Below are 57671 nucleotides of genomic sequence, written 5' to 3'. Positions count from 1 at the left end.
TGATAATCACGGGTTTTTCACCAGTTAAATCTTCAAAAAAGACATTCCCTTTTACAAAATCATAACCCGTACGCTGAGTCAAATACGCTTGTGCTTCTTCACGGGATTGTGCTACGGGCTGGCTGGCACCCTTTGGTTTCACATTCACTTTGCTATGATAAGGCATATTCACGCTGTCTTTGCCGGACACGGCATCCAACTTACCGGAAAAAGCAGGAACATAGAGGAGCTTGTACGTTTTTCCATCTTGATCGAGGGAATACCGTAATTTCATATAGGTGGACAACTGTTTCTCGGCTTTTTCTTTGGATAGGATCTGATCCAAGTTCGCGAAGGAGATTTTTTCGATATTCATGCCAAGAGATTTTCCTGTGATTTGTCCTTCGTGATCAACTTGTACCTGAATCATGTCATCTGGAAAAGGAACCCCGTTGACCATACGTACAAACTGAATTCTATTTGTTTGGCCATCGAATACCTTCGCAACCCCGTCCCCATCCAGTTGGTATCCTGCCATGTCTTCACCGTACAACTTTTTCATAAACGACACGGCTATTTCTTTCGATTTGTCGATCGGGTAAAGCGTTTGGCTCTTTTGGTTATATAGCTCTTGTTTGCCAAACTCAAGCAGGTCACCAGTATTTTTGTCGAGCACCAAGGTAACGAATTCTGCATTGTTTTCTTTTGACTTGTAGTTGTTCACGAGCAGATAAGGAGTGTCTTTCACTACTACTTCTCTAACAGGATAATCTTTCAAATAAGGGATGAGACTAGCTGCTTTCTTTACCCCTTTTTCTACCAGCTTATTTATTTCAGGAGTCATTTGCTCTACTTTTATTTTTTCCAGCGTATTCTCCCTAGCCAGTGCACCACTAGAAGATGACATCGCAATACTTGCAGCCACCAGGAGGAACACAGCGTGCGTAACTTTTTTCATCATTTCTCTTCCCCTCGTCTGTTCATATTTGTTTTCTCACATTCATTATTCGAACCTGAATCTGTTTTGTTTCATTTTCCTAAAAAAAGTAACATATACATACATTCATTAGATGAATCGAAGAAACGATGGGCGTCTATGCCCGCTCTGCCTTCCTTGGTAAGAAGGCGGAATGCTCCCCCTTTGCTTTTCATAAGTCTCTAACAGCCTTATGGCTTGGCTTTTTTCTTGTGTATGTTAAAATTTACAAAAAAGGGAATGGGGCGTTAGTATGAGTGAGCAGCCCTTTTGGTTTAAAGCGACCGTGACCGTTGTTGTTGTCATTGGAATTCTAGCACTACTAACAGGTGTGGCTTTCATTCATCTATTAGCAATGGTAGGCTTAGTCGTTATGTGTGCCTCGAAAGGCGTATTGGAATGGAAAAAGAACAGAAATTGGGCTGTCATTATTTTTGGAGTGACTGCCTTACAAATCGTTATTTTTATCAAGTCATTGTATGACTTTTTCACATGAGTCACTTTTTTTCAGTATAGGTGGAAAATATTTCTTGATTCTTATTTTCAACATTCATATAATAATAGTAAATTTGGAATTTTAAGGAGGGGCTTCTATGAATACGGCAATTGCGATTCTTACTTTTATTGGAGATCTTATTCCATTAGTCCTCCAACTGTTAAAAGCCTTTGCTTAATTTCCAAACGAACAATTGGGGCTGTTCCTCCGTCATTTTCATGACTGGAGGGACAGCCCCTTCTTTACTTACTGCGCATCTGCATTCCCTTCTGTTTCCTCCAAAATCTCCTCATCTACATAACCATCGCCTTCTTCTACTGCCGCTTGCTGTTGAACCTGCCAGAGAGCTGCTACATTTGCAGGCTCCCACCCTACGAGAGAAGTGTGAGGTTGCAGACATTTGTATACCTTGCCTTGATAGCTGACCAAATCACCAGCTGCATAATTTACATTTGGCACCCATGCAGGAGTTCCTGGATTTGCAGCATCTGTTACGCCTACGACCTCGATGCTCTTTTGTGAAGCATTACCTGCTGCATCTTTCGCTACCACAGAGAAGGTATACGATGTGTTAGGTGTGAGTCCTGTGACAGTTGCAGTCGTAGTCGTTACATCCGCTGTTAATGCTGTCCCGTTGTAAACCTCGTAATTTGTCACCGCAATATTGTCTGTAGAAGCAGCCCAGCTCAGACTGATACTCGTGCTAGTTTTCCCTGTAATGACTAGATTGGTAGGTGTGCTAGGAGGTTGGTTGTCTGGCTGAATTGTATCCGTCGTAACCGTTACCTCATTGCTTGCTACTGAGGAATTCCCTGCTGCATCTTTTGCCTTCACAGTGAATTGGTACGTAGTGCCAGCTGTCAGCCCGCTAATCGTCGCATTTGTACCAGTTACTGTTTTCGCTAGCTGAGTGCCATTGTATACCTCATAGCCAGTAACCCCTACATTGTCGGTAGCAGCACCCCAACTCAGGCTAACACTTGTCGCTGTTTTGGCAGTCGCTTGGAGATTAGCTGGTGCTGTCGGCGGAACGTTGTCGACTGGTGCTGTCCCGCCTAGAAGATCGCCATTCACTTTGTCTAGCAGAACCTTGTTACGGTCTCCGCTAAATTCCCAGAACATTGCGCCTGCCAATCCTTTGGATGTAATATAAGAAGTTTTGTGACCGATTGAAGTCACATCGTCATAGCTAATATATGTTTTCGAAGCCGGGTTGAAGAGATAGGGCACTTTTGCAGCGTCATTCCAGTGACGTGTGAAGCCATTTTTGTTCACATAATTATTTTGGATATCCGTGAAGTCAAGCATGCCAGGTTCCCACGTTCCTGTTGAAGGCCCTGTGCAATTTTGATATTCCCCATTGTTCGCTGTTCCGCAACCCGACCAGCCCCTGCCGTAAAACGGCAGTCCGAGAACGAGCTTGCTGGCAGGAACCCCGTCACGAAGATGACCCTCTACAGCTGTTTGGACATTATAGGTCTGAGCATTTGGCAAACCTGCTGCTCCTGCTGCCGGATCATAGGCCAACGGCGCGTTATGTCCAGTCTGCTTTTGGAAGGCTCCATAGAAGTCGTAGGTCATAATATTGATCCAATCCACAACCTGGGCAATATTTCCAAGCTCTGTATTTGCTGCATAGCTAGGGCTGGCACCAGAGGCAATCGTCAAATAGTACTGTTTACCATCCGTTACCTCAGCCGCATCGAGTTTGTCTCTGACAGCCTGTAGCAACAACGTATAATTTTGCTTATCTGCTGGACGTGTGCTGTTTCCAGGCAAACCTCCACCAACCGGGTACTCCCAATCGAGATCGACCCCATCCATCTGATATTTCCGGATAAAATCGACTGAAGATTGCGCAAATACTTGGCGTGCAGCCGGATCTGCTGCTACATCCGAGAAGCGATTGGACCACGTCCAGCCCCCGATCGATATCAATGTCTTTAATTGAGGGTTTTTTTGCTTTAATTTTGCCAATTGATTCAAATTTCCGCGGATCGGCTGATCCCATGTATCCCCGGGATAGGATTTTTGCACATCAATCCATGGATCTCCGAGAACAACCGTACCATTCGGGGCATTAATATTGCCTACTTCATCCTGGCAAGCCCACGTTTGTGGATTGGGCCCCGTTGGATCTGGGTTGCCGTGTCTGCCATTCCAGCAAATGTCCGCAAATGCGTAGTTAATATGCGTTACTTTATTAGGATCGATATCCGTTACATTGTAGTTTCGTCCATAAGCCCCCCATGAGGGGTAGTAGCCAATAATTTTGTAATTGGATACCGCAGTCGCCTCGACTTGATTTTCCTCTGCTTGTGCCACCTGTGCCGCCATCGGCAAAACGGCGGTGACAAGCAGAGCCCCTACCATTAGCACATTCCTCACACATTTCTTGAATTTCATAGTATCCCTCTCGATCTTCATGGATTTTGTTACAAATCCATCTTATTACGTCTTACATTACAATATGCTAATGCGCTTACATAAATGGTAATAAAAGGTTAATTCAAAGCGAATGAACATAAAAAACCCTCCTTTCCGACCGAGGGAAGAAAGGGGGGCTCTTAGTAGGTTACCTTGGCCACTTTCACATCCAACAATTCCTTAACAGTTACATTTTTCCATTTTCCTCGTATTTATTAATGAAACCAATTTATATGAAAGTAGGAAAAAATATGAGGATCAGGAATATTGTTGCTTTGAATCTTTTAACTTTAGCCGTTACTTTAACACCAACGGCTTTCGCAGCGGAGGCAAGTAATTTGAGTCAGCCTGGTAAAATGAACGAAGCACCCTTTTTGTTAGAAGCCCCCATTCATGATCCCTATGTCATTTCCTCTGATTTCGGCTTGCAAATAAATCCCGAAACCAAGAAATCAAAAGGACATAACGGATTGGACTATGCAACCGCTAAAGGTACAGCTATCTTTGCAGCAAATGATGGTGTCGTTCTTTTCGCTGAAAGCACACAAGGATTTGGAGAAACAATAATAATCAAGCACAATTCCGAATTCACTACTCTCTATGGTCACATTCTCCTTGGTTCATTTCTTGTGAAGCCCGGAGATACTGTAAAGAAAGGTCAAAAAATAGCAGAAGTAGGGTCATCCGAAACAGGAGATATGTTGCATTTTTCTGTTATGAAACAAGGAACTCTAGTAAATCCTACCGATTTTCTACCTAAAAGTACCCAATGAGGATCGAGTCACCTTCCGTAAGGAACGGTGGCTTTTTTCATTCACATACCCAGCTGACTATTCGGTATCATTATCCATATAGTGGAGGTGTTTTTCATTGTTGCTGCTATCTAAAATTTTCTTAGCGTTGCTCCTTTTTTTGTGGGTCGGTGCGGAAGTTATCTTTTCTCCAAGTCCCAAAAAGGTTAGAGCAAGAATATTGTTTTTCATCGCATTAGTGGTAATCAGCGGAGCAATTTACTGGATAGGGTATTGGTTATAAGGTCCACCAATTTGCGGTACACATTTTCAAAGTGAGACAAAGCTAGCTTTGGATTGTTTTTGTCAAACCTGTAGACCAAAGGAATCTGTCAGGTAAACTATCAGCTACAAACTTAGGACCTGTTCCCCTCCCTCGTTTTTGGTTTTTCTTGAATGGAATTCCGAAAAAACTCAACAAAATCTCGGTATTCACATTTTTGTAACAAATCCCCCCATACATCTAAAGGAAAACTATTGATAGACAAGAAATTCATATTGAATTGGAAATAAATTACAAATAAGGAGTGTTTTTCATGAAGCGAACCTTGTCTTTCCTTTCTGCTACATTACTTTTAGCAAGTATGTTAGCTACACCATCGTATGCCGAAGCAAATAAGACGACTGCCACCTCTCAATCTTCAAAGTCAAATCGATCAATCCAAGCAACAACAGATCCATCTCTATTGAATGGTTTTCGGGTGAAAGAAACGAACAGTGCAACTGTATATGTAGTCATGGATGGTAAAAAGAGAGGCATTGTTAGTGCCGATGTTTACTTTAAATTGTTTAATAGTTGGGATGGTATTAGGGAATATCCGTCTCTCAGCAGTATTCCTGATGGGCAAGTCATTGGTGAAAATGCTCAACTGATAAGGTTTCAAAGCAGTGCAACTGTCTATCTTTTAGATGAAGAAAATGGAAGAGTAGTTAAACGTGGCATCACAAGCGCATCTGTTTTTAACAAATACAATTTTGATTGGAATAAAATTATTGTACTTGCTGACTCTCTAAAGAATGCATTTCCCGATGGTTCCCTACTAGACAAATAACAAAGTTTGCGAATAGACACACCTCTTACATTGGGTAAGAGGTGTGTTGCCGTTTGCGTTTTGATTCATGTAAAATAATCAAAATATTAATAAAAAACGCTAATCATTTGGAGGGTCCGAAATGAAGGTCAAACGAATTGTCGCCAATATAGACACCCAGGATATCGCCGCAGCTAAATGCTTTTATCAGGACGTACTCGGCCTACATTTATTGATGGATCATAGTTGGATCGCAACTTACGGGACTGACGAAGAAATGAGCGTTCAAATTAGTTTTGCTTCACAGGGAGGTTCCCACACGCTTACTCCTGATCTATCCATTGAAGTCGATGATGTCGATACAGCGCTTGAACGGATGAAGCATGCAGGGTTTCCAATTGAATATGGGCCAGCAGATGAGCCTTGGGGTGTTCGGCGTTTCTACGTCCGCGACCCATTTGGCAAGCTCATCAACATTCTTGGTCATCTACAGTCTAATTGAAGCCTATTCATAATTCAGTGCTGTTCATCCACTTCTGCCTGCCGTCCATTTCATGCGGCTAGCCACTCTAACCATGCAGTTGCGATCCATCGGTTTCACTCCCTACACATTGTGTCAACCACTATAAAAACAACATTTTTTCCACCCATTATTTTTTTCATGTACAAACGCCCTTACATAATTCGTTAGATGACATACCTTAATTTGGGGAGTACCCTCAATCACAATTAAGGAGTGACATTCATGAGCGCTGGCTTTTTTGATGACTTTTCTTTAATTTTGGTTCTCTTCGTCCTGTTGGTAATTGTTGCTTGCAGTTGCGAGTAATTTTCAATGTTTTTGGGTAGCTTTATAAGCTGCCCTTTTTACATAATTTCCCGCTAGACTTGTCGTTCATTTGGATATGCCTTTAATAAATAAATTTGCGCATTCATTAGCACATTTACGTTTACCCTAGGCTCGTATCAGTTGCCAAGCATCCCCTATTTGCATTCCCTATACCATGTGAGAGAAGCGAGTTGAGTAATCTGACGTACGGAGGCGAAGTATACGCATCTCTCTCACAAAAACATCAAATAGAGTAGGCAAGATCGTTTAAAAGGAGGTGCGAGAATTGGCGGCACAAAAAGGTGTTACAACTTCGTCGAGAAGAGTGTCCTTAGAAATACAAAGAAAGAATCGTAGAAAAGCAGTCCGATTAATCAACAGAATTGTTGTAATAAGAACCATATTCGATACATTTACTGGATGTCTTCTCAGTGTCGGACCAAATGGTTTTCGTGTTCGGGTCTACACTGGTAGCAATGAGACGTTCACCATCATCACTATTCCATTAAATTTCGTTATAAACCTCTTTCCTTTCCCTTGCAATTGCTAGGTTCAAGGCCCCGACCCAAAGGAGCTTATACATATTCCCTCTCTTTTTTTCAAACCTCTATTTGAGCATTGTGATAAGTCTTGTATCCAACGGCAATAATGTTCATGAAAAAGAATTTGAGGAGAAAACAAAGCAATGCTTATAAACATTTTGCTTGGCTTCGTATTTCCATGGATTTTTGGAATCTGGTTGTATTTGCGATCACCTAAAATCGTTCTCACGATTGGTCCATTTGCATCGGTCCTGTCGTACATCGTTAATGTCTGGGGGATTTATTTATAACCATTACTGGATATTGACACCTGTTTTAGAGGTCAAGACCGCTTCCGTGCTTCCAATGAACCTCGGACTATTCCCTGTTATTGCCTGCTGTACTTACTTTCTCATTTTCCGAACGAAAACCCAGCCAGTTCTCTGGATACTATTTTTTTCTGTTGCCCAAACGCTTTTGGAATCTATTGCCTTTTATTTTGGCAAAGTACAATATTTTAATGGTTGGAATATTGGAGGAACCTTCTTATCCTACTTGATCCCGGCCATAATTACATACATATACTTCGTTCTTTTGATATCCAAAGGGGTATTGGAAAAGAATGATCCCGATTTAACCTAACGCCTGCATCCTGACATATCCTTCACTCATAGGAACCGAAAAGAGAATCTTTCATTTTGCTTCACTTTCCAGGGCAAAACTAATTGCAACAGATTAAGAGCAGCTTTATGATGATAAAAAAACAGAGGTGTCCATTTTATGTATTTCATACCATTTACGGATGAGTTAATCTCAGAAGCTGGGCAACTATTGTCCAAACGTCATAAACTAGATCGAGAAATTCTATCGGTACTACCAATTGAATGTGAAGATGAAAATTATGCAACGACTGCTGTTAAAACGATATGGTCAAGACCAAACAGTAGCGGAGTCGCAGCAATGGAAGATGGTAAATTAATCGGATACCTCATTGGACAAAAGATGGAAAACCCTCTTCGAGGTCGTCATGTCTGGATGAACTTGGAGGGTCATGCAATTTCTCGCAATACCTCCGTTGAATTATATAGAGATCTTTATTCAGAGGCTTCTCAACTATGGGTAGATGAGGGATATTTCAGTCATTTTGCGCTAATTCCAGCCAGTCAACCAGAATTACTTCATTCTTGGTTCCGTTTAGGATTTGGCTTTGAACAAACACATGCATTGCTCTCATTATTTGATCGGGAATTTCCCCTCCCCTTGAGCATTCCAAATGTGGAAATTCGCCTGGCATCCCCAGAAGATCGTAGTTTGGTAGAGGAGATTGCAAACATTATTCGAATTCATCAAAATAAGGCACCCGTTTTTGCTTATTCTTTACGTGATGACCCTGAGGAATTACGTAAAGGTTATGCAGGTCTCCTTGATGATCCTGATGTCGATTTCTGGATCACCTTAAAAGATGGAAAAATTGTTTCTTTTCAAGGATATTTCCCCTTCGATAGAAGTAATGTAAATTTGAATGTACCGGATCGTTGTGTTGAATTAGGGGTGGCTGGTACTCTAGATCAATATCGCGGGCAAGGTATCAATTATGCACTTACCCTGCATGGACTTGCCCATGCGAAGAAAAAAGGATATGTCTCCTGCATGACGGATTGGAGAGAAACGAATTTACAATCTTCACGTTATTGGCCTCGTCAAGGCTTCCTTCCTGTTTCTTACAGAGTTTCTCGCCTTATTGATAGCAGAATAACCTTGGTGAAAGAGTAGTAATTTCCTAACAAGCTGATCTACAATGGATCAGCTTGTTTTAATTTTAGAATGACACTTAATAACGAGTGTTGGTAACTTCATTACCGAAACCGTCCCTTGTTCCCTCCCTGGGTACAAACCTAATGGTGTTTCACATTCTTCACTAGCTGTAAATCCCTTGATAATTTCCCTTAAAATTGTCTCACACTCCTATATTTATGGTAAACTTTTCTTGCCGGACGACCTACAAATGCGATTTATTTACTTATTACCATCCTGTTATTTAATTCGGATGCCAAACGAACTGCTAAAGTGAAGACTCCGAGGAATTCACTTCTGTATTCGGTGTTGATTTTTATGCCGAAGATTGAACTATATCGCTCAAAAAGGTAGCCTTGTTCATTGATAGATGAGATAAACAGATGACATATGATAATTTCAAACTTTTATTAAGGATGGCCCTGATGGAAAAAGATCCTCTTCTACTCGTTTTCGGTATCTCAACAATTTTTTTTACGTTATTGATAATTTTTACAATGCTAAAAAACAAAGTGATTTTTGCCCGAGTGAATTTACTCCTACTAATAATTTCGTTACTTGCCTTCGTAGTAACATACATAGGGGTAACTAACAAATTCGCTAAAGTTAAACCTCCTAGCGAAGATCGAAAAAATTCTATAGCCCATAATTTTCAAACGGAGGACAATCCCTCCAAAATCATCGAACCTCCTAAAGAACAAGATGCTTTCGAAACCAACGAACCTCCTAAAGAGCAAGATGCTTCCGAAACGATTGAATCTCTTAAAGAGCAAGATGTTTCCGAAACCATTGAACCATTAACCGCGCCTAAGCTAACCCTACAAGATCTACAAATTGGTCCGTTAAACACAGGATTGACTTCTTTAGATGTTCAAGAATTAATTGGCCGTCCACCAGATGAAACTTATATAAGTAATGAGAATCGCTTCATCTCATCCTGGGGAGGAAGGATCATCGCCGGAGAAAGAGAGGAAAATTCCGGAATCATCTCCTTAATGTATGCAGACAATCAGCTTAACTACCAAACCCCACGTGGAATTAAAATAGGCGATTCTATTGAAGATGTACATAAGGCCTACGGTTATAAAAAATCAAGAAACAATATTGTAGGATATTACCAAATGTTGTCCGAGACCGATATTGCTTATATTTCTTTCGCAGCCTCAAACGGTTTAGTAGTTGCAATCTATATTAGACATGAATTAAGGTAGATATCATCTACTTTCATTACCAAAGTGTCAGATGTTACATCTGGCACTTTATTCATTGATCTGGCTATGTCTAACTTTGAATGGTTCGGTAATGTGGCTCCACTCTGCCATTACCGACTACATCCCGCTGGGTTCAAATCTCTAGTTTACCAAGTCGAACGAGTTCGACTACTGCCTGAGATCGACCTTTGACACGTTTTTGCATGGCATTTCTAATGTAATTGCGCACAGTCTTTTCACTGATGAAGAGTTGTTCGCTAATTGATAGGGGCTTCCTACTGGGGCTGTTGACAAAAAGGGTTAGGGACCCAATGCCCTAACCCTTTTGCCGTTTTTTCACTTATACGTCGTCGGATTGTTTTGTTTCGTAACCTGTGATTAGTTTGCTTTTATCATTCGTTTAATGTTAATTGCCATTGCAGAAAAGAGGCAGTGTTCGGATACATTTCGAATGCCTCTTTTGTATGTTTCTTTTAAGTTATGCTGCCTTTTCATTGTACCGAAGGTACCCTCGCACCATATTCTTCTTTGCCTTTGGATAACACTGTACTCTTGGCTTTGCTTCCTTGCTTGGTTGCGTTCTTTAGCCTCTTGGAATAATGGTCTTTCTATTGTTTTGCGAGATGCGGTTTGTCCAAAACATTGTTGGCGTAACTCACAGGACTTACAGTCCTTTGTTTGGGCAGCATAAATTTTGCTATAACTTTGTTTCCAACTGTGCCACTTAACATGAGTAAATTGAAGTGCCTTGCCATTCGAGCAATAATAGGCATCGTTCATTTCATCAAATGTAAATTGTACTGACCTTTCGGTCTGATCAATAACACCTTTTATCGGAGAGATATAACCGGTTATCTTTAAATTTTCTAATTCATGGTGTACTCCAGAGCGATCATACCCTTTATCTGCGCCTACTTTGCCAATATGTAAACCAAATTTCTCTTTTTGTATCTGTAATCGCTTTATAAATGGTTCGTGGTCATTCACATTAGCAGCCGTAACGTGTATATCAGTTATGATTCCATGCTTAACGTCCACACTGGTATGCGCTAAATAGTGAAATCCCTTGGGTTTATTAGGACGGTTCAATAAACCTGACTCCGGGTCTGTTGTGCTCTGTTTTACTTCCTTCTCAGGAGGAGAGGTTTTAGGTTTTCTTCCTCGTTTTTTCCTAGTGGGATCGTTATCTCTGTCTTTTTTAATTCTCCGTGCTTCCTTTTCTAGCTCTTCAAGGTACTCAGTAGGCTTTTTCTCCACTAAAACTTTTTCTGACCTATTAATCGATGCATTCGCTTTGATGTGAGTAGAATCAACAACAATTATTTCCCCAGTAACTAAACCAGTTCGAATACATTCCGAGACGATGTGATCGAAGATCTCCTGAAAAATATGGCTTTCTTTAAATCTACGACGGCTCTGTTCTGGCTCAGTGTGGAATGATCGGGAACAGTGTCAGTTAAGTCCAATCCTAAAAACCATCGATAGGCCAAATTCACTTGGATTTCTTGTTCCAACTTCCTTTCGGAAGGGATGCCATAAAGATACCCGATAAGGATCATTTTCATTAACAAAACTGGATCAACTGAGCGACGACCTACAGGCGAGTATAAGTGTTGCACTTTCTCATAGATAAAAGAAAAATCAATCTTATTACGAACAACACGTAAAAAATGATTCTCGGGTACAAGATCATCCAAATTTAAGAACATAAACTGGTGCTGTTTGTCTCCATCGATTCCCATCATGAGATAGCCCTCCAAAATAAAAAGAACCGTATAGAAATGATTTCTACACGATTCCCAGAAACCCCTATCTCTACGGCAATTTGTCAACAGCCCCTACTGGAGGCCTCTTTTTATTTTTTGTGTATTTCACCCTTTTTGTAGATAGTCAATCTGTCGGAGTATCGGAGGCTTCCATTCAGCCAATTCTCACAACCGCTCTCCATATGCACCTTCTTCATTTGTGAATGCTAATCTAATTATTGACCACTTTGCAGTATAACGCTCAAAAAAAAATTGACCACCTGAGCACCTCTTTCCTATATCTTGAAGTTGCTGAGACTAACAAGATATAGGAGGAAAGGAAATGCTTCAGATGGCTAATTATGAGTTTATCAGGAAACAGCACTTCGTGCTAGGCAAACCGATTCGTCAAATTTCCAGAGAGACAGGATATTCTCGGCAAGTCATACGTAAAGCCTTAACAACAACAGAAATTCCTGTATACAAGCTTTCTAAACCGAAGCCGAAACCAGTCATTGAATCCGTTAAACCAATCATCTTGGAATGGCTGCGTCAAGATGAACATGCTCCTCCAAAGCAGCGACATACTGCCAAACGCATCTATCAAAGACTCGTAGAAGAATATGGCTTCATAGGCGGCGAATCAACCGTTCGTGGCTATGTTAGACAATTACGAGTTTCTCCGCCAAAAGCGTACGTTCCTCTTGAATTCCCGCCAGGGAAGTTTGCTCAATTCGACTGGGGAGAGGTGGATATCCTACTGTTTGGAAAGCAAGTTACCGTCCAGGTATTCTGTTTGCGCTGCACGTATAGCCGGAAAATATTTATCCAAACATTCTTTCATCAAAAGCAGGAAGCACTTTTACAAGGTCATGTAAATGCTTTCGAGTTTCTTGGAGCCGTACCTCAAACCATTGTCTACGACAATTTAAAGACAGCTGTGAAAAAAATTCTGGAGGGGAAAAATCGAGAAGAACAGGAACGGTTTACCCAATTACGAGCACACTATTTGTTCGAAAGTTACTTTTGCGAGCCCGCAAAAGGGAATCAAAAAGGACAGGTCGAGAACCTTGTGAAAATGGTCAAACAGCAGTTTTTTACGCCAATGCCCTCCGTATCCTCTTTAGATGAACTAAATCGTTGGCTATTGGAAAAATGCGTGTCTTATGAAAAGACTAAGGTTCCGCGATCAACCATTACAGTGGCGGATGCTTTTATTGAAGATAAGGAGCGTATGTTGCCACTTCCGCCTCAGCCTTTAGATTGCTGTCGAATGGTAACCGTCAAGAGCAATTCGCTCTCCTTGATTACCTTTGAGCAAAACGCGTACTCTGTACCTGTTTCATATGCATCAAAGGAGTTAGTATGCCGAGTTTACGCTGATGATCTTGCGATCTATCATAATGGAGAGCTAATCGCTACCCATAAACGCTGTTTTGAAAAAGGAAAAGAGATTTTCGATTATGACCATTACCTCGATCTCATGTTGATCCGTCCTGGATCTGTTCTTTACGCTCGGCCCTTGCAGAAGGCCAAATTCCCTGATGTTTATCACCAGTTTCTAGATCGGTGCAAACATCGGTCTGGAGGAATGAAAGACTTTATTCGTATTCTCTTATTGCATCGGGAGTTCGAGCCCACCTTAGTGGAGAATACATTGCGCGAATCAGCCCAAAAAGGGATTTTCCAGTACGATGCCGTAAGGCAACTTCTTCCTCCAACGAACAATACCAGAGCATCGGGTTCCGTCTCTTGCTTTTGAGACTGACAGCCATGTCCCTGTTATCCGAGTAAAGTCCCCTAATCTTACTCAGTACAATGACTTGTTGCGAAAAAGGAGTGTGGTTCATTGAGTACATCATTTTTACTTGAAGCCTATGCAAAACGTCTACGGTTGCCCGCAATCAAGAAATCCTATAAGGAAATGGCTCATGATGCCATGGAGCGTCAAATCCCTTATGAAGATTTTCTCTTGGCTCTTTTGGAGCAAGAGGTTTTGCAACGAGATGCGAATCAAATTGCATCCCGCACCAAACAAGCAAAGTTCCCTACAATTAAAACCATAGACCAATATGATTTTTCAGTCATGCCAGCTCTAAATAAACCGAAGGTTCTCCAGCTTTCTCGTTGCGAGTACATCGAGAAGGCTGAGAATGTAATCTTTATCGGAAATTCAGGCACCGGGAAAACACATTTATCGATTTCCCTTGGGATGGAGGCTTGCCGTCACGGTTACACTGTTCAATTCTGGACAGCAGCCAAACTGTGTAATGAGCTGATGGAGGCGCAATCAGAGAGGCGCTTGCTTCAATTGGAGAAACAATGGTTAAAAGTCGATCTAGCCATTCTTGATGAGGTAGGCTTTGTTCCTTTAAGTAAAACAGGTGCTGAGCTACTATTTCAATTTTGTGCTGCTCGTTATGAAAAAGGAAGCATGATCCTTACTAGCAATTTGGACTTCGCTAACTGGACTCAAGTGTTCAAAGATGAACAAATGACGGCCGCTTTAGTGGATCGACTTACACACCGAGCTCACATTTTTGCAATGAACGGTGATAGTTACCGATTTAAGCAAAGTCTGAAGCAATCGTGATCATGAAAAAGTTACCCACCCGTCGGGTGGAATAATTTTTGCCATGGTGGTCAATTTTTTGATGAGCACGGTGGTCAACATTTTGATTGACATTCACATTCATTTATTCAAAATATTGTCAATTTAAACCTCCATTCGACAATTTCTCTTAAAGTTAGAGGATCTTCTTTGTGATAAGGTGGTATATATTGGGATTTTAGGAAGGAGATGATAGACACCTCTTTTTTGCAAGAAATGCTACAACAATTGACCTCTACTCGATGATAGTTTCCAAACAACTTTTATCATGAAAGGTTGATGTTCATGTTTAAAAAAGCACTTATTATCCTGTCATTAAGTTCAGTCGTCGTAGTACCCTCTCTAGCCACACAAGTCCAAGCGGCAGCGCTCCCTGCACAGGAAAAGGCAACCACCTACGCTTCCAATAAAAACATCAGAAGCGCCACGTATGGAGAAGAAATTTGGGTGTCGCTTACCTCACCTATTCCAGCCGGATGGGTTATCGTTAGAACATTAGGAACGCAGAACCTGATCAGGAATGTGAACGGTGCTTCTTATGGCACGGAGGTAGAGGTGCTGCTAGCTTCGCCTATCCCCAGCGGATGGGTCATGGTTCGAGCCTTTAGAGGGTCGAATGTCATCAAGAATGTGAACGGTGCTTCTTATGGTACGGAGATAGAGGTGATGCTCGCCTCGCCTATTCCAGTCGGATGGGTCATGGTTCGAGCCTTTGGAGGATCAAATGTAATCAGAAATGTTCATGATGCTTCGTACGGCACGGAGGTAGAAGTGATGCTCGCTTCCCCTATCCCAAAAGGATGGGTCATGGTTCGAACCTATGGAGGATCGAATGTGATCAGAAATGTCAATGGTGCTCCTAACGGAACGCAGATTGAGGTACTGCAAGCCTCGCCTGTTCCTGAAGGATGGATTATTCTCAGTTCAGGTGGAAAATCAAAAGTAATCAGGAAAATTGGCTAAAACAAAGAGTACATGGCAATGTATCTAGTCCGCGAGCTGACGTCGAAATGAAATCGGCATCAGCTTGTGGGCTTGTAACAACATGTTCGGAATGAATGTAAAGCCACCGCTAAAGTGATCACAAAATACGATACTTGGTTTAATCAAGAATTTAGATCTAACATGTTTTGTAAAATTGTGCTTGTTAGCGCGATTCCTTCGATACATCTCCCCCTTGCCTCCAAATATTCAGCTTCTTTCTCGAAGAGGATGAACCACGGCCTGTTCGTTTCGCAGCCTCTCCTGTGCTGCCGCTGCCAGCACAATTATCATGGAATGGGATTCCCAAATTGGTACTCAGATAACGCTGCATGGAGCAATATCCATTATCAAGGTAAACCACCTGCAAAACTTATCCTGTCTGGGCTTCGGATACTCGGGGGAAATAAGATTTATTAAGATCGTGTAAGCAGCGGCTCTTTTTTACTTTAATGCGGCGGTGTTATTCTTGTTAGGAACATTACCAAAGTACCCGCCATGAACTCATAAGATAATTTCCATCCCTTAGTGGTATCCTCATCATTAGTTTTCGGAAATGATAGATTCACTTAATCCTTTCAGCATAACAACCATCGAGCCACTCCTTATAGTGTTTGAAACATAAATCTGGGATTCGAAAGGTAGTTTATATGACTCTCTCAATACAATTGGTACTATTAGGTTTCATCACAGGTCTATTAATCTGTATTGCTTTTCCAGTTCTTCAAAAGGAAGCGACCCTGATGGGATTATGGATGATTCTGTGGAGTCGTATTAGTTTACGAAAAGGCTCTGTTTATGGAATCTGGAAGCTTTTCACTTACATAACATTAGTGATTGGCTGGATACTTTTGCTTTTCGGGATACTTCTGACAGCCTTAGCGTACATTTTCTAAATTACCGTTGTGTTAAGCTGTTTCCCCATTCCTGCAATAATCCATGCCTAAAAAGGATATGGACATCATTTTCGAGTTATTGGAATGTCTTCGAAGCAATAAAGAAGAGCAGCGAATTGATTTTCTAATCTAGTCAAAATACCAAATTTGAAAAATTGGAGTATAGCCCTTGTCCCCTTCGTGACCTCCTGAATATTTTGGTACAAGGAGGTGATCTCTCATGGCAACAGCACCGATTACTATCGGAGCAAATAGCATTGCAAAGATCGGAAACCGATTTTTCTTAATTGTTGAAGTGGAAGCAAAGGCGCCAGGTGTTGAAATTGACCCTGTTTTTGCGGTTCGTACAACGCCCCAACAAGCGAGGGCGCTCATTAAAGCAGGTGTAATGCGCACTATTATTCAGAACACACGACCGCGAGCTTGTCCTGGATTGAAAGTTGAATTTAAAGGTGTACTTTTCGCCAATGGTCGGTTTTTCTCAGTCTTTGACGTTGAAAACTCAACAGATATTTCAGTACTTGTTAGAATCAGCCGTGAACGTGCGCAAAGGCTTATCCGCAATGGAGCACGGAGAATTAAAGTTATTAGAAGACCTTTCTAACGATTTCGCTTAAAATCTGTTAACCTGCACAAGATTAAACTTATCTTGCTGCAGGTTTTTTTATGGAGTTTCACCTCCTCAAGATTGAAATTAAGGTTGTCAATTTAACAAATCGTGTGTTAAATCCTGTTAACAGTTCCACTTGTGACCTTTCGGATGATAATCCAGTCTAATATGTTAAACAAAAATAGCCTCTGGTGCAGAAAGTGGTGATACAAATGAGTTTAATCATTACTGTAATTACCTTCGTTATTGTAGCTGCAATATTTTGGTGGATCTTTACATCAATTAATAAAAATCAATTACCAAAAAGAACAGATTTTACCCCTTACGACGATATGATGTCTGGGCGTGTTAAGAGAGATCCGCTTTACTCGTTTATGAATCAGGAAGAGAAAGAAAAATAGTTTGTTTCCCATGTAAATCACCACTCTTTCAACAGTATCGATCGCTCCTTGGTAAATAAAACAGCACCGGTACCGAAAAAGGGTTCTAGATAAGTTGTATGACCCGGCATATGACTGATAATCCAGGTCAGCCATGCTCCACTTGCCCGGGGTAGTGCAAAATTCGCGTTATTTTACTCACCTGTCGCGCCTCCTTCCGCTTCGTTTATCTCTGTGAGCAAGAGATAATATTACTATCCTGATGCTTTCTATTTCTTACACGCGCCTAATTAAATTGAAAATTCAGAAAAGATCGTATGCAAATACCCACTTCCTTGTGTTACTATTTAATAGAAAGTTAAATTCATCCATAAATAGGAGGTGATTAGGAATGTTCAAAAAACTACTTCAAAAGTTAGGTAGTCAACCCCAAGCTAGATGTACTCCTCCCTGCCTTTGGTTTCCACCCTACACGAAATGCATGTGTCCAGACTAAGTGAGATATTACCGAAGAGGCTATCCCAAAGACCATGAAAATGGTAGAGGGATGTCTTTTTTTCATCCATGTCTTTTTATCTAATCGAGCTGATTGTTTATCATAATTGAGCACCGAATACACTCAGCAGCCAAAGAAATTCAATATTTACATAGGGGTATCCGGTAAAACAACATAAAAAAACCCTCCCTTCCGACCAAGGGAAGAAAAGGGAGGCTGGGTGGACTGGGTTCAAATCTCTAGTTCACCAAGTCGAACGAGTTCGACTACTGCCTGAGATCGACCTTTGACACCTAATTTTTGCATGACATTACTAATGTGATTGCGCACAGTCTTTTCGCTGATGAAGAGTTGTCCGGCAATCTCTTTGGTTGTCTTATCTTGGACCAAGAGTTCAAACACTTCTCTTTCGCGATTCGTTAACAACGGCTTGGTTTGGTCGCTACCCTTCAATCGTGCCACCCCTCCTTGTGGGCTCTACAGGAACAAGGTTGAGGGATTACAGAGTCACCTTATCCTATGATGGGGGGTGGGTGATGGTGCCGGAATTTCAAGGATTTTAGGCTTTTGCCTTACATCCTATTCAGAAAATGGGCAATGGGTTCCGAACACCGATGAGAAACCTCTTCGACATCCGCCGTGAATTTTTCCGTTCGAGACGACGATAGCCGCCAGTTGTTCCCCGTTCAGATCGCGACGAGGTCGCCTCGCCTGATGAGATTGCCATCGGAACCCAAGGCCAACACCGCCCCCGACACTCCAGTCTATTCATCCGAGACATATACTGCTCCCTACAATTCGACTTCCATTCCACTATTTTTAACCCAATCAACCAAAAGTGCCCTTGATTCGTAAAAATCAAGGACACCACAACTTAAATAAATGGGGTACGACTATACGTCTGTTCGAACTTATCACGCAATCCTTTGGCCAGTAGACTAAAGGAACCGATTGCAAGCATATAGGCAGCAAGTGGGATCAGGAAAATCCACGTGTAATTCGTGTAGACAAAGCTTCTGTAAGTGCCGAGCAGTCCTGCCCATTCATGTGTGATCGAGTGAAACTCAACCGGGTCATAGTACATAGTCGTGCCACCTACATAAAGACCAAATATCCCGAGAAGCCCCATCAACGTCATGGTTGCAATCATCTCTGTCACCAGAACAATGACCAGATGCTCCTTCAAATGCGGCAGGATGTGGCGAAAGATGATCTGATCCCGCCCGGCCCCCAGCGAGGTCGCAGCTAATACGTACTGCGATTCCTTGATTTGCTCTGTTTTTTGCCGGATGGACGCAGCTACCGAAGGCGTCCCTAGCACAGCCACGACCACTATGAAAAACAATACGAGCGTAAACGTTGGCAATTCAGGATTGATATTGATTCCTTTCAATAAAAAATAGACAGGAATAAATATAGGCATGTATCCCCAAGCGTTCTCAATCGCAATCCACCAACGCTGCTGCTTGTCCAATATTCCAATATTCAGTCCGATCCATGCTCCCATCAATAATCGCAATAACGCAATCATGAGCGTAATAAAAATGGTGTACGGTGCCCCATGGAGCAGCTTTGTAAGCAAATCATAGCCCCATTTATCCGTACCCAACAGATGCTCGCTTGACGGTGCCAAAGGAGGCGAAATGATCACTTGCTTCCCGTTCACCATCTCATTACGCACTTTCGCCTGGTAATCGATGTCATAGGGGGCTAAATAAGGTCCGGCTACACCAATAATGATTAAAAATAATACCAAGATACTGCCTAGCCATAAAAACCAATTGAACCGTTTCCTCATACCATACCCTCACTCATTCCAAAAGAAGTCTGGGTTATTTATATACAACCGCGCGTTCAATCACATACAAAATGAGACGAATCAATACATAGACCAAAATGGATAACAAAATAATACCTAACAGTCCCATGACAGCAGCATTGAATTCGTAACTGCCATCTTTGCTAAAAATAAAGCGGGTCAATCCTACGACGTTTAATAAGTACTCAACAATAAACAAGTTGGCTACCGAAATCGCAATCGTCTTCTTTAAATCAGCAATGAGAAACGGCTTGATATTTTTATAGACGTGGTGAATGAGAACATGCCAGATCCCCATCCCCTTGGCAAGAGCTGTTTTAATGTAGTCTTCGCCGCCGATTTGTGCATACTTCAGACTGACTACCTTCATGAGAAAAATCGTTGGTCCAATGGACAGTAGCGTGATCGGAAACCAAGTACTCTCAGAGTCACTTACAGGTGACAGGGTGATAATTCGAATGTTCGTCATCTTGTAAAACCCGACCGCACCCACAATCGAAACAACGATCAGGATAAAATCAGGAATGGTGGCAAGTAAATTCAAAACCTTTTGAAATTGACGTACAATCCGAAAGCGCTGCAATAGCAATCCAAAAATAATACTAGCAAGAACGGCGACAATCACACTTGAGAATAGTAGTTCAAAGGAGCTAATTGCAAATGGGAGGATATCCTCTGCGATGCTCCTTTCCGTTTGCCCGGAATAATAGGTTCCGAGGGAGCCCTCTGCAAACTGCTGAATCAGATATACCGCACGAACTACGATATTTCCCGGTTCAACCACGATTTCTTCCTTTTGCGTATATAGCATGAACGGCCCACCGCAAACAGCGATAACCAGGAAAAACATCCCAATTAATTGTTTTACATAGGTCAAGCTCTCATACCCCCTTACTATTTCCAACAATACACTATCTATTAAAAATCATCTAGACAATAAAAAATATTTTATTTTTTTCTTCTATTCAAACAGAAATAAAAAAGTGGCTGAGCAGGATAGCCTGTCAACCACTTCTCCATTCATGGGAACAGTTGATTCGAAAAAGATGATAGCTGATCGATTACTTCGTAGAAGAAGTAGCTACACGCAGCTGCTCATTTTTCATGAGAAGATTTTGAATCGAAGCAGTGAATGGTTTTCTTACTCCGTCTTTCAAACGTGGTACCATTGGAATCATCTGATAGACCTCCCTTCTGACAATATCTTCTTAAGAATAGCATTTTTCCTTATTTAACGTCAATTGCGTCCATTCCCAGATAGGAAGCGAGCGGATTGATTTCGGATAGGTAGATGTTTTCTTGTCCATAATACCCCTCCTGCTCCCCTGCAAGCTGTGCAAATTTCGAATAGAGCCGGTTCAGATAAATATGATTAGCATCTGCATGAAAGGTTACTTGTTTCACGTGTTCATTCTCTTCCTGTACCTGTCTGATAAGATGGCGAAAGCCTTTTAAAAATACCCTGCTCCTTCGATATTTTTCTTCAACGATGACGGAATGGATATAGCAAATTTCTCCCTCTGGGTCTGATTGCCTATCTGCTGTCAAGTATTGATAATGGCCCCATCCGATCAATTTACCTCGCTCGTCTTCTATGAGGATCAAATGAGAATCCGGGAGAAACGTCAAAATATGAACGAGCGTGTCACTAAGGGAAAACATACGGCTAAATTCCAATCGATTGCGCATAAAGAATAGCGTGAATTGGGCAAAATCATTGTCACTGGTACATTTTCTAAATTGGACATGCATCCTTTACACACCGCCTCTCTTTTTCTGTTGGTTAACGTATCACTTCTACCGTTCCGCGTGCGAGGAGATGAAACTTCTCTGCTGCTTCTCCCATAGTCTTCTATAATAGCCCCGCTTTTGCAACAGTTGAGAGTGTGTCCCTTGCTCCACAAGTTCCCCCTGCTCCAATACAAATATTTGATCCATGTCCGTTATGGTCGACAAACGATGTGTCACCGTAATGACAGTCCGATCGCTGGAAAGCTTCGCAAAGGTCTTGTTTATAGAAGCCTCAGAAATGGGATCGAGAGCAGAAGTTGCTTCATCCAGAATGAGTAGAGAAGGATTGCGAAGAATCGCTCGAGCAATGGCAAGTCGCTGCCTTTGTCCCCCCGATAGATTGCTACCCCCATCCAAAATTAGTGTCTCGTACTTGTCTGGTAGACTCATGATAAAATCATGGATCTCCGCTTGCTGTGCAGCCATCCTCAGCTCGTCGTTGGTCGCATCGAGCTTGCCGAGCCGGATGTTTTCTGCTATTGTTCCGTGAAAAAGAAAGTGATCCTGAAAGACGACCCCTACATGGTTGCGGAAGGCTCCCCGATTCCTTTCATCTAGTTTTGTGCCGTTTATCTCGATATGACCAGAACTAGGTTGATAAAAGCCTAATAGCAGCTGAATGATCGTGCTTTTTCCAGACCCGCTGGAGCCAACTATCGCAATTTTTGACCGAGCTGGAATCTGCATGTTGATTTGCTTAATAGATAACTGATTTTCTTGATAGCCAAACGTAACGTTTTGTATGGACACTTCAGTCGTACGCAAATCGATCTGTTCGGATGAAGAATGGTCGACTTTTTCACTAGGTTCATTCAGCACCTTCTGGATTCGCTCCATACTGACTTGTGCATCTGTCATCAGTGGAAGCGTAAAGGTCAGATTAAACACTGCATTCCCCATCGACGTATACATGGTGAAAAAGGCGACAAGCGAACCGACAGAGATTCGCCCGGTGAGTGCCAAATAAGAACCGAAGCCAATAATCGTAAAGTTGATGAGTAGTAAGCATAGCGCAGGAATTCGTTCCAGCTTCGCTGCCATCAAATTTTTGCGATAGTTTCTGACCAACAGCAATTCGAGTCTTTCCATGAATTTATCAATCATGACAGCTTGCAGGTTGAACCCCTTGATAACCATTTGCGCTTTCGTATTTTCCTGAACATCATTCGTCATAGCCGCGAGCTGTTCTTTATAGGCAGCATTGATTGCGTGGGCACGTCGTCCAAGCAAATAAGGGCCTGTAAAGATCAAGATTGCCCCAACCAAAATACACAGCGCCATCACCCATTCCAAATAAAACAACACCATTGTACTAATCGTCACGACCACCAATGACTGAATACCTGTCGTGAAGAGAATCGCTAACGATCTGTCAATGACAGGCAAATCCACTGAAAAGTGAGAGATCAGTTCGCCCGAACGCGTTTTATGGAAATAGCTGACCGGCAAATGCTGCATATGCGCAAACAGTTTTTGCCGCAAATCATTTTGCACACGTGCATTTAGTTTTGCCAGCACATAATCACTGATCATTCCAGCACTGATACAGATAAACCCGCTAACCGCCAAGACGATCATGATAACGGAGAAAACGTGCATATCTTTGGGAACAATCGCTCTGTCAATGATTATCTGGAAACTGAGAGGTGCCAAGGATAAAAAAAGTAGATCAAGTGCAAGCGTGAGGAAAAAAAGGGAACTCAGGAGCTTATAGGGGCGTATGTAGCTAAACAGGTTTTTGATGACGAACAGCATCGTAACGTCTCCTTCTTGGATTAGAAAAATGGTTCATGGTGAAACCTGGCCGCATAGGATTGCCAAGCCCGAAATGAGGCGCGATATTCATCCAATGGACCGTTTTCCGTTTCCACAGAAGCTACTCGATCTGCAATCTTGGCAAACAATTTGCGTAAAGAGTCGTCTGAGGAAGTCCAGAATCGAAACTCCTTCACGTCCTCCTCCATATAGGCGATATACTCGGTTACATACTGAAGGGCATGCAAAAAAAGGCGACTGCTGCGATACTGTTCCAAAAAATGGATTACCTGAATTTGAACGATATGCTTGTCTTCGTACTGATTCTCACCTGTCCCGTAAATATATGAAAAGGCACCGATCACTTCATCGTCATCGTTGAAGCAAAGAAATGCTTTCCCCTCCATTAAAACGGGACTCGCCAGAAAACTGAGCGCCACAGGAAAGGAATATGGCATGCGAAGCTGGTCGTAGTTTTCCAATAAAAAGGCCATGTATTTCTCGTAATACATCTCAGCTGAGCAGATCGAGAAGTAATGATCCATCTCTTTTTATCCCTCCTTTGAATGATAAAGCGTGGGTACGTATCCTTCACAAAAAAGACGGCCATTAGCCGCCCTATCTTATCACAATTATTTGAATATCCAGTCTGCCCATGTCATGAAGATCGAGCGGTGCAGTCAATGCTGTCCCTGCCATGTCTTTCAAGTCATGCTGGTGTAGAAATAAGGGCGGGGTAATGTCTACAATAACACCTCGATTGGATAAAAGCGTACTCGCATTCCCGGAAATCATGTTCCCTAACTCGGAAATGGCACTTTTTCCGAGCTCATCCATCTCTTGCACGGGATAGCCGCCCATCATGGCCGAGACAATGCGCAAAGCCAATTCCTCTTGCAGACCGAAAAAGACCTCACCTTGTAATTGGCCTGTCATTCCGATTCGAATCCATGTATGGCCTTCTACATGGCTCCATTCTCTTTCAGCTAACTCTCCACGCGAAATGTCGACATTGCATACTTGTTGAATCACGGACGAAGCTGATTCAAGAAATGGATCAAGGTACTGGACTATCATCTGCATTCTCTTCCTTTCCCGGGCAATTCACTCTCAGAGGTTGAACTCGTATAGGACTATCATAATGTCGATTTTTGGCAGATGCAATAGGATTACGAAAACTTCCTGGGTATAAGGTCACGGAAACAAGGTTTACCAGGAAAATATTCCTCTACTTTTGTCTCATGACCAATGGTATAGATGGCCGTACACGTTCGCAAGTCTACTATCTCTACACCAATCTCATGTGTACTCAATTGCCACATCGGAAGCTGGACTCGATCAAAGGCAAAAACAGTATCTCCAAATGCCAAACATTCCTGTATACAGCGGACTTCATCGTAATCCTCGTCGGCCTCAAGCAAATGAACGGGTTCCAAACCGAATTGTTCGATCAGATGAATGCGATCCAACAATTGCTCTGCCCCACGTTTCCTTTTGGCTGTCCTTCTTGGTGAGAGCACCGGGTACTCTCTCGTAACATATTCCCAATTGATCCCGTGGTAAAACATCGAATAGTATCCTCCAAAAAAAAATTTGGCCCGGCAATAGCTGTTTATCTGCTACTGACGGGCCCGCTACCCTATTTCTTCTTTCCGACGACGTTCATCTCCGCTCGGGCTTCCCTCCCCAGCGCATCGGTGGCAACAACCGTCACTTTTTGCTTGCCTTCCTCTACCTCATGAAGCACCAAGCGAAATAGCCCTTGATCATTCGCGTTGGTCTGAAAGCTTTTTGATCCATAGTTGATTTGGAGGTTAACAGCACCAGCACCTGTCACTTTCCCTTCGATGGGCAGCGCTTCACCTTCCTGCCCTTCTAGCTGTTTGTTCGGTAGCTGGATCGTCGGTGCTGGCACTGTTCGCGCCTTGTAGGATATACGCTGCTCGCCATTACTTATGACGACCGCCCCTGAATTGGCATCGACATACGCATACACCAGCAACATGCTTTGATTGCCTGCCCCGTCTTTCCCTTCGAGCAAAATGCGATTTTCTCCCTGCTTCATGTTCAAAATTTGCGTTACGTATTTTTGTGCAGGGATTTCCAATTGCTCTTCTTCAAAGTAGGACACGATTTGCCCATTGATGCTTACTTGACCTTTGTATGTTTGATCTCTGTATAGGAAACGGACCGGAACGAGCATGTTCTTGGTTGCTGGATCGAACTGTACGTCTTCGCTACCATCGTTTAGCAATTGCAATATCGGAGGGCTCGTATCAACGATGACCCGCTGCGTGAATTGGCGCTTGTTTCCATACATATCCATTGCACTGTACATCACATAGTTGAGACCTTCCGTTAATCGCAGGATGCTTTCAAAGGAGCCATCCGTCGCCAGCTTTACAGGCGTTTTGTTAATCGACAAGCGCACCCTGTCCATCATATCCTCGCCTGTCACTTTGCCCCTGAAGGCCACATCTGGCTGCTTGGATATTTTCAAATAAGGAAACAAATCATCCGGGAACTCCACAAATGGCGGGGTGCTGTCGCTTTTCCCGTTTATATGTGCCACACTGATATTCCCCGCGTAATCATGCGCTACCACACTCATTTTTTTATCCGGCTGATTAATGAGTGTGCTGGACACTTTTGGAGAATAGGGGCCTCCTACCCTTTTTCCGTTTACATAAAGGAAATAGGCCTGGATATCTTTATCACGGCTACTCCATTGAACCCGGTTACCTGACACAGAAGCTGTAATCACAGGAGCTTTTGTATCCACGCGGATGGGGAGGGTCATCGATTGCCAATTTGCATTGCGGTCGTCTATTTTGGCCTTAATAGAGAAGTGGTACTGTCCATCAGGTGCCTGTATGTAGGCCCCTTTTTGCGGTGAAAAGATCTTTCCGTCCCAGCTCCACGCTTCCCTTTCCGTATAATAGTATGGCGTCCCTAGCTTGGACTGGTCGAACTTGCTCACCTTTTCATCGCGCACAAGAGTGCGAATCGGCTTGCCTGACTGATCGGTTACTTCGACGATAATATGACGGGCATTGCGCAAAAATGTAATCGAAGGAGCAGCGACATCGTAATGCCCATCCCCGTTTGGCGAAAAGGCGATATGATTGGGGTCGATTTTCGCACCGCCATCGGCTTTGACACCTGTCACTCCTAGATAATCCCGATAGCGCCACTTGTCATTGCGTTTATCGTGATACCAGCTCGTCTTGACACCTGTTCGTTTTTCCTGACTTTCTGCCTCCCATACGGGCTGATCCATGATCCTTGGCTCATCCCAATCACCGTAAAACCCATAAAACGGCGTGCGCAACGTAGGTAGCTCTTTATCATCTGGTTGAAAGGAAATAAATCCTTCTGCAAATTGATTGCGTGCGGAGCCTGGCGGAATCGTGAGCGTTACCTTCACTTCCTCTAGCTTCCCTGGCGCAACGGTAATCTTCGGGGCGGAAAATTGCAGTTCTGCCCCCTCGAAAAGAGTATCGGTCAGCATGTTGAGCCCATTCTTGCGCAAGTCAGTCAAGACACCAAACTCATTTTGCAACTGATACGTAATCGGCTTTTTGCCAAACTTGTTATTAATAAACAGAGAAAAGGTCGTTGAATTCCCAATCTCGCCTAACGAGACGCCTGCTTTTCCTTTTGCAGTCACAACGATGGCTGGAGTCTTGATCGCTTTTGCGGTTTGCATCAACCCTGCCCCTTGAACCCGAGGACTGTAAGGTACTTTTTTTGCTTTCTCTTTATCCGCTGCTGGTACGCTGATTTGCGGATCGATAATCGGTTCTGCTGTATTCATGGCCGCAGCCTTTAACGTATCGACAAGCGATCTGCCTTGCAGGTTCCGCCCTTGCTTGAGATAGCCTTGCTTCAGCAATGCCATCCCGCCTGCCACATGTGGCGTTGCCATTGAGGTGCCACTTTTCACGGCATATTCAGACTCTCGCGTGAGTGACAGGATGCCCCCGCCTGGAGCTGCAATCTCTGGCTTGAACTGCAAATCGGGCGTTGGTCCCCATGATGAAAAAGCCGAGATTGTTCCTCCGTCGGGATATGGCATTGGATTTTGTCCATATTCACCGTTAAAGGAGACCGTCACTTTCTTGCCTTTTTTAATCGCTTGTGCCATTTGCTCGCCCATGTGCTTCAAAATAGAAACAGCCGGGATTTGTTTGGCATGCTCCGCACTGATAATCAGGGGTCCCATTTCATTGTTATAGATGACAGCACCAACAGCCCCTGCTTCTTTGGCGAGACGTAGCTTTTCGTCGAATGAAATGTCGCCTCGCTCGAGCAATACGACTTTATCTTTTACGGAAACATTGTAGTCTTCCTTCTTCCCTTTCCCCATATAGACGAGCGGATACGGCTTCATCAGCGTCATGACTGGGTTTATTGCACCCCCGCCTTCCACATAGCCCGATAAATACACAACTTTCTCCATACCAGGTACCCCTTGCACCGTGAAGCTATAGCCGGCCAGTGCTGTTGCGTTAATAGAAGCAACCGAAAACGCATCAGGACTCAAGCCTGGAGAACCGATCATAGCGATATCCGGATTCTGTGCTCGTACCTTATCACTGCCGAAATACGCATCATTGCCGGCGGCTGCCACTACTACGATCCCATTATCGACTGCTCGCTTTACTGCCATTTGCTCCACATTTGTTTCATCCACATAACCCGCTGAGGAACCGAGACTCAAATTGATGACATCTGCTTTTTTCGTAATGGAATCATTGATCGCAAATAAAATCGATTCACCTAGCCCAGGAACCTCGTTTTGATAATTGGAAAACACTTTTTGGCTGATGAGCTGGGCTTCAGGTGCAACCCCTTTTACTTTTCCGTTCGCACCAATAATTCCCGCAACATGGATACCGTGCTGAGATTCCGATACGTCTTCCGTTGTTTGTGTACGGTCAGCCCAGTTAAAGCCAGGAATCACCTTCTGGGAAGAGCCTGACTTTTGCATGGCTGAACGCTTATCATGCGGGGCAGGTAAATCGGGGTGGCGCGGATTAATTCCCGTATCGATCACCGAAACGAGCATCCCTTCCCCTTTTACCCCCGCTTCCTCCCAAGCCTTAGTCGCCTCAATCATTTCCAGCGAATCGACTGGTGCAGATTTTAATTGCTCACCTCGCAGTAGCAGTTCTTGTCGTTGCCATTCATCTGCCGTCGTTTTATATTCCTTGCCCGCCTTGCCTGTATGTAATGGCTCGTGCATTTCCGCGAGATCCTGCAAAATCTGCGTACGAATGGTCGCCGTTCCTTCAAACGCTGTTGTGCTGACAGTCGTTGCGGGAAGCAAAGCCAATATCAATCCAATGCTGCATACCTTTTTCTTCATCGTTTGCCTCCTTGCTGGAAGTCATTCCATTATGTTTTCAGTTTTCACTAGGAATGGCTTGGGTATTCCCTTCTTTTATCGAAGGTTGACAAACGAAGTAATTTCAGCCAATATTTAATTGCGTTAAATATTGCATATCAAATATTCCCTTTTACGAAGAAATAGATCAAATAAGGAGATGATACGAGCATGCCCTCCCCCTCTACAGATACGCTTGAGCGCTTGCAGGAGGCGTTTCGTACCATTATGCGCACGATGGGAACACAATTAGCCGAACCTGTCTCTGGTTTAACCGGCCCTCAGTTCTACATTCTTTATCAGTTGGAACAGAAGGAGAAATGCACGGTTGGAGAGTTGGCTGAATCAATGGGAGTCAAACCAAGCGCAATCACAGCAATGGTCGACCGATTGGATAAACACGGCTTCGTCGCCCGTGATCGTGATGAGGAGGATCGCCGAGTTGTTTACATTAGCTTGCGTGATTCTGGCAAAAAAATTCTGCAAGTAGCCAAGCAGAATCGGAGAGAACAACTAAATAAAATGTTTTCTCACCTTAGTGAGGATGAACTCCAGCAGTTCGTCAGCATCTTTGAAAAGCTGGCGATGGCGGCGGTTATCGAGACGAATTGAATAAACTCCTTGTACGTTGATATTGTGGTGGGGAGGAAACAGGAGAAAACGCTCAGATTCTAGGGCCACCCCCTGGGGGATTGACTGCACGACTCCATGCAAAAAGCTAAACCGCGGCCAAAGTGGTATCCTCAGGATGTTTTTCAGAGGTGGCCGATAAGAGCGTGTTTCGCTTTTTGCATTGCGTCTCGGTCGGTGTCCCTAAGATCTTCGCTGTTTTCTCCTGTTTCCTCTACGATCTTTCCCTATTTAAACGGGCTTTTAAAGATTTAAAAGAATTGAAGAAATGTCCTCAGTTACGACAGAGAAGAATATTTCCAGACGTAGCGACTTGTGGAGTCCTACCGAGCGGAGAAGGGATTCGCGGGCAATAGAAACGCAACCGTGCCCACGCGAAGTAGCGGCTACCAGTTTTGCGTTTCCCCGCGAATCCCTTCGGAGCGGACAGTCTCAACCCCCAGCAGGACGGAGCCTGGAGCCTAGTCTGGAAATATTCTTCTCTCCACTACAGCGACATGAAAAAAAGGCGTGCATTCCGGATCACCGGTGCACGCCTTTTCTATTGCAAACAATTAGGAGAAGAAGAACTTCTTCACTGCATGTTTGGTTGTTTCTTTGTTCATGTGAGCGATCGAGGTTGTCAGCGGAATGCCTTTTGGACATGCTTGTACGCAGTTTTGCGAGTTACCGCAATCACCGATACCGCCATCTTCCATCAAAGCTTCCAGACGCTCATGCTTGTTCATCATACCCGTTGGGTGCTGGTTGAACAGACGAACCTGCGAAATTGCGAACGGACCGATGAAGTCAGACTTCGCATTCACGTTCGGGCAAGCTTCCAAGCAAACACCGCACGTCATGCACTTCGAAAGCTCGTACGCCCATTGACGCTCCACTTCCGGCATGCGAGGACCAGGTCCCAGATCATGCGTACCATCGATTGGAACCCACGCTTTTACGCGCTTCAGCGCATCGAACATGCGGCTGCGGTCAATCGACAAGTCACGCTGTACAGGGAAGGTGCTCATTGGCTCAAGACGGATCGGCTGTTCCAGTTTATCTACCAGTGCCGAGCACGCTTGACGCGGTCTTCCGTTAATAACCATCGAGCACGCACCGCATACTTCTTCCAAGCAGTTCGATTCCCAGTTTACTGGAGACGTTTTTTGACCTTGTGCGTTGAGTGGATTACGTTGGATCTCCATCAAAGCACTGATCACGTTCATACCAGGACGGTAAGGGATTTTGAACTCTTCCTTGTACGGAGTGCTGTCAGGGCCATCTTGACGAGTGATAATCAAATGAATCAATTTTTCTGCCATGATCAGTTTCCTCCTCTCTTATTTCTTGTCAGACGTATAGTCACGTTTACGTGGTGCGATCAGGGATACGTCGATGTCTTCATAGTAGATTTCAGGCGCAGTCGTTTCAGCATTGAACTTCGCCATTGTCGTCTTCATGAAGTTTTCGTCATCACGCTCAGGGAAGTCAGGCTTGTAGTGAGCACCGCGGCTCTCGTCGCGCTTGAGCGCACCGATTGTGATCGCGCGGGACAGTGCGAGCATGTTCCACAGATGACGGGTAAACGCCGCACCAGAGTTGCTCCATTTATTCGTATCGTTGATGTTGATTTTCTTGTAGCGTTCCATCAGTTCAACGATCTTATCATCCGTTTTTTGCAGACGGTCGTTGTAACGTACTACCGTTACGTTGTCAGTCATCCACTCACCCAGTTCCTTGTGGATCAGGTAAGCATTTTCTGTTCCGTCCATTTTCAGGATGCTGTCGTATTTCGCTTGCTCTTTGCTTGTGAAGCTGTCAAAGAGCGTGGAAGACAGGTCATCAGAGGATTTGTTCAAACCTTTGATGTACTCGATCGCTTTTGGACCTGCTACCATACCACCATAGATCGCGGACAAGAGGGAGTTCGCACCCAAACGGTTTGCACCGTGCTGAGAGTAATCGCACTCACCTGCTGCAAACAAACCAGGGATATTGGTCATTTGGTTGTAGTCTACCCACATACCACCCATGGAGTAGTGAACCGCAGGGAAAATCTTCATTGGAACTTTACGTGGGTCATCCCCAACGAATTTTTCGTAAATCTCGATAATACCGCCCAATTTTACATCCAGTTCTTTTGGATCTTTGTGGGACAGGTCGAGGTATACCATGTTTTCGCCGTTGATACCCAGCTTCATATCTACGCAAACAGAGAAGATTTCGCGAGTCGCGATGTCACGCGGAACCAGGTTTCCGTAAGCAGGGTATTTATCTTCCAGGAAGTACCAAGGCTTACCGTCTCTGTACGTCCATACACGACCACCCTCACCACGAGCAGACTCGGACATCAGACGCAGCTTGTCGTCGCCCGGGATTGCAGTTGGGTGAATTTGGATCATCTCACCATTGGAGTAGATAACCCCTTGTTGATACGCCGCAGATGCTGCTGTACCAGTATTGATAATCGAGTTCGTCGATTTACCGAAGATGATACCAGGTCCGCCTGTTGCCAAAATAACGGCATCCGCACGGAAGGATTGAATTTCACCGGAACGCATGTTCTGTGCAGTAATCCCGCGACAGGTTCCTGTATCGTCCAAAACGGCTCCGAGGAAATCCCAATATTCGTACTTGGTTACCAGACCTTCAGCTTCATAACGGCGTACTTGTTCGTCCAATGCGTACAAAAGCTGTTGTCCAGTTGTCGCACCCGCAAAAGCGGTACGGTGATGCTTGGTTCCCCCGAAACGACGGAAGTCCAACAGACCTTCTGGCGTACGGTTAAACATAACGCCCATACGGTCCAACATATAAATGATGCCAGGTGCTGCATCGCACATTGCTTTAACTGGCGGTTGGTTTGCCAAGAAGTCTCCGCCATATACTGTATCGTCGAAGTGCTCCCATGTGGAGTCGCCTTCCCCTTTGGTATTTACCGCTCCGTTAATACCGCCCTGCGCACAGACAGAGTGGGAACGTTTTACCGGAACCAGGGAGAACAGCTGAACAGGAACGCCTTTTTCTGCTGCTTTGATGGTAGCCATCAAGCCGGCCAAACCTCCACCGACAATGATCAGTTTACCTTTTGCCATGTGTTTTGTCCCCCTATCCCTACAAAATGAAAGCCGACATCGCACGCAAGCCGATGAAGGTCACAATTACGAATACGCCCAAAGTCAGGAATGTTGCAATGCGCTGGGAACGCGGCCCAACTGTAATTCCCCAGTGAACCAGGAACGACCACAGTCCGTTGGAGAAGTGGAACGTCGTGCTAATAATCCCGATTGTGTAGAATACGATCATTGCAGGACTGCTCAAAATATTTGCCATCATGTCAAAATCCACATGTGCACCCATTGCTTTTTGGATGCGGGTTTCCCAGACGTGCCAAACGATAAAAATGAGGGTAATGACTCCTGTAACGCGTTGCCACAAGAACATTTGGTTTCGGAAGTAACCGAAGTTCCCTACGTTTTGCTTTGCTTGGAACGCAATGTAAATACCGTAAACAGCGTGAAACAGGATCGGGAGGTAGATGAAAACAAATTCAAGCACCAATACGAATGGAACATTTTCAATCAAACCAACTGTTTGATTAAAAGCTTCGGCTCCACGGGTCGCTTGGTAGTTGGCTGTCAAGTGAAACAGCAGGAAGAGCCCGATCGGAAACAAACCAAGAAGTGAGTGGAGCTTGTGACTGAGAAAGCTATGGCCTTTCGCCATACAATGGTCCCCCTTTCAATGTATGTAACTCTCAATTTTGTGAAAAACGTCAAGCATCACCGCAAGCGGTCCAAAACGGCTTCGACCGTTTTGATAGACCTTTCCCCAATATCCTAACCCATTGCCTCACCCATTAGACATAGCAAAACCACCACGATCATTTTATGAACGGGATCTTGACGCTGTTCACCAAATGACTGCGTTCACTAGATCAAATGAATTTGTCGGAATGTGTCAAAATACGAGAAAAAGTTGGGCAAAACTATGACCAAATCCAATTGTACTCTTGTCGACACAGAGCGTCAAGACAATCAATGTACTAAATACATTGATAGAATAACTTTGTTTAGTCCAGCTATTTTTTCTATTCCGATGTCATGAATGCGTGTCCCTCCTCATAATCTAGTAAAGACAGGAGGGAAGCACATATGAAAGAGAAGGATCAGCTTGCAGCACTGTTGCCGACAGAGACCATTCCCTACGCAGAGAGAATGAATATGCCCTATCTTGGCTATCATCTCCTACGCGAAACGCTTACTAGCACCCTGCTAGGCGATAGCGAAAACCATATACTCTATTGGATAGGAAAAAATATGGGCCGCCAAATCCCCATTCAATCTGCAACAGGCCCGATTATGCCTTTTATTCGGCTTGGATTAGGCCAGCTAGACGTCCTGGAGGAGAACGGGCAAACGATCGTCTATTCACTCACTCATTCCATTTTTAGCTATCAGTCTATAGAAAGACTAGGATGCAGTCTTTCCTTTGAAGCCGGGATCATCGCGGGTATGATTGAGCAGTGGAAAGAAAAAGAAGCGTTCAGCAAAATCGAAATGGAAAGCCCTTCGGACATACGCATCTCTGTACAAGTGGCGCCATGAACAAAATGCCCCCTCTACCTATAAGAAGGGAGAGGGAGCATCTATCTTTTTATACTCCGTGCACAACCGCGGTTTCCTCAACATCCAGACCATAGGCCGAATGAAGACTGCGAACAGCCAGCTCTGTCAAAGCTGCTGGAATGACGCAAGAAACCTTGATATCAGAAGTTGATACCATTTTAATAGAAATTTCTTTTTCTGCCAGAACGCGGAACATTTCGGCAGCTACCCCTGGATTGTTGATCATTCCAGAGCCAACAATGGATACTTTGGTCAAGCTTTCCTCGAAATCGACTTTTTCAAAGCCAAGCTCGTTTTTGTTTCTGTCCAGCGTATCCAGTGCTTTTTTCAGGTCATCTGCTGCAACTGTGAAAGAAATATTTGTAACAGTAGCATCATAAGAGCTTTGGATAATAATATCGACGTTCACTTGATTGTCCGCCAGCGTATTGAACAGACGGGAGAGCGTCCCGACCTTGGCAGGCATGCCGACAACCGTGATTTTGGCTACATCTTCATCGTGTGCAACTCCACTTACTACTCTTCCTGTTTCCATGTTGGCAACCTCCTCAACGTACGTACCATCTTCGGCAGTAAAGCTAGAGCGGACGACCAGCCTTACCTTGTATTTTTTCGCAGCCTCTACTGACCTAGGATGAAGAACCCCTGCACCGAGGTTCGCCAGCTCCAGCATCTCATCATACGAGATCGTATCCAGCTTGCTCGCAGCTGGAACCATTCGCGGATCAGCTGTATACACCCCGGACACGTCTGTAAAGATTTCGCATTTCTCAGCGTTCAAGCTGGCTGCAAGTGTAACCGCAGATGTATCCGATCCACCGCGGCCGAGCGTCGTAATTTCCCCTTCGTCACTGATCCCTTGGAATCCTGCCACGATCACCACACGACCACGACCGAGCTCAGATTGAATCCGCTCTGGATTAATCTGCTTGATCCGTGCTCTTCCGTGAATCGCCTCTGTGGTGATTCCAGCTTGCCAGCCCGTAAGAGAAATGGCATCGTAGCCTTTTGTATGCAAGGCCATCGACAAAAGCGCGATCGATACCTGCTCCCCCGTGGTCAGCAGCATATCCATTTCACGCTCGGATGGGTATGCGCTAATCTGCTTGGCCATGTCTACCAACACGTCAGTAGATTTCCCCATTGCAGAAACAACAACTACCACATCATGCCCTTCCTCTTTATAGCTGATAATTCGATCCGCAACTCGTAAAATTCGCTCAATGGTACCTACAGAGGTGCCTCCGTATTTCTGCACGATCAACCCCATGCGGCTTCTCTCCCTTTTTCTCATATCCAATATTGGTATTTATCTCGTATCGTATGGTTTTTCACTATTCTCTCTATAAGGAAAAGTCTTGCATTTTTATTTTACAAAAAAGGCACCGACAAGGAATAAGACCTGCCGCTGCCTACTGTTTCGACATACCGGTTCCTCCCTCCCAATACACGCGGACAACGAAGATTGACAGTTATCACCATCAAAACTCACATTGACACACCGTGAGATAGCTCTCCATCTGACAATTGGTCATTGTGCAGATGACAGTCCTGCATTTGTTCAACGCAGACCCAGCATGGAGAAAAGCGGGTTTCCCCCCATACTTCGGCGAATTCCCCTTTCCCGTCCCCTTCACAGATACCCGATCTCAGGGTGGTACTCTTGGTTTTCGCGCCTCTACCTCACTCCATAATGGAAGTGAGGCTAACTATTCTGTTTGAATCGGATTATATCATGAGTCTAAAAATGGATCAATTCCTTTTTAGAGCTTGTTTAAAAAGTCACACTGGCTATGTGTCCAGCTTGCGCAGATGCCCGATGATTTCTTTTGCCAGCTTGTCGCCGATTCCCAATTGGCGGAAGTCCTCAACGGTCGCCTCGCGCATTTTTTTCAACGAGCCAAAATGAGAGAACAACAGCTTCCGCCGCTTTTCACCAATACCCGGGATCTCATCCAACTGCGAGGAAAGCATTGTTTTTGTCCGGGATTGTCTGTGGAACGTAATAACAAAACGGTGGACTTCATCCTGGATACGCTGCAACAAATAAAATTCATAGCTATCACGTCTAAGATTTACAGGCTCTGGCGGATCTCCGTACATGAGCTGAGCAGTGCGGTGCTTCTCATCTTTCGCCAGACCACAGACAGGAATATAGAGACCTAGCTCGTTTTCCAGCACGTCCATAGCTGCACTGATTTGGCCTTTACCACCATCGATCACAATCAGGTCGGGCATTGGCTGGTTTTCTTTCAGCAGACGAGAGTAACGACGGCGAACGACTTCGCGCATGGAGCCGTAATCATCTGGTCCCTCTACGGTTTTGATCTTGAATTTGCGGTATTCCTTTTTGTCAGGGCGGCCGTCTGTAAACACAATCATCGCAGACACTGGCTCTGTTCCCTGAATATTGGAGTTGTCAAACGCTTCAATTCGATGAGGAACCGGAATCCCTAAAATGTGACCGAGATTGTGTACTGCTTGGACCGTACGAGCATCGTCCTTGGACATCAGCGCGAACTTCTCCTGCAAAGCAATACGGGCATTCTCGGTAGCCATCTTCACGAGCTCATGCTTTTTGCCTCTTTTCGGAGCATGGACTTTGATGCCCAACCACTCAGCCAAAAGCTCCGGTTCACTCTCTTGCGGGAGCAGTATTTCTTTTGGCAGCGCATTTTGCTTGTCGAAGTAGAACTGGCTCACATAAGACATGAAGTCCTCGGTTTCGCTTCCATAGTATGGAAAGGAAGTCGTCTGACGCTCGATCATCTTCCCTTTTCGCATATAAAACACCTGGATGCACATCCAGCCTTTTTCCACGGCAAACCCGATAATGTCGCGGTCTATCGTATCGGTGAACGTGATCTTCTGCTTCTCCATTACGGCTTCGATGCTCTTGATCTGATCACGATATTCCTTAGCTCGTTCGAACTCCATGTTTTCTGCGGCTTGCAGCATTTTTTCCGTGAGGGTTTGCTTCATTTCCTCATGACCACCATCGAGGAACTGGCTGATTTGATCCACCAAACGCTGGTTTTCCTCTGCCGATACCTCGTACACACAGGGCGCAAGACATTGTCCCAAATGGTAGTAAAGACAAACCTGCTTGGGCATATTGCGACATTTTCGCAACGGATAGAGTCGATCCAGCAGCTTCTTCACCTCGGAGGCATCTCCGGCATTCGGATAGGGCCCGAAATACTTGGCTTTATCTTTTAATACCTTACGGGTAATCTCCAGGCGTGGCTGCGCCTCGTTCGTAATTTTGATGTACGGATACGTCTTATCATCGCGGAGCATGACATTGTAGCGCGGGTCGTGCTCCTTGATCAGGTTGCACTCGAGGATAAGCGCCTCAATCGCTGAGGATACCACAATGTACTCAAAGTCCACGATCTCACTGACCAACAGCTGCGTCTTCCCGTTATGACTGCCTGTAAAATATGAGCGGACGCGGTTTTTCAGCACCTTGGCTTTTCCGACGTAAATGATTTCCCCGCTCGCATTTTTCATCAGGTAGCAGCCTGGTTTATCTGGCAGGACGGCCAGTTTATCTTTTAAGGAGCTGTTCATGGCTGCTCCCTCCTCTTTGCTCTATATCTGCCTAGCATCTATTTGTTCTTGTGGATTGGCTTTTCCAATACATACAGTTCATCTTCTAAGGAACTCATCCGTTCCATCAGCAGCTTGCGGCTGTCTTGCACCCCTTGATTGTAATAGAAGGGGCCGAGCTCTTTTGAAAAAAAGGCAATCAACTCTTCCGTCTCCAAATTGCCGAGTGTCTCCGACCGTTCTTCTTTAAAATAGCGTTGTACTTGATGAACAAGATATTCCATTTGCTCTCTCGTCAATTTGGTTGGCATCGTATCCGGCTTCCTTCCCATTTCGCATCATAAGAGAATATACGTTCTATCCTTCATAGTACCATGGAATCCATACGAAAAAAACTGCCGCCTCATTCCATGGCGACAGTTTTTATAGGCAGACCTAGTGTTTGCGACCGCCCAAATATGCTTCTTTTACACGCTCGTCGTTTAACAGCGCTACTCCTGTGCCGTCCAATACGATTTGCCCAGCCTCCAGCACATACCCGTAATCAGCGATTTTGAGGGCCTGCTTGACATTTTGCTCCACGATCAGGACGGTCGTACCTTCTGCATTGATTTCTTTGATCACCTTGAAAATGTCTGCCACCACAATGGGAGCCAAGCCCATTGACGGCTCGTCCAAAAGCAGCAGCTTCGGTCGAGACATCAATGCGCGGGCAATAGCTAGCATTTGCTGCTGACCACCAGACATCGTCCCTCCCAATTGGGAAAGACGCTCCTTGAGGATGGGGAACCACGTCATCATCTTCTCCATGTCGTCCTTGATGCCTTGTGCATCGTTGCGCTGGAATGCGCCCATCTCCAGGTTTTCCAGTACGGTCATCTTCCCGAGAATTGCACGCCCTTCTGGAACCAACGCCAGTCCGGCTTTTACGATTTGATGGGGTCTCGAACCCTCTATGCGTTGACCACAAAACGTAATCGTCCCTGCTTCAGGCTTCAGTTGACCTGCGATCGTACGCATAGTTGTGGTTTTGCCCGCTCCATTCGCCCCGATTAGCGAGACGATTTTGCCCTCCGGCACTTCCAGCGTTATCCCGCGAATCGCCTTGATTTGACCGTAGGAGGTCGTCAAGTTTTGTATGTTCAGCATCTTATTCGTCCTCCTTGCCGAGGTAGGCTTCAATCACATCTGGATTGTTTTGTACCTCTGCTGGTGTGCCGTCAGCAATTTTGACCCCAAAGTTGATGCATACGACCTTTTCACACAGATTCATGACCAATCCCATATCGTGTTCGACCAACAAAACAGTCGTTCCGTCATCGCGAATTTTTTTGACCAGCTCCATGAGTGCTTTCGTCTCGGTCTCGATCATTCCAGCAGCAGGTTCGTCCAATAGCAAGAGTTTTGGTTCCGTAGCTAGTGCCCGTGCAATCTCCAGACGCCGCTGTTGACCGTACGCCAATGTATCCGAGCGGACGTCAGCAATGTCAGACAAGCCTACGAATTCGAGGAGCTCCTCTGCTTTTTTGGTCACCGCCTTTTCTTCCGCACGTTGTCCCGATGTTTTCAAAAGGGAAGCCCAGAAGCCGGCCTTCATGCGCGAATGACATCCTACCTTCACGTTGTCCAACGCACTCATGTGACCGAATAAGCGAATATTTTGGAACGTCCTTGCAATCCCCATTTCGGTAATTTTGTTAGGCGCCATTCCATTTAGCTTCTGTCCGGCAAAAGTAAAGGTTCCCGTCGTTGGTTCGAATATGCCCGTCGCCATATTGAAAATGGTCGTTTTCCCCGCACCATTCGGACCAATCAAGCCGACAATCTCACCCTCCCCGACAGTAAAAGAAACGTCACGAAGAGCGGTGATGCCGCCAAAGCTTTTTCCTACGTTCGCAAGTTCCAGCAACATCTTATACTCCTCCCTTCGCTTCCTTGTCGGATGACTTGCCCCGACGACGCTTGAACAGCTTTTGGAACGTGTCGGCACCAATCAAGCCATGCGGGCGGAACGCCATTACACCGACCATGATCAAACCGTACATGAGCATTTTGTACTCGGCCAAACCACGCAGCACCTCCGGCAGTGCTGTCAATACAAAGGCACCGAATAGCGGCCCCCAAACCACTTCACTGCCGCCAATAACGGCATAGGACAAGATTTCGACTACTTTATGATAGTTAAAATCATCAGGCGTAATCGTCGTCGTAATGTGGGCGAACAACCCTCCACATACACCAGCCAAAATGGAACCGATCACAAATGCAAGCATTTTATAATAGTTGACTTGCAATCCCATTGCTCGTGCTGCCGTTTCATCCGCTTTGATCGCTTCGAAAGCTCGCCCCAGACGCGAACGGTTCAGACGCAGCGTCAGGAAAAGAATGAAGGCAAACAGGAGCAGCATAAACACAAAGGTTGATAATGACTTCATTTGCATGACCGAAATGCCAAAGGTTTGTGCTTTTACCCCCAGTGCTTTTTCAAAATCGTACAAGTAATTGCCAACCGATTGAAGTCCGGTCAATCCGAGAGCGCCATTTGTCATCTCCATATTGAGAAAAATAACGCGAATCACTTCACCAAAGCCAAGCGTAGCAATTGCCAGGTACAGGCCGTGGAGCTTCAATGTCGGAGCACCGATCAACAGTGCAATCAGCCCTGCCACCAGTCCTCCGATGATGATGGCGATAAACAGTGGCATGTCCGCTTGCTTCGTCAAAATACTCGCCGTAAAAGCACCAATGCTCATAAAGCCCGCATGTCCCAAGGAAAGCTGTCCCGTCGAGAGCGTAATGTAAATACTGATCGCCAAAATACTGTTTAACAAGATAAAAGTCAGTACCTGTAAATTATATGGATTGAGAATGTCCAATGTCTGCACCTCCCTTACGCTTTGCGTCCAAATAGTCCTTCCGGCTTCAAGAGCAAAATGAGAATGATCAAGCCAAAAGCAACCGCATCCCGATACGACGAGTCTCCGTATGCGACGGTAAACACCTCGATAATCCCGAGCAATACACCGCATACCATGGCTCCAGGAATGCTCCCCACACCGCCTAAAATCAAGACCGCCAAACCTTTGAAGCCAAGCGTCATTCCCATCGTCGGAATGAGAGCAGAGTACGCCATCCCGATCAATATGCCGGCGATGCCTCCCAGCGCTGAAGCAAGCATGACGGTCACAACAATGACCATATTCGTGTTAATCCCCAAAATATTAGCTGTATCCGTATTTTCAGCCGTCGCGCGAATGGCTTTTCCCATTTTCGTTTTTTGAATCCAGAAATGCAGAACGAACATCAGCAACACAGAAATCCCCAAAATAACGAGATCGACGCTGCGAATTTGAATGAGCCCCAAGTCAAAGGTGGTGTCCCCAAAAGATTGCGGGAACGAACGGGAGTCAGCACCGAAAAACTTGTGCATGGCCTCCTCCATTAAAATGGCAAATCCGATCGTACTGATCAAGGATGCCAGATGGGGTACATTTTTTTTACGAAGGGGGCGAAGCGCTATATACTCCAGCACGAGACCCAAAATGGCAGATATGACGATTGCTACGATCAGCGCTACCCCTAAAGGCATATTCAGGCTGGTCATCAATACCAAGCCAACCAGTGATCCAAAAATAAAAATTTGGCCGTGTGCCATATTAATGATTCCCAAGACACCAAAAATGAGCGTATAGCCCAATGCAATCAATGAATAAGTGCTACCAACTGTCAAACCGTTGACTAATTGCTGCCAAAACAAATGCCTCACCTCACTGTTAAGTGGTTACCATCTAACGATGCTTGAGTTATTCTCGCTGGATCAGCAAGCGAAAATATCATCTGATACTTTCTGATCCAGCGAGATAACCGATAGAAAAAGAAGCCCGGAGCGACCCCGGGCACGATCCTATTCAAACGGGACAAATTTGCCTTCTTTTGCGACAACGACCACCGCATCACCAATCGGATTGCGCTTCTCGTCAAAAGACAGTTTGCCGGATACACCTGTGAAGTCTTTCAACTGAGCCAATTTTCCGCGCAGCTCTTCGCGATCTGCTTTTCCTGCGGCAAGCAGTGACTGCGACATGATGTACAGCGAGTCGTATGCTTGGGCAGCGAACTGGTCAGGCTTTTTGTTGTATTTGGCTTCGAATGCTTTTACGAAGGCTTGTACCTTATCATCCTTCTTTTCAGGGCTGAATGGAGTGGCAACGATCAAGCCCTCTGCTGCTGGACCCGCAATTTCAAAAACTTTCGGATTATTGAAGCCATTCCCACCAAGAATGGTCCCTGTAAAGCCCAACTCACGTGCTTTTTTCACAACCATGGAGCCTTCTTTGTACAAAGCGGACACAAGCAAAGCATCCGGGTTTGTTTGCTTCAGCTTGGTCAACTGCGCCGAGAAGTCCACATCGCCATTTGCAAAAGTCGCTTCACCAGTAATCTCCAAGCCCAGCTTTTCTGCGGTTGCTTTCATGACCTTGTAACCATTCACGGAGAAGTCATCGTTGGATGCATGTATGAGTGCTACTTTTTTCAAGCCATTTTTCTCCACGGCTGCTTTCATAGCTGTCGGGATTGCAATGGACTCAGGCAAAGAATTTCGGAACACGTACTCCCCGATATCATTGATTCCTTCTGAGGTGTTGGAGATACCAAAGATCGGAGTTTCCGCCTCGTTTGCAACTGGTCCTGCTGCAAACATTTCACCAGAAAGTGTCGGTCCGATGATCGCCACGACATTATCCTGATTAATCAGTTTATTTACCGCATTAATCGCGCCTTCCTTTTCTCCGGCGGAGTCTTCAAACTTCAGTTCGATCTTGAGCTTTCCTTTGTTGGCTTCATTCAGCTCCCCCAACGCCAGCTCCAATCCTGCTTTTTGCGCTTCTCCATATGCTGCACCAGATCCTGAAAGGAAACCAACGACACCGATTTTTGCTTGTATCTCTTGTCCGTCGGCGCTAGCTGCTTGTCCCGAGCCACCTTCTCCTGCTGCAGGAGCAGTTGTATTTCCTCCGCTCGAACATCCGACCATCAATACCGCCCCTAGCGAGATCGCCGCCAGCGAGCGCATCAAATGAAATCCCTTCATTAGAAAAGCCCCCTTTATTTTCTAAATAAATTGAATATATGAAGTTTAATCAAAGTATTATAAAAACGCAATTATTTTCGTTCAAGTAAACTTAATTTTTTGACAAACGATCGCTCAGAATTCAGTATTCAAACATAATAAAAAAGCGGCACATAGCTATGCCGCTTCAATCGTTGGATTGCTCTTACAGATGTTTGCCTACAGTTGCCATGAGCGCTTCTTTTGGTTGGAAGCCGATCACTTTGTCAACTGGTTGACCGTCTTTGAATACGATCAGGGTTGGGATGGACATTACGCCAAAACGACCAGCAGAGTCTGGGTTATCATCCACGTTTACTTTGACGATTTTGAGCTGGGAGCCCACTTCACCGTCGATTTGCTCCAGTACAGGAGCGATCATTTTGCAAGGGCCGCACCATGGAGCCCAGAAGTCAACCAGGACTGTACCGCCTTGCTCTACTTCCTGGGAAAAGTTTTGGTCGGTAGCATTTACAATTGCCATAGAAGTTACCTCCTTGAATTTCAATTACTAAATAAAGGTTCCTAACGGTTATCAGTATATCATTCAAACAACAAATTGACTACGCCGCTCCACACTTTGCCCTGCACTTCTCGCTTTAGTCTGTCCAGTCTGTCCGCACCTTATTGCCCAACTTGTTTGAGCCGATTGATCTCCCGTTCGTGGTCACTAACTTTCCGATGCAGCAGGTCAAGGTCTGCATCGATATGTTTATTTTGACGTTCCAATCTGTCTAATCTTTGCGTAGCATCGTCCCGAAAACCGAACATCTCAATGCGAAATGCGTACATCTCTTCTTTAAATTCTCGAAGTTCTTGCTTAATTTCCTTTGTGATTTGATTATTTTCAGCAACCATGTGTTTAAGTTGTTGCAAAAGCTCCTCACTCATCCCGATCACCTCTCCTTAACCCCTATTATACCAAGCAAGGAAAGCATAAAGTAAGAGCCGAGGACAAAAAAAGCGCCCCAAAAAGGAGCGCCTCGTTATCATCTTTATCTTACACCAATACTTTTTTGAACTCAGCCGTCAGCAATGGCAGCACTTCGAACAAGTCACCTACGATACCGTAATCAGCCACTTGGAAGATTGGCGCTTCCGGATCTTTGTTGATGGCAACAATGACTTTCGAGCTGGACATACCAGCCAAGTGCTGAATCGCTCCGGAAATTCCGCATGCGATATACAAATCAGGTGTAACGACCTTACCCGTCTGTCCGATCTGCATGGAGTAGTCGCAATAGTCTGCGTCGCAAGCGCCACGAGATGCACCAACAGCTGCACCAAGCACTTCCGCCAGATCGTACAACGGCTGGAAGCCATCTGCACTCTTCACGCCACGTCCACCGGAAATCACGACTTTCGCTTCGGAAAGGTCTACTTTGCCGCTTGTTTTTCTTACAACTTCTTTTACGATAGTGCGCAAATCCTTGATTTCCAATTCAACTGGAACCACCACTGCCGTTTTCGAAGGGTCAGCAGCACCGATGGCAATGTTGTTTTGACGAATCGTAATAAATGTTGTTCCATCAACGAATTTGCGTGTTTGCGTCGCCTTTCCGGCATAGATCGGGCGAATAAATACTGGGCCTGCTTCAATACCGGTTACGTCCGAAACCAGACCAAAACCGAGTCTCGCTGCTACGCGAGGTGCGATGTCACGACCGATCGCAGTATGCCCCAAAACAACCGCATCTGGAGAAGCCAGCTCAATCAACTGCGTAAGTGCCTGCACATACGCATCTGGCGTGTATTGTGCCAACGCTGTATGATCAGCCGTATACACCGTGCTCGCACCATGCTGACCCAATGTCACTGCATGCGTTGCTGCATCTGCTCCGAATACACCTGCTACAATTTCGCCGCCCTCAGCCAATGCTTGTGCTGCAGTCAATGCTTCCAGCGACACGTTGCGAAGTTGTCCGTCACGTACTTCTGCTAATACAAGTACTTTTTTCATGGATATCCTCTCCCTCTCGCTTAGATCACTTTCGCTTCATTGCGCAACAGTTGCACCAATTCCGACGTTTGAGCTGCCAATTCGCCAGAGAGAATGCGGCCCGCCTGCTTTTTCGGAGGCAATGTCTGATCGACGATTTCTGTCTTTGCTTTTACCTCATCCGCAGTCATTCCCAAATCGTCTGCGCCGAGTCTATCCAAAGGTTTTTTCTTTGCTTTCATGATACCAGGGAGAGAAGGATAGCGCGGCTCGTTGAGTCCTTGCTGAGCGGTAATCAAAACAGGAAGGCTCGTCTCCACGACTTCCAGGTCCCCTTCTACATCGCGCTCTACGCGTACGTTCGTCCCGTCGACCTCTAACTTCACAGCAGTCGATACATGGTTAATTCCCAGCTCTTCTGCCAGACGAGGACCGCCTTGGCCAGCCCCGGAGTCTACAGCCATTTGTCCACCAATGATGATATCGAAGCCAACCTTTTTCGCTACTGCAGCCAATACTTTGGCGATTGTGAATTCGTCACCGAACAGAGACTCATCATCCACCAGAACAGCCTTGTCTGCGCCCATAGCCAAAGCAGTGCGCAGGGCACTTTCCGCACGATCTGGGCCGACGCTGATCACGGTTACTTCTCCGCCGTGCTCTTCCTTGAGCTTGATTGCCTCTTCTACAGCGTACTCATCGTAGGGATTAATGATGAATTCAACGCCATCTTCGGAAATTTGTCCGTTTTGGATGACAATTTTTTCTTCTGTGTCAAACGTCTGTTTCAACACAACCACGATATTCATCAGGATGCCTCCTCCTTAGTGGTACCTCATACTTGTGAAGCTATATGCTTAACTACCGATCTGCGAATTGCGGCTTGCGCTTTTCGAGAAATGCAGTCACGCCTTCTTTTACGTCCTCCGTCGCGAAAGCATCGCCAAAGAGCTTTGCTTCCTGCTCCAAGCCTTGTGATAACGAAAGCTCCGTTGTGTTATGGATGGACGCTAGGGCAAGCTTCAGGGTTATCGCGCTCTTACTCGCGAAAACAGCTGCCAGCTTTTGTGCTTCTGCAAGCAATTGCTCTACGGGATAAACCGCTTCCACAAGACCGATACGCAAAGCTTCCTCGCCACCGATCATCTCAGAAGTGAGAATCATCTGTGTCGCTTTGCCACGGCCAACCAGACGTGGTAGACGTTGCGTACCACCGTAGCCAGGAATGAGTCCGAGATTCAGCTCTGGCAACCCAAGCTTGGCTTCAGGTGCTGCCAAGCGGATATGGCATGCCAATGCAAGCTCCAATCCTCCGCCAAGGCAAGCGCCGTTAATTGCTGCAATGATTGGCTTCGGGAACGTTTCCAAGCGATTGAACAACGCTTGACCCTTCTTCGCCATTTCTTCCGCATTATCCCGATTCAGTTGGGTAAATTCTTTGATGTCTGCTCCTGCAATGAAAAACCGACCTTCGCCAGTCAAAACGATCGCTTTGATTTCATCGTTATTTTCCCACTGGTCCAAAAGTTCACTCAATTGACCGAGCACTGCTTGACTGAGTGCGTTAGCAGGCGGGTTGCTAATCGTAACCGTAGCAACGCGATCAACGATTTCTACATTCCAATGCGACGCCATTCCTCTCCCCCCAAACTCTCCCCATATATAAAAAACAGCTACTATTCATTCCGAGCGATCGCTCAGTCTTACTATTTCCATTGTAACAAACGTTTTCATGCAAAAAAAGCTTTTCTTTTCATTCTTTTCCCTTCATACCAAGCAGGAAGAGGTTATGAATGGAATCAACATAAGAGACAAGGTCGTACTTGCACTCTTTCATCACCCAAGATGTCGTCACTTCGTCCAGCGTTCCAAAAATCATTTTGCGCGTAATCCGCACCTCAAGATCAGATCGGAATACGCCCTGCTCCATACCCTCTACGATCACTTCGTCAATAAGGTTGAAATACTGCTTCATCACGTTGCCGATTCCTTCACTAATGAACGGACTGGATTGACGGAGCTCGATTTGCGTTACTTTTGCCAGATCGTGGTCCTTGGATAGCTGGCTCAAGTGTGCATGGATGAGTACATACAGCTTTTGCTCAATGGTCGTCGCTTCCGAAATGCGTTTGCGGTTTGTCTCCACAAACTGGCCCATCTTTTCATTAAACAGTGATATCAAAATATCATCCTTGTTTTCAAAATAGAGGTATATGGTGCCGTCTGCTACCTTCGCCTCTTTCGCAATTTTCGATACCTGGGCACTGTAATAGCCCTGTTTGGCGATTACTCGAACAGCAGCATCAATAATGGCTTGATACTTTTCCCCCGTTTTCTTTGCCATAACTACCTCCATGTTTACTAACATTGATGATGAAATGAATGATCACTCATTCATAATTAGTGTAATACAGGGCCACTCCTCTGTCAATCGCAAGAGGTCAGCAAAAAAGGCCGCTTTCCGCCTGGGATCGCAAGCCTCAAAACATCAGCTACTAGCTCGTTTTGATTTCTTCCTGGGCTTCCCTTTTCTTCTTATCTTCTTCTTGTAATTGGCGACGCAATACTTTTCCGACCATGGTTTTGGGCAAATCTGTACGAATCTCGTATTGTCTCGGAATCTTATAGGCGGCGAGTCTCTGTCTGCAATGAGATTCCAGATCCTCTTCACTCACGAGCTGTCCATCCTTGAAAACGACGTAGGCTTTGACTGTTTCCCCCCTGTACGGGTCTGGGACACCGATGACTGCTGCCTCCTGGATGGCGGGATGCTCAAAGAGCACTTCTTCTACTTCACGCGGGTAAATATTGAAGCCACCGGCTATTATCATGTCTTTTTTGCGATCTACGATATAGAAATAGCCGTTTTCGTCCATATAACCCATATCTCCCGTCAAAAACCAGCCATCCCTTAATACGGCAGCGGTATCCTCTGGGCGATTCCAATAGCCGAGCATAACTTGGGGTCCTTTTACGGCCAACTCCCCGACCTCGCCTTGGGGCATTTCTTCTCCTGTGGCCGGATCCACAATCCGGCAATCCGTATCTGGCCATGGCATCCCGATGCTTCCCGTAATGCCTTTTTCCCAAATCGGGTTGGAATGTGTTACCGGAGAAGCCTCTGTCATCCCATAGCCCTCGACCAGCTTGCCGCCCGTCAACTCCTCAAATTTGAGCTTCACTTCGATTGGTAACGGAGCTGATCCACTGACACATGCATCGATCGATGAAAGATCATGCTTTTTCAAGTCCGGGTGGTTGATGAGACCGATATACATGGTGGGTGCCCCTGGGAAAAGAGTAGGCTTGCGCTTATCGATCATTTCAAATATTTGCTTCACGTCGAATTTGGGAACGAGAATAATTTCTGCTGCGATACAAATTCCTTTGTTCATCACGGTAGTCATCCCATACACGTGGAACAGCGGGAGCACACACAAAATCCGTTCTTTTCCCTTTTTCAGTTTGTAAAGGACCGCTTGGCACTGGACTGCATTCGCAATGAGATTGGCGTGCGTCAGCATGACGCCTTTGGCAACACCTGTTGTCCCCCCTGTATATTGGAGGAGCGCGATGTCCTGGGTCGGATCGACTGGAATTTCAACAGGCTTGGTAGCGCTTTCTTTTAATACGGAAAGAAAAGGCTCAATATCTACGCTGTATGTAACCTGCGGATTTTGTCCTTGTTTCTTCTGCACGAACGGATAGAGCCATTTTTTCAGTAAGGGAAGGAAATCGCCAATGCTTGTGATGATGATTCGTTGAAGTGAGGTAGATGCACGGACTTGGGTAACACGTTTGTACAACAAATCCAGTGTGATGATGGTCTCGGCGCCTGAATCGTTCATTTGGTGAATCAATTCTCGCTCGGTATATAGCGGGTTGGTCATGACCACGATCGCGCCTGCAAAAAGCGCCCCGTAGTAACTGATGACGGCTTGTGGAGTATTTGGCAGCATAATCGCCACGCGGTCACCTTTTTTTACACCGCGCTTGATCAATGCATTGGCAAATTGGTATGACAACTGCAAAAGCTCTCGATACGTAATGCTTTTTCCCATGAAATAGATCGCGTTACTGTCTGGATACATAGCTGCAGACTGCTCCAGAAAATGCGTCAAAGGAACACGGGGGTAATCCAATGACGGCGCAGTTTCGGGCGGGTAATTGGCAATCCAAGGCTTGGCATTTGACATGGTCATTCCCTCCATCCCTTAAATGGCCTTGCCTCTCCCTATGATCTACATTCATAATCTCTTCCTAATGACTATTGTATTCGAAACATATTCAATTTTCCAATTAAAATCATGTGCTTTCTATCGGGACAAGAGCATTCGACAAAAAAGGACACGACCTTTGATGAAGCCGTGTCTCTTACTCTTATGCTCTTTGTGTCTTACGGTGTTATTTCCTTGATCATTTGCTGGCGTGCTCTTTCCCGTTCAGTTGTGGGCACGAGATGATACCAGCCGACGATTCCATTATGCCAAATGCGCTCATCCTGCCCGACCAGTGTATCGACTTGAATGGTGTTCGGAGTTCCATCGCCATAAGACAGTAACAGAGAGGCGATTTCCTGCTCGGTGAGGTCCGTTTTCACATGCTGACCAAGTATTTCCATGAGTGAAAATGCCTTGGTATACCCTTGGAGCGAGGTGCCTTTAGAAGCCAACGCTTTGAGAATCTCCTGCTGCCGGCCAATCCGCATGTAATCACTGTCTTCCTTGCCTAGATCACTTTTGCGATAACGGGCATAATCCAATGCCTGCTCACCTGATAAAGTCTGCAGCCCTGGTTGAATATCGATGTACGTGTCGTCGCTCGGATCGCTGTACTTCATACGTTTCTTCACATCGACAGTGACACCGCCCAGCTCGTCCACAATTTGACGGAAGCCATCGAAATCTACGGAGATATACCGATCAATTTTTATTTGTAAAAATTTTTCCAGCGAATCCTTCACCATCTTCGGACCACCAAAAGCCATCGCATGGTTCACTTTGTCGTATCCCTTTCCCGGGAGCTCCATGTAGCTGTCACGCGGAATCGCCAAAAGGTAGACGGATTGCTTCTCGGGATGAATCGCCGCAAGCATCATCGTATCTGAACGAGCGCTTTCCCCGTCTCGACTATCTACGCCAAGAAGCAGGGCGACGAAAGGCTTCAATGGTGCTGTTCCTGTCAAAAGATCACGAGGAGGAAGGGATGCAGTCGCCTGTTTTGCGCTCCCTTTGGCTCCATCAAGCGGAGCATACCACTGATTGGTCATTTGCTTGTATTGATAGGCACTGTAGGCAACCAGCAGCAACGCCCCGATCGCCAAACAGGATAAGGTATGAAACGCAATCTGTTTTCCATGTCGCTTGAAAAATGACCCTATAAACATGACAAAAGCCTCCCCCTTTGCTTCCATTTTTAACAGGGGAGACTTCGTTTAAACCTATATGCGTTCGACAACCATCGCCATACCCATCCCGCCGCCAACACAAAGGGCAGCCAAGCCTCGTTTCAGGTCTCGACGCTTCATTTCGTGCAGCAAGGTAATGACAATTCGGCAGCCAGTAGAACCGACAGGATGACCCAGCGCAATGCCGCTTCCGTTCACGTTCGTTATTTCCCGCGGCAGCTCCAGCAGTTTTTCTACGGCGAGGTATTGTGCAGCGAAGGCTTCGTTTACTTCGATCAGTTCGATATCCGCGAGCGTCAAACCGGCTTTTGCCAATGCTCGCTTCACCGCTGGAACGGGTCCATATCCCATCAAATCAGGCTCTACCCCCGCTACTGCCCACGAGACAATTTTGCCAAGTGGTTCGATCCCGAGCTCTCTTGCTTTTCCTTCTTTCATCAAAACGGCTGCGGACGCTCCATCGTTGAGCCCAGAGGCATTGCCTGGCGTTACTGTACCATTGTCACGAAAACTGGGTGTAAGCTTCGCGAGACTCTCCAGAGTCACTCCCCTGCGAGGGAATTCGTCTTCCGTAACCATGATTTCTTCCGAGCGTTTTTTAACAGGGACCCCGATGATTTCCTCGGCAAACAAACCGCTGTCTATGGCGCGGATCGCATTCTGCTGACTGCGCAAGGCAATTTCATCCGACTCCTCACGTGTGATCCCATAACGATCGACCAGACGTTCTGCCGTTTCGCCCATCAGGATTTGATGGTGGGGATCTGTTAACAACTCCCACATCGCATCGGTCATTTCTCCATGTGTCAAACGTTTGCCCCAGCGCGCATTTTTCAGGACATACGGGGCGTTACTCATGCTCTCTACGCCGCCTGCCAAAACAATTTCACTGTCACCTAAAAGGATTTGGGAAGCGCCGCTCACAATCGCTTGCATGCCGGACGCACATTGACGTTGTATCGTGAAGCCCGTCACTTCTTTTCCCAATCCTGCGTCCAATGCTGCCACTCGCGCTATGTTTGGTTCGTCTGTCCGCTGAATGCAATTGCCTAAAATGACTTCATTGATCTGAGAAGCTTCCAGGCCAGATCGATCCATGACACCACGAATGACGATTTCTGCCAACTTGCGAGCGCTTACATCTTTCAAGACGCCACCAAACGTACCGATTGGCGTACGTCCAGCAGCAGCAATGACAACCTGCTCCATTTGTTTTCCCCTCCATTGAGTACCTTATTTTCTTTATTGTCTCACACGGAAGTTACAGGGCGGTTCTAAGCGATGTTTTTCAATACAACGGTAACCCATTCGTCATGTTGACTTTCTTTTTCTACTTGGAAGCCTGCTTGTTCAAATATAGCGATGACAGCATCCCGATTCCATTCGACAATTCCCGAGAGAATCAAAGTTCCTTTCGGTGCCATTCGCTCCGTAATCATCGGGAGCATCGCGACATTTTCATCGCCCCCGATGTTGACCAGAATGACATCAGCTTGGTCAGGCAATTGGGACTTCACTGCATCCTCGCTCGCATCCCCAATGACGACTTGTACAGCGTGGTCAGGAAGATGGTTATTGGTCGCATTGACAAGAACCTGATACTCACTTTGTGGATTAATGTCCACTGCCCATACAGGATGCTTCGCTCCATTCAAAGCGCAGTACAAAGAGAGAATTCCTGAGCCAGCTCCTACATCGATGACTTGCTTAGCCTCCAGATCCATTTCTTGCAAAAACAAAAGAATGTCTTGCGTCGTCCCATGATAGCCGGTTCCGAAGGCTGCACCTGGATCGATCCATAGGATATGCCGAGCCGACTCCAACGCTGCGGGGTCCGTCCACGTTGGTGCCACCCACCAGTCGCCTATTTTGACTTCACGGAACTCCTCTTTCCACGAATCATTTTCCTCAGCGACGAGGTCTACTTCTTTTATCGTGACTTGTCCATTCCACCGCTGAATGTAGGTCTTCAGGCGAGCTACATGCTCCTCTTCACGATCGTGCTGGGGTTCAAACAAATAACCAGCAAGTGGACCTTCCGTATTTTCTGCGTAATCATATCCGTTTTCCGTTGTCAGTACTTCGATTTGCGGTTCGATCCAGCCAAGCGTGTAGGAGCTGGTCAAAACCTCTGCCACAAACAAATCCTCAATTTCTGGTTCCACTAGTAATGTGTATTTGAGCCACATGTTTTCCATGATGAAAAATGCTCCTTCCCTTTTGCTGTTATTCGCCCCTATTCTTGCGGACATCTATTCACTCATCTGTGGATGGCAAGGATGATAGAGAACATGGTATGATAGTAGAATGGACTATCACAACCGCAGGGAGGCTTACCATGTTTGACGAATTTTTTTACCGTCGCCGCAAAAACAAGGGACTTTTTATCGTCATGATTGCCCTCATCGTTCTTGGCATCGGCATGTTCGGTATGGGTTTCCTCTATATGTTCTCGTAAGTCGGAACAACATCATTATACCCTACGAACCGTGCTGCACCCACTGTATCTGTCCAAAGAATTGGAGCGGGAAGTTTTCTACTGTGGTTGCTTTACTTCCCCTTGTTTACTCGATTATACTTGAGAATGTATTTTTCCTGTACGTTTGATATAGAAAGAAGGTTCACTCCATGTCGCGAATTCTCATCTCCGGGTACTACGGCTTTAATAATGCCGGAGACGATGTGGTCCTGTACGGCATCATCAGCTCTCTTAAGCGGGAACAACCAAATATCTCTCTCGCCGTCTTGTCCAATCAGCCTGATCGGACTGCGGAACTGTTCGGGATTGAAGCCTATAACCGCTGGAGCTTTGGAACCATCGTCCGCGAGCTTTCGCGAAGTGACATGCTGGTGATGGGCGGCGGTACACTGATGCAGGATGTAACCAGTCCGCGCAGTGTCCTCTACTATTTGGGCATCGTCACCATTGCCAAGCTTTTAGGTAAACCCGTGGTCTTTTACGCGCAAGGGTTTGGACCCATCCTTAAATCGCTCAGTCGCACGATGATTAAACGCGTGGTGAATCACGTCAACATCATCACGGTTCGCGACTACGAATCAGGGGAGGACTTCAAAGCCTGCGGCGTAAAAAAAGCCCCTATCTATATAACAGCTGACCCTGCTCTGACGATATCCCCTGACGATATTGCAGATCAACGGGGAAAAGAGCTGCTCCATGGTATGTTTGATGATCCTTCCAAGCCTTTGGTCGCCATCTCTGTCCGGGACTGGAAGCAGGAACAGCAATTCAAACAGAAGATAGCCAGGGCAGCAGATTGGTTTATCATGCGCGGATGGAATGTTCTCTTCCTGCCGATGCATGTCCCTAGTGATTTGGCACCGTCTCAGGAAATCATGGACCAGATGAGCCAACCAGGAGCACGTCTTCTCGATGCACCCGTGACTTTTCATGACATTATGTCGGTACTGAAGCAATGCAACTACGTCGTTGGAATGCGGCTTCATTCACTTATTCTTGCGTGCATGCTGCGAATCCCTTTTATCGGTATCTCCTACGATCCGAAAATCGATCGATTCGTTGAACGCGCTGGAATGCCCAATGCTGGTCATATTACTCAACTCGATGAAACTACACTTTTGACCTTGCTCGCTGAAAAACTGGACACCCTCGATCACGAAATTGATGTGGTAACAAAGCATTCCCATCTGTTAGCGATCGAAGCTTCCAAAAGCAGTGAACTTGTTTTGCAGGCGCTGCGTAAATAAGGCTGACCTGGAAAGGAGGACAACATGTCCTTTTCTTCACAAGTGTTACTTCGTTTAAATCGATTATTTCCTCTCCCCGTTCACCCATTTAATCTGGCAAACAACGGGGAAATGAGCTATACAGAATGGCAATTTCAAAAAGGGGATCAAACCATTCAATTTTTCCTCCCCTTCCATTCACAGGAGGAAATGTTCCGTGACAAAACGGTTTTGGACATCGGCTGTGGCGGCGGTGGAAAAACCTGTTATTACGCCACCTATGGACCGAAAAAAATGATCGGCATCGACATCGTCCCCCACTACGCGGACGAAGGAAATGAATTCGCGAAGAAAAAAGGACTGGATCATCTCGTCTCCTTCATGACAGGCGATGCCGCGAGAATGGACTTCCCGGACAACACGTTCGATACGATCATCATGAACGACGCGATGGAGCACGTAGGCGAACCGGAAAAGACGTTGGAGGAATGCTTTCGGGTCTTGAAGCCTGGGGGGCATCTCTACATCAATTTTCCGCCGTATTATCATCCATACGGTGCTCATTTGTCAGATGCGATCGGCATTCCTTGGGTGCATGCTCTCTTCTCGGAGCAAGCCTTGATTGACGCCTATAAACAGCTAGTCCGTGACTTGCCAGACGGTTCTGACCGGATTGCGTTTCGCTTCGACAAGCTTCCCGATGGTAGAGAGACGATCTCGTACATCAATCGCATGACGATCAAGCGGTTTCGAAAAATTCAACAAGGCGTGGTGCAGCCTGTGGTTTACCAGCGAGAGATTCCGTTGCGCAATCAGTTGCAGACCTTGGCAAAATGGCCCGCTACCCGTGAATTTTTCGTAAAAATGGTCGTCTGTGTTTATCAAAAAGCGAAATAAGAAGGACCGCATAAAACCCCTTCCTCCGTTTGTGGAGAAAGGGGTTTTGTGATTGGTTTAATCGTTATTCGTATTGGACTTTAATGAAGAAGCCTGTTTCCTCCGAATGAATTGGATAAAGGTGCGCAGCTTGTTTCCGCCAGGCAGCCAATCCAATTCCTTGTCCTCAATGAGTGGAATAAGGATGAGCAGTCCCAAGTACACAATGAGTCCTACACCGACTCCAGCGACGGTCTCTATCGCTCCCAAAATGCGTACTGGTTCTCTTCCCCTGAACAGGAAATCAATTGCCTCTGTCGCTCCCCAAGCCAGAATCAGCATGAGGTTAGCCACCAGTAACGGATAAATGGTATCGAAGCGCCAGTTAATCGGAATCGATACGTAACGGTTGATGACTCGCATATTCAGTACGCAGACAAATGCAGTCGCAACCAGCCAAGACAAGGACAAGCCGTCCATACCGAACATCGAGGTAAACACGAGTGTCGCCAGTACCTTCACAATAACCCCATACAGCAGATGACGCGCAGGGATTTTTTCCTTACCGATCCCTTGCAAAATACCGTTTGTAGCAAGCAACAAGGAAAGCGGGATCGCGGTGATGCCTAAAATCGCCATGGCACGCGTGCCTTCCATATCGCCATACAACGCAAGATTCGCCCCTTCAGCTACAGCTGTCAGTCCCAGACCGGCTGGTAGACCGATTAGCCAAGCAAAACGCAGGGAGAGCTTGGTCAAGGTCGTAATCCGCTCCTGATCCTTTTGTCTGATCGCTTCGGCAATGGCAGGAACGATCGAGAGGGCAATCGACGATCCGAACAAGCTCGCCATTTGCAGAAGTGGTCCTCCCCTGCTGTAAATGCCAAACCACGTATCCGCCGTCAAGCCGTCCACATTCCATATATAGCGGAAGATGTTAATGGCCAGAAAGGAATCCGTCAGGCTGAAAATCGGAATAACTAAGGCGCTGATACAAATCGGCCAGGCAATTCGCCACATCGAGGCGAAGAAAGCACGATCATACCACCATGTTAGGCTCCGCCACTCAGCCCCGCCAAAGACGGAATTTTTCCGGTTGTGGAGCCACATGAGTAACGCTAGAAACCCGAGACTCAAAAACGTACTGATCATCGTACCGAAGTTGACTCCGGTAATCACGGTATCCGTATCTTCACCGAGTGACACGAGATACAGGGAAGCTACCAAAATAAATACGACACGCAAGGTCTGCTCTACGATTTGCGAGAGCCCGACAAACAACATTTTTTGATGGCCGTAGAAAAAGCCGCGAATAACCGCAATCAAGGGAACGAACAGCAGCGACATGGAAATCGCTCGGATCGGCTCAATCAAATGCGGATTCCCCATGAGCTTTGCAATGAGTGGAGAGCTGACGTACAGGAGCCCAAACAAGACAAGTCCGATGGCGCCCATCATGACCATGCTACGGGCCAAAATCTGTCCAATAGAGCCTTGTTTTCCTTCAGCTAATGCCTCTGCAATCACTCTCGACAACGCTACTGGCACACCTGCTGTCGCCAATATGAGAAAGGTCAGGTAGAGAGGATATACTTCCTGATAGAGTCCGAGACCTCTGTCGCCGACTATCTCTTGAAGCGGAATTCGATAAAACATCCCGATAACTTTTGACAAAATCCCCGCTATGGCTAAGATCAACGCTCCCGCGAGAAAATGACTTTTTTTCAACATGGGTAACTCCTTTATTCGTCTCTTTGACTGGATACCCGTGGGGCAGCACCAATCGACATGAACCCACTCTCTATCCTACTATCATTTCCCTCTTCCAGCAAACAGGTATATCGATGGAATTTCGCAGGAATACTGGTGAAAAACAGATTCCATTGATTTTTTTTAATCATCTGCCTGTGAGATCTATGAGTAGGAGGGGATATTATGCCCACAACCGGATTTTTGATCCGCCATGTACAGTGGCCGCTAATGGAGGCTTTGAAAGGAAATCGCATCCGTCCTTACATGAAAGAATTGCAAGCAACACAGCGTCTATCTGCCGAAGCGCTTACCGTGCAGCAGCGAGAAAAGCTGGTGAAACTACTCGATCATGCGATACAAAATGTACCAGCTTACAATGCCTTCGCCCCAGATTGGAGTAAAATGCGTGAGATGCCTGAACGTTTTTTGCAGCGGATTCCTGTTCTGACCAAAATACACTTTCGGCAAAACGCTGATCAATATTTGAGTCAGGGCCGACAAACAAGCAGGCTCATTGGAAATCGAACGGGAGGCTCCACGGGTGAACCTACCCATTTTTACCTCGATCGTCCAACTGTCGAGCGATATGAAGCTGCACGGTGGTTTGGGCTATCCTGGTACGGCATTCGCATTGGTGACCCATGTGTGATGATTTGGGGCTCTCCACTCGAATTAAACGCCCAGCAAGCTCGCCGCTACCGCTGGAAGGAACGCTGGTTGAAAAACCGCCTGATGATTTCTGCCTATGAATTGGACGAAAGACATTTGGAAGCAAACCTGCGCCTCATCCGGAAATTCCGCCCAGCCTATTTATACGGGTACGCCTCCGCGCTGCATACCCTCGCCATGATGATGCTACGACGCGGCACGACACTGGGAATCCCGCTCAAAGCAGTGGTTTCTACAGCAGAAAGCCTGCACGAGCACCAGCGGCAAACGATTGCCCATGCCTTTGATGCGCCTGTTGTGAATGAATACGGCGCTCGTGACGGCGGAATTATCGCCTATCAATGTAAAGTAGGGAGCATGCACGCCTTTTCCGGGAACAGTTATTTGGAGGTAGTCGATCCAATTACGCATATTCCCCTCAACAATGGACACGCAGGAGCACTGCTTGTCACTGACCTGCACAATACCGTCATGCCTCGCCTCCGCTACCAAATAGGAGATGTCGTCGCTCTTTCTGATTCAGCCTGCTCATGCAATCTCCCTTTTCCACTTCTTGCTTCGATTGACGGCAGAGAAGACGACATGTTCCTATCACGAAACGGACAGTACGTGCACGGACATTATTTTAATCACATCGTTCGCAATATGGACAGCTTTCGCACCTTCCAGATCGTCCAGCATGAGCCGGAGCGACTGAGCCTTCGACTGGTGAAGGAGCCCGAACGTTTTTTGCCTGCTGATGAAGCCAAGCTTTTGGCAGGAATTCGCGCGGCGTTAGGTCAAGTGAGTATCCACGTTTCTTATGTGGAGACCATTCCTCCCGCTAGCTCAGGTAAGACTCGTTATGCAATCCGGGAGTTCCCGCTTACGAGCGCCCCCCCGCTGGAGTAGAC

At 45.7% G+C, this 57671-nt stretch carries 55 protein-coding genes, 1 pseudogene and 1 riboswitch (2 of these 57 only partly in view); of the genes and pseudogenes, 18 read left to right on the top strand and 38 right to left on the bottom strand.

The genetic code is table 11. The features are described from left to right. Positions 1 to 940, bottom strand: the 5' portion of a protein-coding gene (locus tag ACUUHJ_RS09380) for a YcdB/YcdC domain-containing protein (protein WP_472298757.1). Its footprint begins 593 nt before the window's first position; 940 of the gene's 1533 nt are visible here — the first part of the coding sequence; its start codon is at positions 938 to 940; its stop codon lies beyond the left edge, outside the window. Positions 941 to 1208: 268 nt separating this feature from the next. On the opposite strand from ACUUHJ_RS09380, the gene ACUUHJ_RS09375 reads away from it, so the two are divergent. Continuing rightward, a complete protein-coding gene (locus ACUUHJ_RS09375) occupies positions 1209 to 1451 on the top strand; it encodes a hypothetical protein (protein ID WP_472298756.1) in 243 nt (80 codons plus the stop codon). Positions 1452 to 1697: 246 nt separating this feature from the next. Here the strand turns inward: ACUUHJ_RS09375 and ACUUHJ_RS09370 are convergent, their stop codons facing one another. Continuing rightward, complete coding sequence (locus ACUUHJ_RS09370; protein ID WP_472298755.1) at positions 1698 to 3878, bottom strand: glycosyl hydrolase family 18 protein; 2181 nt, start codon at positions 3876 to 3878, stop codon at positions 1698 to 1700. A gap of 233 nt (positions 3879 to 4111) precedes the next feature. Here ACUUHJ_RS09370 and ACUUHJ_RS09365 point away from each other — a divergent pair, with 233 nt between their 5' ends. From ACUUHJ_RS09365 to ACUUHJ_RS09335, 7 genes are all read left to right on the top strand, one after another. Continuing rightward, entirely contained in the window at positions 4112 to 4651 is a 540-nt protein-coding gene (locus ACUUHJ_RS09365; RefSeq protein WP_289677029.1) for a M23 family metallopeptidase, read from the top strand. A gap of 554 nt (positions 4652 to 5205) precedes the next feature. Further along, on the top strand, positions 5206 to 5721 hold the full coding sequence (locus ACUUHJ_RS09360; RefSeq protein ID WP_289677028.1) for a hypothetical protein: 516 nt from the start codon (positions 5206 to 5208) through the stop codon (positions 5719 to 5721). Between the two features lie 121 nt (positions 5722 to 5842). Further along, positions 5843 to 6202, top strand: a complete 360-nt coding sequence (locus ACUUHJ_RS09355; RefSeq protein ID WP_289677027.1) for a VOC family protein — start codon at positions 5843 to 5845, stop codon at positions 6200 to 6202. Positions 6203 to 6445: 243 nt separating this feature from the next. After that, entirely contained in the window at positions 6446 to 6529 is an 84-nt protein-coding gene (locus ACUUHJ_RS09350) for a YjcZ family sporulation protein (protein ID WP_012685423.1), read from the top strand. Positions 6530 to 7214: 685 nt separating this feature from the next. Next, a complete protein-coding gene (locus tag ACUUHJ_RS09345) occupies positions 7215 to 7361 on the top strand; it encodes a hypothetical protein (RefSeq protein ID WP_289677024.1) in 147 nt (48 codons plus the stop codon). 469 nt (positions 7362 to 7830) lie between these two features. Continuing rightward, positions 7831 to 8823 carry a GNAT family N-acetyltransferase gene (locus ACUUHJ_RS09340; RefSeq protein WP_472298754.1) on the top strand — a complete coding sequence of 331 codons (993 nt, stop codon included), beginning with the start codon at positions 7831 to 7833 and terminating at the stop codon, positions 8821 to 8823. 446 nt (positions 8824 to 9269) lie between these two features. Continuing rightward, complete coding sequence (locus tag ACUUHJ_RS09335) at positions 9270 to 10055, top strand: hypothetical protein (protein WP_472298753.1); 786 nt, start codon at positions 9270 to 9272, stop codon at positions 10053 to 10055. A 133-nt stretch (positions 10056 to 10188) separates the two neighbouring features. Here the strand turns inward: ACUUHJ_RS09335 and ACUUHJ_RS09330 are convergent. The 3 genes and pseudogenes from ACUUHJ_RS09330 to ACUUHJ_RS09320 form a co-directional block, all read right to left on the bottom strand. Continuing rightward, a pseudogene (locus ACUUHJ_RS09330) lies at positions 10189 to 10317 on the bottom strand (LuxR C-terminal-related transcriptional regulator); the annotation flags it as partial. Between the two features lie 116 nt (positions 10318 to 10433). Continuing rightward, complete coding sequence (locus tag ACUUHJ_RS09325) at positions 10434 to 11312, bottom strand: transposase (protein ID WP_472298752.1); 879 nt, start codon at positions 11310 to 11312, stop codon at positions 10434 to 10436. Between the two features lie 77 nt (positions 11313 to 11389). Then, positions 11390 to 11800 carry a transposase gene (locus tag ACUUHJ_RS09320; protein ID WP_472298751.1) on the bottom strand — a complete coding sequence of 137 codons (411 nt, stop codon included), beginning with the start codon at positions 11798 to 11800 and terminating at the stop codon, positions 11390 to 11392. Positions 11801 to 12143: 343 nt separating this feature from the next. Between ACUUHJ_RS09320 and istA the strand changes: the two genes are divergently transcribed. The 5 genes from istA to ACUUHJ_RS09295 all read left to right on the top strand — a co-directional run bounded on the left by istA (position 12144) and on the right by ACUUHJ_RS09295 (position 17299). Then, a complete protein-coding gene (gene istA / locus ACUUHJ_RS09315) occupies positions 12144 to 13562 on the top strand; it encodes an IS21 family transposase (protein WP_472298750.1) in 1419 nt (472 codons plus the stop codon). Between the two features lie 87 nt (positions 13563 to 13649). Next, complete coding sequence (istB, locus tag ACUUHJ_RS09310) at positions 13650 to 14393, top strand: IS21-like element helper ATPase IstB (RefSeq protein ID WP_087349016.1); 744 nt, start codon at positions 13650 to 13652, stop codon at positions 14391 to 14393. Between the two features lie 303 nt (positions 14394 to 14696). Then, entirely contained in the window at positions 14697 to 15374 is a 678-nt protein-coding gene (locus tag ACUUHJ_RS09305) for a hypothetical protein (protein ID WP_472298749.1), read from the top strand. Between the two features lie 1134 nt (positions 15375 to 16508). Further along, positions 16509 to 16892 carry a hypothetical protein gene (locus tag ACUUHJ_RS09300; RefSeq protein ID WP_289677019.1) on the top strand — a complete coding sequence of 128 codons (384 nt, stop codon included), beginning with the start codon at positions 16509 to 16511 and terminating at the stop codon, positions 16890 to 16892. A 218-nt stretch (positions 16893 to 17110) separates the two neighbouring features. Then, the gene (locus ACUUHJ_RS09295) at positions 17111 to 17299 is read left to right on the top strand and encodes a hypothetical protein (RefSeq protein WP_087345463.1); all 189 of its coding nucleotides are present in this window, start codon (positions 17111 to 17113) and stop codon (positions 17297 to 17299) included. 17 nt (positions 17300 to 17316) lie between these two features. Here ACUUHJ_RS09295 and ACUUHJ_RS09290 read toward each other — a convergent pair whose 3' ends face one another. The 10 genes from ACUUHJ_RS09290 to ACUUHJ_RS09245 form a co-directional block, all read right to left on the bottom strand. Continuing rightward, positions 17317 to 17409 carry a hypothetical protein gene (locus tag ACUUHJ_RS09290; RefSeq protein WP_436406354.1) on the bottom strand — a complete coding sequence of 31 codons (93 nt, stop codon included), beginning with the start codon at positions 17407 to 17409 and terminating at the stop codon, positions 17317 to 17319. A gap of 596 nt (positions 17410 to 18005) precedes the next feature. Continuing rightward, positions 18006 to 18227 carry a helix-turn-helix domain-containing protein gene (locus tag ACUUHJ_RS09285; protein ID WP_003387736.1) on the bottom strand — a complete coding sequence of 74 codons (222 nt, stop codon included), beginning with the start codon at positions 18225 to 18227 and terminating at the stop codon, positions 18006 to 18008. A 421-nt stretch (positions 18228 to 18648) separates the two neighbouring features. Continuing rightward, positions 18649 to 19572, bottom strand: a complete 924-nt coding sequence (locus tag ACUUHJ_RS09280; protein ID WP_472298748.1) for an ABC transporter permease — start codon at positions 19570 to 19572, stop codon at positions 18649 to 18651. 34 nt (positions 19573 to 19606) lie between these two features. Further along, positions 19607 to 20470, bottom strand: coding sequence for an ABC transporter permease subunit (locus tag ACUUHJ_RS09275; RefSeq protein WP_472298747.1), 864 nt, complete (start codon positions 20468 to 20470; stop codon positions 19607 to 19609). Between the two features lie 350 nt (positions 20471 to 20820). Next, positions 20821 to 21345 (bottom strand): GNAT family N-acetyltransferase, encoded by a 525-nt coding sequence (locus ACUUHJ_RS09270; RefSeq protein ID WP_472298746.1) that lies wholly within the window; start codon positions 21343 to 21345, stop codon positions 20821 to 20823. A gap of 45 nt (positions 21346 to 21390) precedes the next feature. Beyond that, complete coding sequence (locus ACUUHJ_RS09265; RefSeq protein ID WP_472298745.1) at positions 21391 to 23139, bottom strand: ABC transporter ATP-binding protein; 1749 nt, start codon at positions 23137 to 23139, stop codon at positions 21391 to 21393. A 20-nt stretch (positions 23140 to 23159) separates the two neighbouring features. Beyond that, a complete protein-coding gene (locus ACUUHJ_RS09260) occupies positions 23160 to 23684 on the bottom strand; it encodes a hypothetical protein (RefSeq protein ID WP_472298744.1) in 525 nt (174 codons plus the stop codon). A 73-nt stretch (positions 23685 to 23757) separates the two neighbouring features. Further along, positions 23758 to 24216: a chemotaxis protein CheX gene (locus ACUUHJ_RS09255; protein WP_056497752.1), complete on the bottom strand. Its 459-nt coding sequence runs from the start codon at positions 24214 to 24216 to the stop codon at positions 23758 to 23760. Positions 24217 to 24308: 92 nt separating this feature from the next. Then, a complete protein-coding gene (locus ACUUHJ_RS09250; protein WP_289677012.1) occupies positions 24309 to 24707 on the bottom strand; it encodes a hypothetical protein in 399 nt (132 codons plus the stop codon). A 71-nt stretch (positions 24708 to 24778) separates the two neighbouring features. Then, complete coding sequence (locus ACUUHJ_RS09245) at positions 24779 to 28510, bottom strand: S8 family serine peptidase (RefSeq protein ID WP_472298743.1); 3732 nt, start codon at positions 28508 to 28510, stop codon at positions 24779 to 24781. Positions 28511 to 28699: 189 nt separating this feature from the next. Between ACUUHJ_RS09245 and ACUUHJ_RS09240 the strand changes: the two genes are divergently transcribed. Further along, entirely contained in the window at positions 28700 to 29140 is a 441-nt protein-coding gene (locus ACUUHJ_RS09240) for a MarR family winged helix-turn-helix transcriptional regulator (RefSeq protein WP_472298742.1), read from the top strand. Positions 29141 to 29712: 572 nt separating this feature from the next. On the opposite strand, the gene sdhB is transcribed toward ACUUHJ_RS09240, so the two are convergent. Genes sdhB through ACUUHJ_RS09225 form a run of 3 tightly spaced genes read right to left on the bottom strand, consistent with a single transcriptional unit; the run spans position 29713 to position 32866 of the window. Then, complete coding sequence (gene sdhB / locus ACUUHJ_RS09235) at positions 29713 to 30462, bottom strand: succinate dehydrogenase iron-sulfur subunit (protein WP_289677009.1); 750 nt, start codon at positions 30460 to 30462, stop codon at positions 29713 to 29715. An 18-nt stretch (positions 30463 to 30480) separates the two neighbouring features. Continuing rightward, the gene (gene sdhA, locus ACUUHJ_RS09230) at positions 30481 to 32235 is read right to left on the bottom strand and encodes a succinate dehydrogenase flavoprotein subunit (protein WP_289677006.1); all 1755 of its coding nucleotides are present in this window, start codon (positions 32233 to 32235) and stop codon (positions 30481 to 30483) included. A gap of 19 nt (positions 32236 to 32254) precedes the next feature. Then, positions 32255 to 32866, bottom strand: coding sequence for a succinate dehydrogenase cytochrome b558 subunit (locus ACUUHJ_RS09225; protein ID WP_087345430.1), 612 nt, complete (start codon positions 32864 to 32866; stop codon positions 32255 to 32257). Between the two features lie 428 nt (positions 32867 to 33294). On the opposite strand from ACUUHJ_RS09225, the gene ACUUHJ_RS09220 reads away from it, so the two are divergent. Then, positions 33295 to 33747, top strand: a complete 453-nt coding sequence (locus ACUUHJ_RS09220) for a YslB family protein (RefSeq protein WP_472298741.1) — start codon at positions 33295 to 33297, stop codon at positions 33745 to 33747. A 49-nt stretch (positions 33748 to 33796) separates the two neighbouring features. On the opposite strand, the gene ACUUHJ_RS09215 is transcribed toward ACUUHJ_RS09220, so the two are convergent. The 18 genes from ACUUHJ_RS09215 to ACUUHJ_RS09130 form a co-directional block, all read right to left on the bottom strand. Next, positions 33797 to 35038 carry an aspartate kinase gene (locus ACUUHJ_RS09215; RefSeq protein WP_289677004.1) on the bottom strand — a complete coding sequence of 414 codons (1242 nt, stop codon included), beginning with the start codon at positions 35036 to 35038 and terminating at the stop codon, positions 33797 to 33799. Positions 35039 to 35269: 231 nt separating this feature from the next. Then, positions 35270 to 35457: riboswitch (Lysine riboswitch) on the bottom strand. A gap of 102 nt (positions 35458 to 35559) precedes the next feature. Next, a complete protein-coding gene (gene uvrC, locus ACUUHJ_RS09210) occupies positions 35560 to 37341 on the bottom strand; it encodes an excinuclease ABC subunit UvrC (protein WP_289677002.1) in 1782 nt (593 codons plus the stop codon). Between the two features lie 38 nt (positions 37342 to 37379). Next, complete coding sequence (locus tag ACUUHJ_RS09205; protein WP_087345418.1) at positions 37380 to 37631, bottom strand: DUF2164 domain-containing protein; 252 nt, start codon at positions 37629 to 37631, stop codon at positions 37380 to 37382. 124 nt (positions 37632 to 37755) lie between these two features. Continuing rightward, positions 37756 to 38469, bottom strand: a complete 714-nt coding sequence (locus tag ACUUHJ_RS09200) for an ABC transporter ATP-binding protein (RefSeq protein WP_142495571.1) — start codon at positions 38467 to 38469, stop codon at positions 37756 to 37758. Between the two features lies 1 nt (position 38470). Further along, positions 38471 to 39232, bottom strand: a complete 762-nt coding sequence (locus ACUUHJ_RS09195) for an ABC transporter ATP-binding protein (RefSeq protein ID WP_012685398.1) — start codon at positions 39230 to 39232, stop codon at positions 38471 to 38473. 1 nt (position 39233) lies between these two features. Further along, positions 39234 to 40205, bottom strand: coding sequence for a branched-chain amino acid ABC transporter permease (locus tag ACUUHJ_RS09190; RefSeq protein WP_472298740.1), 972 nt, complete (start codon positions 40203 to 40205; stop codon positions 39234 to 39236). A gap of 5 nt (positions 40206 to 40210) precedes the next feature. Next, the gene (locus tag ACUUHJ_RS09185) at positions 40211 to 41077 is read right to left on the bottom strand and encodes a branched-chain amino acid ABC transporter permease (RefSeq protein WP_289677000.1); all 867 of its coding nucleotides are present in this window, start codon (positions 41075 to 41077) and stop codon (positions 40211 to 40213) included. A 147-nt stretch (positions 41078 to 41224) separates the two neighbouring features. Further along, positions 41225 to 42412, bottom strand: a complete 1188-nt coding sequence (locus ACUUHJ_RS09180) for an ABC transporter substrate-binding protein (protein ID WP_289676999.1) — start codon at positions 42410 to 42412, stop codon at positions 41225 to 41227. A 184-nt stretch (positions 42413 to 42596) separates the two neighbouring features. After that, positions 42597 to 42914, bottom strand: a complete 318-nt coding sequence (gene trxA / locus ACUUHJ_RS09175; protein ID WP_007722428.1) for a thioredoxin — start codon at positions 42912 to 42914, stop codon at positions 42597 to 42599. A gap of 140 nt (positions 42915 to 43054) precedes the next feature. Next, positions 43055 to 43321, bottom strand: coding sequence for a hypothetical protein (locus tag ACUUHJ_RS09170; protein WP_289676998.1), 267 nt, complete (start codon positions 43319 to 43321; stop codon positions 43055 to 43057). Positions 43322 to 43430: 109 nt separating this feature from the next. Further along, positions 43431 to 44390, bottom strand: a complete 960-nt coding sequence (locus tag ACUUHJ_RS09165; RefSeq protein WP_472298739.1) for an electron transfer flavoprotein subunit alpha/FixB family protein — start codon at positions 44388 to 44390, stop codon at positions 43431 to 43433. A 20-nt stretch (positions 44391 to 44410) separates the two neighbouring features. Next, positions 44411 to 45178: an electron transfer flavoprotein subunit beta/FixA family protein gene (locus ACUUHJ_RS09160; protein ID WP_016739010.1), complete on the bottom strand. Its 768-nt coding sequence runs from the start codon at positions 45176 to 45178 to the stop codon at positions 44411 to 44413. A 52-nt stretch (positions 45179 to 45230) separates the two neighbouring features. Next, positions 45231 to 46004 (bottom strand): enoyl-CoA hydratase, encoded by a 774-nt coding sequence (locus tag ACUUHJ_RS09155; RefSeq protein ID WP_289676994.1) that lies wholly within the window; start codon positions 46002 to 46004, stop codon positions 45231 to 45233. A gap of 118 nt (positions 46005 to 46122) precedes the next feature. Then, entirely contained in the window at positions 46123 to 46713 is a 591-nt protein-coding gene (locus tag ACUUHJ_RS09150) for a TetR/AcrR family transcriptional regulator (protein ID WP_012685390.1), read from the bottom strand. A gap of 151 nt (positions 46714 to 46864) precedes the next feature. After that, a complete protein-coding gene (locus ACUUHJ_RS09145) occupies positions 46865 to 48565 on the bottom strand; it encodes an AMP-binding protein (RefSeq protein WP_289676993.1) in 1701 nt (566 codons plus the stop codon). Between the two features lie 200 nt (positions 48566 to 48765). After that, the gene (locus tag ACUUHJ_RS09140; protein ID WP_472298738.1) at positions 48766 to 49755 is read right to left on the bottom strand and encodes an LCP family protein; all 990 of its coding nucleotides are present in this window, start codon (positions 49753 to 49755) and stop codon (positions 48766 to 48768) included. A 54-nt stretch (positions 49756 to 49809) separates the two neighbouring features. Beyond that, a complete protein-coding gene (locus ACUUHJ_RS09135) occupies positions 49810 to 50985 on the bottom strand; it encodes an acetyl-CoA C-acetyltransferase (RefSeq protein WP_472298737.1) in 1176 nt (391 codons plus the stop codon). Between the two features lie 65 nt (positions 50986 to 51050). After that, the gene (locus ACUUHJ_RS09130) at positions 51051 to 51974 is read right to left on the bottom strand and encodes a 50S ribosomal protein L11 methyltransferase (protein WP_289676990.1); all 924 of its coding nucleotides are present in this window, start codon (positions 51972 to 51974) and stop codon (positions 51051 to 51053) included. 430 nt (positions 51975 to 52404) lie between these two features. Here ACUUHJ_RS09130 and csaB point away from each other — a divergent pair, with 430 nt between their 5' ends. Together csaB and ACUUHJ_RS09120 are read left to right on the top strand one after the other, a co-directional pair. Further along, positions 52405 to 53502, top strand: coding sequence for a polysaccharide pyruvyl transferase CsaB (gene csaB / locus ACUUHJ_RS09125; protein WP_289676989.1), 1098 nt, complete (start codon positions 52405 to 52407; stop codon positions 53500 to 53502). Between the two features lie 24 nt (positions 53503 to 53526). Next, on the top strand, positions 53527 to 54378 hold the full coding sequence (locus tag ACUUHJ_RS09120; protein ID WP_472298736.1) for a class I SAM-dependent methyltransferase: 852 nt from the start codon (positions 53527 to 53529) through the stop codon (positions 54376 to 54378). A gap of 57 nt (positions 54379 to 54435) precedes the next feature. Here ACUUHJ_RS09120 and ACUUHJ_RS09115 read toward each other — a convergent pair whose 3' ends face one another. Then, positions 54436 to 56088, bottom strand: coding sequence for a putative polysaccharide biosynthesis protein (locus ACUUHJ_RS09115; RefSeq protein WP_188067598.1), 1653 nt, complete (start codon positions 56086 to 56088; stop codon positions 54436 to 54438). A gap of 204 nt (positions 56089 to 56292) precedes the next feature. Here ACUUHJ_RS09115 and ACUUHJ_RS09110 point away from each other — a divergent pair, with 204 nt between their 5' ends. Further along, on the top strand, positions 56293 to 57669 hold the full coding sequence (locus ACUUHJ_RS09110) for a phenylacetate--CoA ligase family protein (RefSeq protein ID WP_472298735.1): 1377 nt from the start codon (positions 56293 to 56295) through the stop codon (positions 57667 to 57669). Here ACUUHJ_RS09110 and murJ read toward each other — a convergent pair. After that, a protein-coding gene (gene murJ / locus ACUUHJ_RS09105; RefSeq protein WP_472298734.1) for a murein biosynthesis integral membrane protein MurJ crosses the window boundary here: on the bottom strand, positions 57644 to 57671 show its end. 1499 nt of this gene lie beyond the right edge of the window; the window shows 28 of its 1527 coding nt (coding positions 1500-1527); its start codon lies off the right edge, out of view; it ends in the stop codon at positions 57644 to 57646. The two genes, ACUUHJ_RS09110 and murJ, sit on opposite strands and share 26 nt — an antisense overlap.

Source organism: Brevibacillus schisleri, assembly GCF_055685845.1.
This window is presented reverse-complemented; position numbering and strand designations above follow the sequence as displayed.

Coding starts and splice junctions, on each gene's coding strand:
- ACUUHJ_RS09375 (WP_472298756.1), top strand. CDS start 1,209: ATGAGTGAGCAGCCCTTTTGGTTTAAAGCGACCGTGACCGTTGTTGTT.
- ACUUHJ_RS09370 (WP_472298755.1), bottom strand. CDS start 3,878: ATGAAGATCGAGAGGGATACTATGAAATTCAAGAAATGTGTGAGGAAT.
- ACUUHJ_RS09365 (WP_289677029.1), top strand. CDS start 4,112: ATGAAAGTAGGAAAAAATATGAGGATCAGGAATATTGTTGCTTTGAAT.
- ACUUHJ_RS09360 (WP_289677028.1), top strand. CDS start 5,206: ATGAAGCGAACCTTGTCTTTCCTTTCTGCTACATTACTTTTAGCAAGT.
- ACUUHJ_RS09355 (WP_289677027.1), top strand. CDS start 5,843: ATGAAGGTCAAACGAATTGTCGCCAATATAGACACCCAGGATATCGCC.
- ACUUHJ_RS09350 (WP_012685423.1), top strand. CDS start 6,446: ATGAGCGCTGGCTTTTTTGATGACTTTTCTTTAATTTTGGTTCTCTTC.
- ACUUHJ_RS09345 (WP_289677024.1), top strand. CDS start 7,215: ATGCTTATAAACATTTTGCTTGGCTTCGTATTTCCATGGATTTTTGGA.
- ACUUHJ_RS09340 (WP_472298754.1), top strand. CDS start 7,831: ATGTATTTCATACCATTTACGGATGAGTTAATCTCAGAAGCTGGGCAA.
- ACUUHJ_RS09335 (WP_472298753.1), top strand. CDS start 9,270: ATGGAAAAAGATCCTCTTCTACTCGTTTTCGGTATCTCAACAATTTTT.
- ACUUHJ_RS09320 (WP_472298751.1), bottom strand. CDS start 11,800: ATGATGGGAATCGATGGAGACAAACAGCACCAGTTTATGTTCTTAAAT.
- istA (WP_472298750.1), top strand. CDS start 12,144: ATGCTTCAGATGGCTAATTATGAGTTTATCAGGAAACAGCACTTCGTG.
- ACUUHJ_RS09305 (WP_472298749.1), top strand. CDS start 14,697: ATGTTTAAAAAAGCACTTATTATCCTGTCATTAAGTTCAGTCGTCGTA.
- ACUUHJ_RS09300 (WP_289677019.1), top strand. CDS start 16,509: ATGGCAACAGCACCGATTACTATCGGAGCAAATAGCATTGCAAAGATC.
- ACUUHJ_RS09295 (WP_087345463.1), top strand. CDS start 17,111: ATGAGTTTAATCATTACTGTAATTACCTTCGTTATTGTAGCTGCAATA.
- ACUUHJ_RS09290 (WP_436406354.1), bottom strand. CDS start 17,409: ATGCCGGGTCATACAACTTATCTAGAACCCTTTTTCGGTACCGGTGCT.
- ACUUHJ_RS09280 (WP_472298748.1), bottom strand. CDS start 19,572: ATGAGGAAACGGTTCAATTGGTTTTTATGGCTAGGCAGTATCTTGGTA.
- ACUUHJ_RS09270 (WP_472298746.1), bottom strand. CDS start 21,345: ATGCATGTCCAATTTAGAAAATGTACCAGTGACAATGATTTTGCCCAA.
- ACUUHJ_RS09265 (WP_472298745.1), bottom strand. CDS start 23,139: ATGCTGTTCGTCATCAAAAACCTGTTTAGCTACATACGCCCCTATAAG.
- ACUUHJ_RS09260 (WP_472298744.1), bottom strand. CDS start 23,684: ATGGATCATTACTTCTCGATCTGCTCAGCTGAGATGTATTACGAGAAA.
- ACUUHJ_RS09255 (WP_056497752.1), bottom strand. CDS start 24,216: ATGATAGTCCAGTACCTTGATCCATTTCTTGAATCAGCTTCGTCCGTG.
- ACUUHJ_RS09250 (WP_289677012.1), bottom strand. CDS start 24,707: ATGTTTTACCACGGGATCAATTGGGAATATGTTACGAGAGAGTACCCG.
- ACUUHJ_RS09245 (WP_472298743.1), bottom strand. CDS start 28,510: ATGAAGAAAAAGGTATGCAGCATTGGATTGATATTGGCTTTGCTTCCC.
- ACUUHJ_RS09240 (WP_472298742.1), top strand. CDS start 28,700: ATGCCCTCCCCCTCTACAGATACGCTTGAGCGCTTGCAGGAGGCGTTT.
- sdhB (WP_289677009.1), bottom strand. CDS start 30,462: ATGGCAGAAAAATTGATTCATTTGATTATCACTCGTCAAGATGGCCCT.
- sdhA (WP_289677006.1), bottom strand. CDS start 32,235: ATGGCAAAAGGTAAACTGATCATTGTCGGTGGAGGTTTGGCCGGCTTG.
- ACUUHJ_RS09225 (WP_087345430.1), bottom strand. CDS start 32,866: ATGGCGAAAGGCCATAGCTTTCTCAGTCACAAGCTCCACTCACTTCTT.
- ACUUHJ_RS09220 (WP_472298741.1), top strand. CDS start 33,295: ATGAAAGAGAAGGATCAGCTTGCAGCACTGTTGCCGACAGAGACCATT.
- ACUUHJ_RS09215 (WP_289677004.1), bottom strand. CDS start 35,038: ATGGGGTTGATCGTGCAGAAATACGGAGGCACCTCTGTAGGTACCATT.
- uvrC (WP_289677002.1), bottom strand. CDS start 37,341: ATGAACAGCTCCTTAAAAGATAAACTGGCCGTCCTGCCAGATAAACCA.
- ACUUHJ_RS09205 (WP_087345418.1), bottom strand. CDS start 37,631: ATGCCAACCAAATTGACGAGAGAGCAAATGGAATATCTTGTTCATCAA.
- ACUUHJ_RS09200 (WP_142495571.1), bottom strand. CDS start 38,469: ATGCTGAACATACAAAACTTGACGACCTCCTACGGTCAAATCAAGGCG.
- ACUUHJ_RS09195 (WP_012685398.1), bottom strand. CDS start 39,232: ATGTTGCTGGAACTTGCGAACGTAGGAAAAAGCTTTGGCGGCATCACC.
- ACUUHJ_RS09180 (WP_289676999.1), bottom strand. CDS start 42,412: ATGAAGGGATTTCATTTGATGCGCTCGCTGGCGGCGATCTCGCTAGGG.
- trxA (WP_007722428.1), bottom strand. CDS start 42,914: ATGGCAATTGTAAATGCTACCGACCAAAACTTTTCCCAGGAAGTAGAG.
- ACUUHJ_RS09170 (WP_289676998.1), bottom strand. CDS start 43,321: ATGAGTGAGGAGCTTTTGCAACAACTTAAACACATGGTTGCTGAAAAT.
- ACUUHJ_RS09165 (WP_472298739.1), bottom strand. CDS start 44,390: ATGAAAAAAGTACTTGTATTAGCAGAAGTACGTGACGGACAACTTCGC.
- ACUUHJ_RS09160 (WP_016739010.1), bottom strand. CDS start 45,178: ATGAATATCGTGGTTGTGTTGAAACAGACGTTTGACACAGAAGAAAAA.
- ACUUHJ_RS09155 (WP_289676994.1), bottom strand. CDS start 46,004: ATGGCGTCGCATTGGAATGTAGAAATCGTTGATCGCGTTGCTACGGTT.
- ACUUHJ_RS09150 (WP_012685390.1), bottom strand. CDS start 46,713: ATGGCAAAGAAAACGGGGGAAAAGTATCAAGCCATTATTGATGCTGCT.
- ACUUHJ_RS09145 (WP_289676993.1), bottom strand. CDS start 48,565: ATGTCAAATGCCAAGCCTTGGATTGCCAATTACCCGCCCGAAACTGCG.
- ACUUHJ_RS09140 (WP_472298738.1), bottom strand. CDS start 49,755: ATGTTTATAGGGTCATTTTTCAAGCGACATGGAAAACAGATTGCGTTT.
- ACUUHJ_RS09135 (WP_472298737.1), bottom strand. CDS start 50,985: ATGGAGCAGGTTGTCATTGCTGCTGCTGGACGTACGCCAATCGGTACG.
- ACUUHJ_RS09130 (WP_289676990.1), bottom strand. CDS start 51,974: ATGGAAAACATGTGGCTCAAATACACATTACTAGTGGAACCAGAAATT.
- csaB (WP_289676989.1), top strand. CDS start 52,405: ATGTCGCGAATTCTCATCTCCGGGTACTACGGCTTTAATAATGCCGGA.
- ACUUHJ_RS09120 (WP_472298736.1), top strand. CDS start 53,527: ATGTCCTTTTCTTCACAAGTGTTACTTCGTTTAAATCGATTATTTCCT.
- ACUUHJ_RS09115 (WP_188067598.1), bottom strand. CDS start 56,088: ATGTTGAAAAAAAGTCATTTTCTCGCGGGAGCGTTGATCTTAGCCATA.
- ACUUHJ_RS09110 (WP_472298735.1), top strand. CDS start 56,293: ATGCCCACAACCGGATTTTTGATCCGCCATGTACAGTGGCCGCTAATG.